We start from the raw sequence: 45,576 nt of genomic DNA, 5'->3' as shown, positions 1-45,576 counted from the left end.
CCGATGTGGAATATCCGGCAGAAATGAAAGTTCGAAGCGTCAGGCAGGACGGATCGATCAAGTGGAACGGCAAGTTGGTATTTATCAGCGAGGCGCTGTCCGGGGAAAGGATAGGGCTCAAAGAAGCTGAAGATGAAGCTTGGGATTTGTACCTGTGTGATTATCCCTTGGGGAGGCTGGGACGAGGTATGACCCGCGTCCAGGCCTCAAATGTGTAAACGATGTCCCCGGTTTCAGATGTAAACGATGTCTACGGTTCTACATCCCGATAGCGGTATGTCAGTCAGCTTATCTGTAGCTGACACATCGCAATCGGGAGCAAGCCCCCTCCCACATTTTTTGACCGCGTTTTATCAGGTACGCATCCCGCGCCCGCTCACCAGCAGCTTCGCGCAACCGATATACAACACCACAGTCGCCACCAGCATGAAGGTGATCGCCACGCTGATCTTGATATCCGACACGCCCAGGATGCCGTAGCGGAAGGCGTTGACCATGTGCAGCACCGGGTTGGCCAGCGACACGGTCTGCCAGAACGGCGGCAGCAAGGTGATGGAGTAGAAGACCCCGCCCAGGTAGGTCAGCGGCGTCAGCACGAAAGTCGGGATGATCGAGATGTCATCGAAGTTGCGTGCAAACACGGCGTTGATAAACCCCAGCAGCGAGAAGATGGTCGCCGTCAGCACCACCACCAGAATGGTGACGCCGAGGTGATGCACCTGCAGGTGGGTGAAGAACAGTGATAGCAGCGTCACGATCACGCCCACCATCAAGCCGCGCAGTACGCCACCCAGGGTGTAGCCGATCAAAATGGTATGCGGCGACACCGGCGAGACCATCAGCTCTTCGATGGAGCGCTGGAACTTACTGCCGAAGAAACTGGAGACCACGTTGCCGTAGGAGTTGGTGATCACCGACATCATGATCAGGCCCGGCACGATGTACTCCATATAGGTGAAACCACCCATGTCGCCGATCTGCCGGCCGATCAGGTTACCGAAGATCACAAAGTACAACACCATGGTGATCGCCGGCGGCAGCAGGGTCTGCGGCCAGATCCGGGTAAAGCGCTTCACTTCGCGGTAGACGATGGTCTGCAGTGCGACGAGGTTGGGTTGCAGCTCAGAACTCATACCGCCACCTTCGTCAGATTTTTCTCCACCAGGGACACGAACAACTCCTCAAGGCGATTGGTTTTATTACGCAGGCTCAGCACGTCGATGTTCTGCGCCGCCAACTGGGTGAACAACGCAGTGATGCCCATGGCTTTATCCACCTGGACTTCCAGGGTGTGGCTGTCCACCAGGCGGCTGGGGTAGCCGAGCAGTTGCGGCGGTGCCGACAGGTTGTTCTTCAGGTCGAGCAGGAAGGTTTCCACATGCAGTTGGCCCAGCAGGTTACGCATGCTGGTGTTCTCGACGATGGTGCCGTGGTCGATGATGCCGATGTTGCGGCACAGCTGCTCAGCCTCCTCCAGGTAATGGGTGGTGAGGATGATGGTGATGCCCTTCTCGTTCAGCTCGGTGAGGAAGGTCCACATCGAACGACGCAGTTCGATGTCCACGCCGGCGGTGGGCTCATCGAGGATCAACAGGCGCGGTTCATGCACCAGTGCACGGGCAATCATCAGGCGACGCTTCATGCCGCCGGACAGCGAGCGGGACGGCACGTCGCGCTTGTCCCACAGGCCCAACTGGGTCAGGTATTGCTCGGCGCGCTCCTTGGCAACTTTCGCCGGGATGCCGTAGTAGCCAGCCTGGGTCACGACAATGTCGAAAGTCTTTTCGAACTGGTTGAAGTTGAATTCCTGGGGCACCACACCGATGGAGCGCTTGAGCGCCGCCGGGGATTTGTCCAGGTCGTGGCCGAAGATATTCACCGTGCCGCTGGTCTTGTTGACCAGAGTGGAGAGGATACCGATGGTGGTGGATTTGCCGGCGCCGTTGGGGCCGAGCAAGGCGAAGAAGTCACCTTCGGCAACGTCCAGATCGATACCACTCAGGGCCTGGAAACCGTTGCCGTAGGTTTTGGTTAGCTGCCGGATGGACAGAGCGGAACTCATATCGGAATACGCACCAAAGAAGGGAATAGAAAGAGTAGATGAGGGCGCAGCGCAGGTAGTTCAACGGCGGCGCATGACAGGCATGGTGCTTGCCCGCGCCGCACAAGTACAGTCACCTGTATTAATAGTCAGTATTAAGTCAACGCGGTCATGACCGCCTTGCGGTAGGCCGGGCGCTGTTGCAGACGCTGATACCAGGCCTCTAGGTTGGGCATCGCAGGGCGTTCGATGGGCATCTCGAACCAGGCGTAGATAAAGCAGCCCAGGGGAATATCACCTACGCCGAAGGTGTCGCCCGACAGGTAAGCCTGCTCGGCCAATGCATTGTCCACGGTGCTCAGTGCATCGATACAGGCCTGACGCCCGGCGTTGATGCTGTCCCAGTCCTGCTTCTGCGCCGGGGTGCGCACAACGCCCCAGAACACGGCCTTGAACGGCTCGGCGAGGGTCGAGGTGGTCCAGTCCATCCATTTCTCGGCGCTGGCACGCGCCTGCAGGTCGCTCGGGTAGAACGCCGACGCGTGCTTGGCGCAGAGGTAGCGCACGATGGTGTTGGACTCCCACAACACAAAGTCGCCATCCTCGATCATCGGCACGCGGCCATTCGGGTTCAATGCCCGGTATTGCGGCGTGTCTACCACGCCAAAAGCCCCGCCCGCATCAATTGCCTCATAGTCCAGGCCGAGTTCCTCGGCGCACCACAGTGCTTTCCTGACGTTTGATGAATTTTTACGACCCCAGATCTTCAGCATGACCGCGCCTTTTTGTTGATGAACATGGCTGGATGAACGCAGCAGCATACGCCGGTTCACCCGCGGCTCAAATCGCTCGGCAAGTCGCCCGACAAGATCGGCATCTGTTCAGCAAACAGGTGTGGGTAACATTTCTCCAGATGGGCGAAGAAGAAATCCTCGGGCACATCGGGAAACTGCCCATGGTCCACCACGTACTCCATCGAGCGCTGCCCCTGGCGGTTGAATGCATGGAATACGCTGTCGCTGATCCCGTCGAAGTCCAGTGGTGGTACGTCGAACACCTCACAGAGTTGGCGGTTGAACGCCGGCGTCGCCTTGACCCAGCGGCCGTCCAGGTAAAGCTCGGTGTAGCCATGCATGGCAAACACATCGCTTTTGAGCAACGCGATCAGGCGCGGTGTCGACAGGTGATTGCGCACATCCGCAAGACCGATGCGCGCCGGGATGCCGCAGTGACGGGCGCAGGCGGCGAGCAAGGTGGCCTTGGGCACGCAATAGCTTTCGCCGGCGGCCAGGGCGAAGCTGGCATTCAAGGTGGCGGGATCGCGGCTGAAGGTGTAGGGGTTATAGCGAATCGCCTCACGCACGGCGTAATAGAGACTGACCGCCTGGTCACGTAAATTCGCGCTGGAGCCGCGGTGTTTTTCGGCGAACTCCACCACCGCAGGGTGGTCACTATCGATGAAGCGGCTGGGACTCAGATACGTATCCATGAGCTTGATCTCCGAAGGAAGCCTGGAGTTTAACGACAGGTCCGCCACGGAGATAACGACGATTCGGCCAAATGTCGGCGCCTGATGCCAGGTGTTCCCAGTACAACTTGTAACACCCTGATCACCCCGCTTGTTCGGATGCCGACTAAGCTCCCTGGTGGTTTCGCCCCTGGTTTCACGGAGGATTGAATATGCTGTTGTTGTGGATACTGGTTCTGGTGGTCGGCATTGCCTACCTGGCACATCGCCGCGTCGCCCCCCTGCCCGCCCTGGGCGTGGTCGCCGTTTACCTGCTGGCGATGGGCGCCTGGAGCCATGCACCGGGTTGGCTGCTGCTGATTTTCTGGGTATTGATCGCTGTGGTGGCCGCGCCCTTGCTGCTGCCGGACCTGCGCCGCCAATACTTCACCAAGCCGCTGTTCAGCTGGTTCCAGAAAGTCTTGCCGCCGATGTCCGAGACCGAGCGCGACGCCATCGACGCCGGCACCGTGTGGTGGGACGGCGAACTGTTCAGCGGTCGTCCCGACTGGGACAAGCTGCTGGCCTACCCCAAGGTGCAACTGACCGAGGAAGAACAGGCCTTTATCGACGGCCCCACCGAAGAACTCTGCGCCATGGTCAGCGACTGGGAAATCGGCCAGGCCATGGACCTGCCGCCGGCCGCGTGGGAGCACATCAAGACCCACGGTTTCTTCGCCCTGATCATTCCCAAGGAATATGGCGGCAAGGGCTTCTCCGCTTATGCCCACTCCCAGGTCGCGATGAAACTCGCCACCCGCAGCGGCGACCTGGCCTCCACAGTGATGGTGCCCAACTCCCTCGGCCCGGCCGAATTGCTGTTGCATTACGGCACCGACGAACAACGCAACCACTATCTGCCACGCCTGGCGCGTGGCGATGACATCCCCTGCTTCGCCCTCACCGGCCCGCTGGCGGGCTCCGATGCCGGCGCCATGCCTGACACGGGGGTGATCTGCAAAGGCGAATGGGAAGGCAAGGAAACCCTCGGCCTGCGCCTGAACTGGGAAAAACGCTACATCACCCTTGGCCCGGTCGCGACCCTGCTGGGCCTGGCCTTCAAGGCCCACGATCCAGACCACCTGCTGGGTGAAGAAGAAGACCTGGGCATCAGCCTCGCACTGATCCCTACCGACACCCCCGGTGTGGAAATCGGCCGTCGCCACCTGCCCCTCGGCGCCGCGTTCATGAACGGTCCGAACTCCGGCAAGGACGTGTTCATCCCCCTGGAATACCTCATCGGCGGCCAGGAAATGCTCGGCAAAGGCTGGATGATGCTGATGAACTGCCTGTCGGTCGGCCGTTCGATCTCCCTGCCCGCCGTGGGTACCGGCGCCGCCAAGTTCACCAGCCTGGTCACCGGCCAGTACGCCCAGGTGCGCGAGCAGTTCAACGTACCGCTGTCAGCCTTCGAAGGTATCCAGGAAGCCCTGGCGCGCATCGGCGGCAACGCCTGGCTGATGGACAGCGCACGCATGCTCACCGCCAATGCCGTGGACCTTGGGGAAAAACCCTCGGTGCTGTCGGCGATCCTCAAGTACCACCTGACCGAACGCGGCCGTGAGTGCATCAGCCACGCCATGGACGTACACGGCGGCAAGGGCATCATCATGGGCCCGAACAACTACCTGGGCCGCAGCTGGCAGGGCGCGCCGATCTTCATCACAGTGGAAGGCGCGAACATCCTCTCGCGCAACCTGATGATCTTCGGCCAGGGTGCCATCCGCTGCCATCCGTTCGTGCTCAAGGAAATGGCGCTGGCCGGGCGTGAGGACCACGATCAGGCGCTGAAGGAGTTCGACGGGCTGCTGATGCAACACATTGGTTTTGCCGTGAGCAATGCCGCCAGCACCCTGGTGCTGAACCTCGGCGTGGGGCACTTCGAGAAAGCCCCGGGCAACCGTTTGAGCCAGGGTTATTTCCGCGCATTGAACCGCCAGGCTGCCGCGTTCGCGCTGCTGGCGGACCTGAGCATGATGCTGCTGGGTGGCGAGTTGAAACGCCGCGAACGCCTGTCGGCACGCCTCGGTGACGTGCTAAGCCATATGTACCTGGCGTCGGCGGCACTCAAGCGTTACCACGACCTGGATTCGCCGGATCACTTGGAACCGCTGTTCGCCTGGGCCATGGAAGAAAGCCTCGGCGAGTCCGAGCGTGCGTTGGATGAGCTGCTGAGCAACTTCCCGAATAAAGTGCTGGGCTGCCTGCTGCGGGTGATTGTATTCCCGTTCGGACGTCGTCATACCGGTCCGTCCGATGCGCTGGATGCCGAAGTGGCCGCGGTGATTGGCCGCGCCAAAGGCGACCCGACCCTGGAAGAATTGCTGGCCGGCTGCTACCGCCCACAATCGGCAGAAGATCCAGTGGGCGCTCTGCAACACGCCTACGATCTATTGGGTGCCAGCCATCCATTGCAGAAAAAACTGCACACCGCGCTCAAAAGTGGCCAGGTCAAACCCGCTGCCGGCGAACATGCGATCGATGCCGCCCTGCACGCCGGTGTGCTGCAACCGGCGGAAGCGCAGAGCTTGCGCGACGCCGAAGCGGCACGGCGCAAGGTGATCGACGTGGATGATTTCAGCAAGGAAGAGCTGGTACACGCTGAAGGTAAAGTCCGCTGAGTCCGGCGGTCATATAAAAACGGGCGCGAGAGGCATATACTCTCGCGCCCGTTTTTGCTTTAGAGGACTTATCTCGTGTCCAACGTCGTTGCCGATCATCTCGTCTTGCTCGACCACCTGCGCAGCATCCTGGTTGCCGTCGGCGAAGCCGAACAGGTGCCCGAGGAAAGCCACACCCTGTTCCTGGAGCGCTTCGACGAACTGCGCGCCCTGCTGCCGATCGACCCGATCGAAAGCCAGTACCTGGGCCAGGACCTGATGAGCCAGGTCATCCTGCGCTACCCGCAGATCGCCCACCTGGTCCCGCGCGACCTGCTGTGGTTCTTCGGCGGCGATTGCCTGCACTTCATGCCCGACGAAGAACTGGACCTGTACCAGGCCCTGGAAGAGCGTCGCTTTGAAGCCGAACAAAACGACGAACCCTTCGACTGGAACCAGGAAAAGCAACTGCTGGCCATGCCGCAGGACCAAAGCAAACACTGATTGTTCAAGACACTGCATAACTGAATGCGGGAGGGAGCAAGCCCTCCTCCCACATTTTCGACCGTGCGCCTATCGCCGGCGCAATGTCGGCTCCCTCGCCATGCACTCCACCAGATAATCGATAAACACCCGAAGCTTCGGCGGCAGGTAACGCGTGGGCGAATGCAACAACCACGCTTCGCCATGGTAGGACGCAATAAAGTCCCACCCGGGCAGCACCTGTACCAACCGCCCCTCCTCCAACGCATGCCGCGCGGTGAAATACGGCAAGCTGCCAATTCCCACGTGCTGCAACACCGCATCCAGCCGAACGCCGGTGTGGTTCGCCGCATAACGCCCACGCACGCCGACCGTCACCGCCTTGCCGCCCTGGCGGAATTTCCAGCGTGAATCCCCCGGGGTTTCACCGAGATAGATGCAACTGTGCGCCAGCAAATCATGGGGATGCGCCGGCGCACCATGCTCGGCTAGATACTGCGGCGTGGCACAGAGTAAATGCTCAATCGGCAATAACTGCCGCCCCACCAGGCCCGGCGGCGGGCTGTCGGTGATGCGGATGCTGAGGTCGACATTGTCATCGATCAGGTCCACATGCCGGTCCTCGAGGATCAATTGCACATCCACCCTGGGATAACGCCGCAGGAACTCCGGCATATGCGGGTGCACCACAAACCGCCCCACCGCCTTCGGCACACTGACCCGCACCAGGCCCTCGGCCTCGTGGGTGAACTGGCCGCTGATTTCCATCACTGAGCGCGCCGCGCTGACCATTTCCTGGCAGCGCTTGAAAACCTCCTCACCGGCTTCACTCAGGCGCAATTTGCGCGTGGTGCGTTGCAGCAAACGGGTGGACAGGGCCTTTTCCAGGCGCGAAATACTGCGGCTTACCGCCGACGGCGAAACGCTCAACTGCCGCGCCGCTTCGGAGAAGCTGCCGGTCTCTACTACCTTGACGAAAATCGCCATTTCGCCCAGCAGCGGCAAAGGAAGATTGATGCTCATGACGCACAGGTCCATTGATATTTGAGCGGATTATCACCTATCCAGGCACTATTTATACTGCCCGCAGAACCCTGATGCGGATGTAGAAAATGACCGAGCGCCTGTTTTTCACCCATGACCACCTGACCGCCGAGCTTGAAGTACTCAGTTGCACCCCCTGCGAGGGCCAGTTTGCGGTCGTTTTGCAGTCGACGATTTTCCATCCCCAAGGCGGTGGCCAGCCGTTCGATACCGGCTGGCTGGGCGACAGCCAGGTGCTGCGAGTCACCCAGGAAACCGATCGCGTGGTGCACTATGTCAACCAACCGGTGGAACCGGGCCCCATCACCGCGCGGGTCGACGAACCACGCCGCGCCCTGCACACCCGCCTGCACTCCGCCGGGCATTTGATCGGCAACGCTGGCGAAACCCTGGGTTGGATGCCGATCAAGGCGCACCACTGGCCAGGTGAAGGCAAGATCACTTTTATCCGTGGCGAAACCGCGCAAGCCATGGACGCCGAGATCATTCAACAGCAGATCAACCAATGGATCGCCGCCGACTACCCGCGCCATATGGCCCTGGACGACGGCACCCGCGAAGTGGGCTTCGGTGATCTGCCCACCTACGCTTGCGGCGGTACCCATGTGCAAACGCTGGGCGAGTTGGGTCAGGTAACGATCCTGGCGCTTTCGGAGAAAAAGGGTGCGTTGTCGGTGCGTTACAGCCTGGACTAGAGAGCAGAGTCGGGTGCTATCGAGTTTTTAGATAAGCCTCCCAGTGGTCTCCCGGGCACACCTTGGCAGTGGTAGTGTGTCGAAATATTTCTGACATATTGATCAGGAATCCCCCATTTCCCTTTGCAAAGGAATGCCCCTGACCATGCACTTTCGACTCAAGCAATTAGCGGCTGCCACCCTGTTCGCGGCCGGCCTTTCGGTGATGACCACACCTGCCTTTGCCAACATCACCCCAGAGCAAAGCACGGCGATCCTGACGAGCTTCAGCGAAACGTCGGTCACGGATTTCCGTGGTTTCCTCGGCACCCTGGCCAAAGGCGACCTGGGCAAGGCCAACGACGTAGGCCCGGCGATCGGTGCCTTCCTCGATAACAAAACCCTGACCGCCGACCAGCAGAACGAAATCCATCGCCTTTTGGGTATTTACACCCGAGTGAAATACGGCAAAGCCGCCCTCGATACCTTGCGCGAACTGGTGGAAATTCCGACCTTCAACGTGGACGGCATGCCGCAGTACAAAAATCCGGAATTCATCCGGATTGCCGCCAAGATCCAGGCCCTGGCCAAGACCTTCAACCTGAACTTCCGCAACGTCGACAACCGCGTGTACGAGATTTCCCTGGAAGGCAACGGCGACGAAGTGGTGGGTATCCACGCCCACGCCGACGTGGTGCCGGTGACGCCGGAGAACTGGGTGTTGAAAGACGGCACCAGGCTCGACCCGTTCAAGGTCACGCTGATCGGCGACCGCATGTATGGCCGTGGCACCGAGGATGACAAAAACGGCATCGTGGTGGCGATGTACGCCATGAAGGTGATCAAGGAAGAGAAGTTGCCGCTGGCGCGCAATTTCAAGCTGCTGGTGGACACCACCGAAGAAACTTCCGGCGACGCGATCCCCTATTACTTCGAACGCAACCCGACGCCGCAGTACAACCTGGCGCTGGATGGCGGCTACCCGGTGGTGATTGCCGAAAAAGGTTATGGCACTGTCATGGCCACCTTCCCGCGCCGCAAAGGGGAAGGCCAAGGCGCGGAAATCATCGCTATGACCGGCGGCATGGCCACCAACCAGATTCCCTCGGCCTCGGTTGCCACGTTGATCAGCGACACGCCTGCCGAACTGGCCGCCAGCCTACAAAAAGCCGGTACGGAGTATGCCAAACGCAACGGCGGTGACTTCGAAGTAACAGCCAAGGTGGTTGGCAAAGAGGTCAAGCTGACAGTGACCGGGGTTTCCGCGCACTCCTCCGAGCCCGAATCCGGTATCAACCCGGTGTCGCGCATGCTGGAGCTGATCCACAGCATCGACGGCAAGATCGCCCTCAAGCACAACCACATCACCGACGCGGCCCGTTATGCCTCGGACAACTGGGGTCTGGATTATCTGGGCGGCAAATTGGGCGTGGGTTTCTCCGATGATTTCATGGGGCCGCTGACCACCTCGCTGACCTTTGTCGGCCTGGATGACAAAGCCTTCAAGCTGGCGGTGAACCTGCGTGTACCAAAGGGCAAATCGCCGGAGAAACTGAAAGCCGAGATTTCCGACAAGTTGAGCGCCTGGGACAAGCAAACCAAGGTCAACGTGGACTTCACCTACTCGGTCGCCGAACCGATGTACCGCAACCCGGAAGGTGAGTGGGTGAAGGCCTTGTTGGCCGTGGCCAGCGAAAACCTCGGTATGGAGCACAAATTCGGCACCTCGGCCGGCGCGACGTCCGTGCATGAACTGCCCAATGGCGTGCAATTCGGCCTGGCGCGGCCGGAAGTGAAATACACCGGGCACACCGACAATGAGTTCAAGACGGTCGACCAGTTCTTGCTGGATCTGCAGATAGTCACCGAAATGATGGGGCGTATCGGACAGTTGCCGAAGCTCTGACAGCGATTGAAGTGTGCGCAAAAAAACGCCGATCAGTGATGATCGGCATTTTTACTCAGGTTCTTCATGCGCCCTGGTATCGCTTGCGCTCCTGCTCCCGCTGCAACATGTCCAGGGGTGGGTAGTAGATATACAGGGAAGACTCGATGGCAAACCATGCCGACGCCAACATTACCCCGCCCGCTACCACGACCATGCTGGCCAGAAACAGCCCCGTATCACCCAGTACATGCATGGCCGAGAAAATCAGCGAACCAGTGCCGAATCCAAAATATGGCACCGCCCAATCCACGACGGACAGCACCAAACAACCAAACACCAAGTGCGCGACTTTGTTCATCATCAACCGGTGCTGTTCTCGCAACTGCACATGCCGCTGATACCAGCTAAGCAGGAAATCACTGTTTTCCTTCAGTGCCAGGTCCAGAAGGTCGTTGGCCCACACATAACCGATCCCCCTTGAAGGAGGTGTATAGGCATCACCCAAGAGCTTTGGAAAGGCCATTCGCAACCTTGTGCCGATCCCACGAACGATTTCCGTCAACAGCGGCAGAACGAAAGACACCACCAGCGCAAAAGAGGCCGCGGTGACCGCCAGGAACCCCAAGTCAGCGAGCAATGCATCGCTGCTGGTCGTCCACTCCACCAAGGGCGTCCGGGTACGGATTAGCAAAGCGATATCGAGAAACAGCACAACGCTGACAAAGCGCATTGCCCAATGGAAATCCCATGCTTTTTCCAAGGCGCTGATACCCAATGGGGCGACCTTGGTTTCACCGGACGATTGAGAAGTTTCTGCCATCACGCGTGCTCCTTGAACTCAAACGCCAGACTATATCTCGAACACGCCAGGAACTGAGTCAGGAAGATGACAGGTTCAGGCAGATGAACAAATAACGCACAAACAAAAACGCCGATCATCACTGATCGGCGTTTTTGTTGAATATGGAGCGGGAAACGAGACTCGAACTCGCGACCCCGACCTTGGCAAGGTCGTGCTCTACCAACTGAGCTATTCCCGCAAATGGCGTCCCCTAGGGGACTCGAACCCCTGTTACCGCCGTGAAAGGGCGGTGTCCTAGGCCACTAGACGAAGGGGACACGCTACTGAAACACATGGTGTGTATTTCAGTGCCCAGAGGCCTCGTCCGAAGACTTGGTCCTGGTTTCACTCAGTGCCGCCCGAAAGCCACACTGCTTGTAAATTGGAGCGGGAAACGAGACTCGAACTCGCGACCCCGACCTTGGCAAGGTCGTGCTCTACCAACTGAGCTATTCCCGCATATGGCGTCCCCTAGGGGACTCGAACCCCTGTTACCGCCGTGAAAGGGCGGTGTCCTAGGCCACTAGACGAAGGGGACACACGTACAACATTCACTCCCTACCGCGTTTCGCTGTGTGCTTTACGCTGTAAGTGGCGCGCATTCTATGGATGGATTGAAAGGTCGTCAACCCCCAAGGATAAATTTATTTAAATCAATGACTTCGCCCGTGTTTACCGGCCCGCGCGGGGCATTCTGCCCGTCCAGGCCTTGACGCCTATATTCTGGCGTCCGACAAGGCGCTATAGTTCGTTCCAGCAAGTGATGGCAATGTGCATCTACGCAGGGAGCGGCTACTTATATAGAAGAACTACCTGGGTAACTGGTCGATCAGTCCTATCCGTCGACAAGCCCAGTCACTACACTCCACTGTAAACCCTATCAAAGAGGTCACACCGGTGACACCACTCATGATCACCCTGCTGGTAATTGCCGGGATCGTAATACTGATCGCCATTGGCTACATGAACCACGTGGTGGAAAACAACAAGCTGGAAAAGAAGCGCACCGAGATCGAGCTTAATGATCGCCTGCGCCGTTGCGGTGAGATCACCGAGACCTTCCCTGGCCAACTGATGACCCCGGCGCTCAAGCTGTTATTGGCCCGCCTGGAGCTCAACGTCAATCAGCGCCTGTTGAACCTCAACAAGACCAGTGCACCGCTCAAGGCCCGTATCACCGAGCTGAACACGCTGGTGGCCCAGGGCGAGTCCATCCCGGTGAACAACCCGCCGGCGCCGATCCAGACCGAAGCCAAGGCCAAGGACGTGCGCTTCCTGCTGGAAGCCCTGCATGGCCAGGTCACCCGCGCCGCCCAGGACGGGTTCCTGCCGACCAACGAAGCCAAGCACTGGATCAAGGAAATCCGTCATATCCTGGTGCTGTTGCACATAGAGTTCTTCAACAACCTCGGCCAGCACGCCTTGCAGCAGGGCCAGCCTGGCCAGGCGCGCCTGGCCTTCGAGCGTGGCGTGCAGTACCTGCGCAAGCAGCCTGAACCGGTGCTCTACAGTGCACAGCTGCAATTGCTGGAAGGTCAACTGGCCCGCGCCAACTCGACCGTGCTGGCTAACAGCAAACAGGCGGCGGAGGAAGTCAACGAATTGACCGAAGGCATGAAAGAAGTCGACGCCGATGCCGAGTGGAAAAAGAAAGTCATCTACGACTGATCTGCCCACTCCCCTGGGGTGAGCGGGCTGCCCGCTCGCCCCAACATGCCATCAATTTGCATCTATCGCCCCGCCCCCGACTAGCGTAAAAAAGTGCCCCTCACTCCGTGAAGTCAGAGGCCCGCTATGCCTATCGCCGTCATTGATGGACAACCGCTGCATTACGTCGACCAGGGCACCGGCCCTGTCGTCCTGCTCGGCTCAAGCTACCAGTGGGACCGCGACATGTGGGCCCCGCAGATCGAAGCCCTGTCACAACAGTACCGGGTCATCGTGCCCGAACTGTGGGGCCACGGCGAATCGGGCCAACTCCCCGCCCCCACCCACACCCTCGACGACCTTGCGCGCCAGGTCCTGGCCCTGCTTGACCATTTGGAGATCGCACAGATCAACCTGGCAGGCCTGTCGGTGGGCGGCATGTGGGGCGCACGCCTGGCATTGCAGGCCCCCGAGCGGATCAACAGCCTGGTGCTGATGGACACCTACCTCGGTGCCGAGCCAGAGGCCACGCGCCAGTATTACTTCTCGTTGTTCAAGATGATTGAAGATGCCGGCGCCATTCCTGAGCCGTTGCTGGATGTGATCGCGCCGATCTTCTTTCGCCCCGACATCGACCGCGAATCGGCGCTCTACCAGGATTTTCGCAAGTCACTGCAGGACTTTCCCCGGGAACGCCTGCTGCACAGCATCGTCCCCCTGGGTCGATTGATCTTCAGCCGCGAAGATGTACTGGAGCAACTACCGCGGCTGGACGCCGATACCACCTTGGTGATGTGTGGCGAACAGGACAAGCCTCGGCCACCCGCCGAATCCGAGGAAATGGCCGAACTGATTGGCTGTGCCCTGATCCTGATTCCAGACGCCGGGCATATCTCCAGCCGGGAGAACCCGGATTTCGTCAACGAAGCGCTGCTGACCTTCCTCGCCAACCACGCCTGATCGCCCTCCCTTTTGATCGCCGCCTCGGGGCGGCGATCAAAGGCGGAAGTGCCCCACCATCCCCTTGAGCTCCGCCCCCAACTGCGCCAGCTGGATGCTCGACGCCGCATTGCCCTGCATGCTCAACGCCGATTGATCGGCACTCGCACGAATACTGGTGACACTACGGTTGATCTCTTCGGCCACCGAGCTCTGCTCCTCAGCCGCAGCGGCAATCTGCTGGTTCATCTGCTGGATCAACGACACCGCTACCGCAATGCTGCCCAGGGCACTTTCGGTTTCCAGCGCATCGCTGACCGCCAGCTTGACCAGTTCGCCACTTTGCTGGATCTGCTGCACCGATGATTGCGCCGCGCTGCGCAAGGTACTGACCAGCCGCTCGATTTCTTCGGTCGACTGCTGGGTGCGCTTGGCCAGTGCCCGTACTTCATCGGCCACCACCGCAAAACCCCGGCCCTGTTCGCCTGCGCGGGCGGCTTCGATGGCTGCGTTCAGGGCCAGCAGGTTGGTCTGTTCGGCGACGCTTTTAATCACGCTCAGCACGGTGCCGATATTCTGGATTTCGGCACTGAGGCTCTCGATGCTGGTGCTCGCGCGTGTACTGGACGTGGCCAACAATTCGATACGCTGCAAACTCTGGCGCACCACCTGCTGGCCGCTGTCGACTTTTTCATCCGCCGTCTGCGCGGCTTGTGCGGCCTGCTCGGCGTTGCGTGCCACATCGTGCACGGTGGCGGTCATCTGGTTCATCGCGGTAGCGACCTGCTCGGTTTCTTCCTTCTGGCTGCTGACCTCGACATTGGTCTGCTCGGTCACGCTGGACAGCGACTGCGCCGAGCTGGCCAATTGTTCGATACCGGCCTGCAGGCCGCTGACCATCTGGCTAAGGCCGCCGCCCATCTGTTGCATCGCCTGCATCAACTGGCCGATTTCATCACGGCGGCTGACCTCCATGCGCCCGCTCAGATCCCCGGCGGCAATCTGTCGGGCTACCGCGATCACACTGCGCAGCGGCGCGACAATCAAGCGGGTAATCACCCAGGCCGCAATCAACCCCACCAGCAAGGCCAGGGCCGACGAGCCAATGATCAACATCGCGCTTTTCTTCAGTTGCGCCTGCATCGACAGGTCTTCAGCGTCATAGGCCTGGTTGACCCGGCTGACGACTTGGTCAGCTCGATCATGCAGTTGTTTGTAGACGACTTTTTCCTGGGCCAGCAGGCCGGTGTATTCCCCCAGCTTTTCGCTGAAGGCGGCGATATGCCCGGAAACTTCGTTGAGCACCGTCTGATAACCAGGGTCCTTGACCGACGTTTTCAATTGCTCGACCTGGGCCAGGGCCTGGTCGGCCTGCTCGATCTTGCCTTGCTCGGCGTCGTCAGCATCCGCCTTGCGGCTCTGGTCCAGGCGCACATGGGCTTCGTTCATGGCCTGCAACATCAAGCGGGAAACCTGACTGATCTGGCCTGCCTGCTCGATAAACTCGGCCCCCTCCTTACCTTGGCTTTCCTTGAGGCCATAGGCGCCGTCGTCCGCCAGCCCGGCCTGCAATACATCCAGGTTATTCGCCACGCTGGACACCGACCAACTGGCCATTTCCAGCGCCAGATCCTTGGTCTGCGTCAGCTCGACAAACTCATCGAACGCCTTCCGGTAGGCTGCCAGAGCCTGCTCAACCTCGGCCATCACCGGCACATTCGCCGCAGACTGGGCCTTGAGGCCGGCCGCCTGGGCCGCCAGGGCATCGAGACTTTCATGCAAGGCGTCGACGGCCTTGGGGTCGGTGTGCAGCGCGTAGTCCTGTTCGATCAGGCGCACCTTGAGCAAGCCGCTGTTGAGCGACGACATGGCCTTGAGGCCTTCAAAACGCTGGCCAACGGTTTGCAGGGACCACACGCCGATAGCCGCGACCAACGCCGTCAGCAGCAGCACCAGGGTGAAGCCCAAGCCCAGTTTTTTCGCCATACCCAGGTTGGCGAAACGTCGTTGCACGCCTGAAATCATTGCACTTGAATCCTCTTGCAATGGCGGACGCCATCAAGTCCGATGGACAAGCAACGAGATTCGCAATCAAAAGGCACTGAGCACAAGGCACTGGCGCCACAATAATGGCAAAAAGCTACACACTCGTCGTTTTCAGAATGGTCGAGGTCGATCTGGCGGGCCCCATCGCACGGAACAACGCCAAGGCACGTTGATCAGTAGCATAGGCGACATTAAGGCGTAGCCACTCACTGTGCCCGCCGGTGGGACTGAACAACGCTCCGGGCGACAACAACACCCCCAACTGCCGGGCGCACGCCTGCAACCGCGAAGGCTGCGCCGTCCCCGGGCGTGCCCACAGGAACATACCGCCGGTGGGTACGGCGAACACCTCCCACTCTTCGTCCTCCAGCACTTGCAGGGTCACGGCCATTTCACTGCTCAACCGCTTGCGCAGGCGCTGCACCCACTTGCGATACGTGCCATTGGCCAGCAACGTGGCGACCACCGCTTCAGCAAACCGGGAGGTGCCGAAGCCGCTCAAGGTCTTGAGGCTGGCCAGTTGCGTGATGATTGCGCTGCTGGCGCAGAGGTAGCCCACGCGCAAGGCGCTGCTCAGGGTCTTGGAAAAACTCGCGACGTAGATCACCCGATCATCATGGGGCAATGCAGAAAGCCGCGTGCAACTGGCCTGTTGCAGATCGCCGTAGACATCTTCCTCGATGATCAGGAAGTTCTTGCGGTGTGCCAGTTCCAGCAAGCGCTCGGCCACCAGCCGGCACAGGCTGGTGCCCGTGGGATTGTGATAGAGGCTGTGGATGAACAGGCACTTGGGATGATGGTGCTGCAGCAGCGCTTCAAGCGCCGGGAGGTCGGGGCCGCCTCGGGTACGCGGTACTTCCAGCAGTTGCACGCCCTGGAACGCCAGCTGCCGATAGAGGTTGGCATACCCGGGGGTTTCGACCACCACGCTGTCGCCGGCCTTGAGCAGCGTACGTATCAGCAGGTCCTGGGCATGGCTGGCACCTGCGGTGGTCAGGATGCGCTCCAGGCTGGTGGCGATGTGAATCTGGGTCAGGCGCTTGAGCAGTTGCTCGCGCAGCGCAGGCAGACCCAGAGGGGTGCTGTAGTTGAACAGGCCGGCCGTGTCGGTGCGGGTGACTTCACGAATCGCGTAACTGATGTCATCGCTTTCGCGCCAGGCATCGGGCAACCAGCCACAGCCCAGCTTCAACTCGCCCAAAGGATTGTCGGCAAAGGCGCCCCACTCGCGCTCCGCCCCCTCATACCAATTGCCTTCGTGGCAGGCAGCCGGCTGGGCCACCACAAATCCCGAGCCCTGCCGGGGCGCCAGCACCCCTTGGGCGACCATCCGTTCGAATGCTTCGATCACGCTGGATTGGCTGAGCAGGTTATCCAGGGCCAACTGGCGGACGGACGGCAAGCGCGTTCCGGGGCTCACGCCGTCCTTGCGAATCCATTGCACCACTGCACTGACGATTTGCTGCACTACCGGTACAAGGGCCTGTCGATCGATCCCTAAATCCATGAGCCACTCACTTCAACTGTCTGTTATCAACCCGGAGAGTTAAGCACAGAAGCAGCAGGTTTCCGGCTGCATAAATTTATTAAATTATTGATTTTATTGACTTATTTACCTACTGACACATATTCGGTCACAGCGTTTTGCCAGCTTTGGAAAAGCCCCACGCGCGCCCAGACGTTTTCGAACAAGGGGCCGGCGCCAGGTCCTAGATAGCCGTCGCGCCACCGTCCACGGCCAAGGCGTGGCCGGTGGTGAACGCCGCTCCGTCGCTGCACAGGTACAGCACTGCGCTGGCGATTTCCTCCACCTTGCCGATACGCCCGACCGGGTGCATGGCGGCGGCGAATTCGGCCTTGCGGGGGTCGGCTTCATAGGCGCGCCGGAACATATCGGTATCGATCACCGCCGGGCAGACGGCATTGACGCGGATTTTCTTCTTCGCGTATTCGATAGCTGCGGACTTGGTCAGGCCGATCACCGCGTGCTTTGAGGCCGCGTAGATACTCATCTTCGGCGCCGCGCCCAACCCCGCCACCGACGCGGTGTTGACGATGGCCCCACCGCCCTGGGCCAGCAGCAGCGGCAACTGGTACTTCATGCACAACCACACACCCTTGACGTTGACGCCCATGATCGCGTCGAACTCATCCAGGCTGCCGTCCGCCAGCCTGCCCTTCTCGATCTCGATGCCGGCGTTATTGAACGCATAGTCCAGGCGACCATAGGCGCCGATGGTCTGTGCCATCAACTGCTGCACATCCGCCTCCTGGGTGACGTTGCAGCGCACGAACAGCGCCTCGCCCCCGGCCTGGTGGATCAGCGCGACCGTACCCTCGCCGCCAGCTACGTCCAGGTCGGCGACCACGACCTTCAAGCCTTCGGCGGCGAACGCCAGCGCAGTGGCGCGACCAATACCGGCGGCGGCGCCAGTCACCAGGGCGACCTGGCCGGAAAACGTCATGCTCATGGAGGATGTCCTATTGGGATTAATGGCAGTGGCACGAGTCTAGCCAACGCCGAGACGCACACGTCAGCACTATCAGAAGTCCGGTTAGTGCTGCATGAGTCATAGTGATAAGGCAACCGGGCTCACTATCAATGGCACCTATCGATGAGCATTCGCACCCTAGGCTGACCTTGCCCCCGGGCCGTCCAAGGTCTATCAATCATGCTTCACTTCTAAAGAGTCCTTGCCATGACCGCCCAGACCAACCGCCAATTCCTGCTCGCCAAACGCCCGGTCGGCGCGGCCACGCGGGAAACCTTCACTTACCAGGTCGTGCCGGTGGGCACGCCCGGGGACGGGCAGGTGCTGGTGCACAACGAATACCTGTCCCTCGACCCGGCCATGCGTGGCTGGATGAATGAAGGCAAGTCCTACATTCCGCCCGTAGGCCTCGGCGAGGTCATGCGCGCGCTGGGTGTAGGCAAGGTGATTGCCTCGAATAACCCGAAATTCGCCGTCGGGGACTACGTGAATGGCGCCCTGGGCGTGCAGGATTACTTCCTGGGCGAACCGCGCGGCTTCTACAAGGTCGACCCCAATCTGGCGCCCCTGCCCCGCTACCTGTCTGCGCTGGGCATGACCGGCATGACCGCCTACTTCGCACTGCTGGACACCGGCGCGCCCAAGGCCGGTGAAACCGTGGTGATCTCCGGCGCGGCCGGTGCCGTGGGCAGCATTGCCGGGCAGATCGCCAAGCTCAAAGGCTGCCGCGTGGTCGGCATTGCCGGCGGCGCCGACAAGTGCAAGTTCCTGGTGGATGAGCTGGGCTTCGACGCCGCCATCGACTACAAGAACGAAGACGTACCCGCCGCCCTGAAGCGCGAGTGCCCTAAAGGCGTGGATGTGTATTTCGATAACGTCGGCGGCGACATTCTTGACGCGGTGCTCAGTCGGCTGGCGTTGAAAGCCCGCGTGGTGATTTGCGGGGCCATCAGCCAGTACAACAACAAGGAAGCGGTGAAAGGCCCGGCCAACTACCTCTCACTGCTGGTCAACCGCGCAAGGATGGAAGGCTTTGTGGTGATGGATCACGCGGCGAACTTTGCCGCCGCCGGGCAGGAAATGGCCGGCTGGATGGCCCAGGGCAAGCTCAAGAGCAAGGAGGATATCGTCGAGGGGCTGGAGACGTTCCCGGAGACGCTGATGAAGCTGTTCAACGGCGAAAACTTTGGCAAATTGGTGCTCAAGGTCAGCTGATACACGGCAGATCCGCGCGTTCCCACGCGAACGTGGGAACGCGCATCGATCAGGCGATCTCGGCGACTACCGCCGCCAACGCCTTGGCCGGATCCGCCGCCTGGCTGATCGGACGACCGATCACCAGGTAGTCGGAACCCGCGTCCAGTGCCTGGCGCGGGGTCAGGATGCGGCGCTGGTCGTCCTGGGCACTGCCCGCAGGGCGAATCCCCGGGGTCACCAATTGCAACGACGGATGGGCAGTTTTCAAGGCCTGGGCTTCCAGCGCCGAGCACACCAGGCCATCAAGGCCGGCTTTCTGCGCCAGGGCGGCCAGGCGCAGCACCTGCTCCTGAGGCTCGATATCCAGGCCAATGCCCGCCAGGTCCTCGCGCTCCATGCTGGTCAGCACGGTCACGCCGATCAGCAACGGCTTGGGGCCGCTGCGCTGTTCCAGCACTTCGCGGCAGGCGGTCATCATGCGCAGGCCGCCGGAGCAGTGTACGTTGACCATCCACACGCCCATCTCGGCCGCAGCCTTGACCGCCATGGCGGTGGTGTTGGGGATGTCGTGGAATTTCAGGTCGAGGAACACCTCGAAGCCTTTGTCACGCAGGGTGCCGACGATTTCCGCGGCGCAGCTGGTGAACAGTTCCTTGCCGACCTTGACCCGGCAAAGCCTGGGGTCCAACTGGTCAGCCAGCTTCAGTGCGGCGTCACGGGTGGGGTAATCCAGGGCGACGATGATAGGAGTCTGGCAGGCGGACATTGGAATGGGCTCTCAGGCAAGTCGAAATCGGCGCGGATTGTAGCGCAAGCAGCGCCGTTGCGGGATCCGATGATCGGTAAATACTGACCAACCGCCATCAGCCAGGCATTCCAGATGATTATTTCAAAGCTGATACATTCATGACATGCCCACAACACTCCCTGCCGCTAGCCTCGCCCGCACGACCCACCGACCAGCACTACCAGCCATGGGGCTGGGCGCCTATGCTGACCGTAACAACCAGGCAGATGATCGCACTATGCATACCCCTTCCGTCCCCGTGAACGACGAGCAAAAAGGCGCGGTGGTCGCCGATGACAAGCGCTGGAACACCCGTGCGCTGATCGTCGACGACGATGTGCCGATCCGCGAATTGCTGATCGACTACCTGGCACGCTTCAATATCCTCGCCACCGGCGTGACCGACGGCGCCGCGATGCGCCTGGCCATGCAAGCCGAAACCTATGATGTGGTGGTACTCGACCTGATGCTGCCGGGGGAAGACGGCCTGACCCTGTGCCGCTGGCTGCGCGCCGAATCGGATATCCCGATCCTGATGCTCACCGCCCGCTGCGAGCCCACCGACCGCATCATCGGCCTGGAACTGGGGGCCGACGACTACATGTCCAAGCCCTTCGAACCCCGTGAACTGGTAGCGCGGATCCAGACCATCCTGCGCCGCGTGCGCGATGACCGCACCGAACAGCGCGCGAATATCCGCTTCGACAACTGGCGCCTCAACAGCGTGTTGCGTCAATTGGTGGCCGACGATGGCCTGGTGGTGCCGCTGTCCAACGCGGAATTCCGCCTGTTGTGGGTGTTTATCGAACGCCCGCGCCGGGTGCTGAGCCGTGAGCAGCTGCTTGATGCCGCCCGTGGCCGCTCGATAGAGGCCTTTGATCGCAGTATCGACTTGCTGGTGTCGCGCCTGCGGCAAAAACTCGGGGATGACCCCAAGGCACCGCAGTTGATCAAGACCGTGCGCGGCGAAGGCTACCTGTTCGACGCCCGGGATATTGGCTGATGCGCGCGCCCTTCAACACGCTGTTCGGTCGGCTGTTCGGCGTGTTACTGGTGGCGATTGTGCTGGCCCATGGGCTGGCGTTCTTCTGGTTTCACCACTACGGCCAACCGCCGCCGCCCCCTCCTGAGCGATTTATCGAGCAGCCGGACGGGACCCTGGCGCCGATGCGCGACAAGCACCCACGCCCCTGGTTTGGCGGCCCGGTGGTGCCCCTGACCTTTCAATTCGTCTCGTTGATTATCGCGGCCTGGTACGGTGCCAAACTGCTGAGCCGGCCGATACAGCGCCTGAGTGAAGCGGCGGAACGCTTGAGCCTGGACCTCGACAGCCCACCCCTCGATGAATCCGGCCCGAGGGAAGCACGGCAGGCCGCCTCGACCTTCAACCTGATGCAAAGGCGTATTCGCGAGCAGGTCAGCCAACGCGCGCGCATGCTCGGCGCCGTCTCCCATGACCTGCGCACCCCGCTGTCACGCCTCAAGCTGCGCCTGGAGCAGATCGAGGACACCCGGCTGCAGGGCCAGATGCGCCAGGACCTGAACGACATGATCGACATGCTCGACGCCACCCTGAGCTACCTGCACGAACAGCGCACCAGTGAAACCCGGCATTGGCTGGATGTGCAGGCGCTGGTGGAGTCCATGAGTGAAAACGCCCAGGACCAAGGCTCCGATGTGCAATGTGCGGGCAGCTGCCTGCCCTTGCAGGTGCAACCGATGGCCCTGCGCTCATGCCTCAACAACCTGATCGACAACGCCTTGCGTTATGCCGGCACCGCCCGCGTGGAGCTGGAGGACAGCCGCGAAGCGCTGGTCATCCGTGTGATCGACCACGGGCCGGGGATCGCGGTCGATAAGCGTGAGGCAGTGTTCGAGCCGTTCTATCGGCTGGAAGGCTCGCGTAACCGCAATTCCGGCGGCGTTGGCCTGGGCATGACCATTTCCAAGGAAGCCGCGGAGCGCCTGGGCGGCCGCCTGAGCCTGGAAGAGACCCCAGGCGGCGGCTTGACCGCCGTGATGTGGTTGCCCAGGGCTTAAAGGGGCTTGTCTTCACGCCGAACCTGGGCCTGGGTTGCGCTCCAATCCATCAGCAGGCTGTAGGCCACGGCCAGCAGGGTCGGGCCGATAAACAGGCCGATAAAGCCAAAGGCAATCAAGCCGCCGAAGACCCCGAGCAACACGATCACCAGCGGCAGGTTGCCGCCACGGCTGATCAGGTAGGGCTTGAGCACGTTGTCCACGCCGCTGATGATGAACGTCCCCCACACGCCAAGGAACACCGCATAGGTGTAGTCGCCTTTCCACGCCAGCCAGGCCGTGGCCGGGATCCATACCAGCGGCGGGCCCATCGGGATCAGGCTGAGCAGGAACGTCACGATCCCCAGCACCAACGCACCCGGCACGCCGGCGATCAGGAAGCCGATCAGTGCCAGCAGGGCCTGGGCGGCGGCAGTGCCGATCACACCGTTGACCACCCGCTGCACCGTACCGGCCACCAGTTCGATGTAGTAACCGGCACGGTCACCGATCAGTCGTTCCAGCAAGCGATGCACGAACATCGCCAGACGCGGCCCATCACGATAAAAAAAGAACACGAACACCAGGCTCAGGGTCAGTTCGAGGATGCCGCCGCCGATCTGCGCACTGCGCGCCAACAGCCAATTGCCCACCTGCCCCAGGTACGGCTTGAGGCTGACCATCAGCGCCGCGCCCTGCTCGTCGATGCTGTTCCACATGCCGACCAGGCGTTCCCCCACAAAGGGAATCGCCCCCAACCAGGCTGGCGCCTCGGGCAGCCCATCGACCTGAATATCCTTGATCAACGCCACGGCATCGCGCACATGGTCCGCGAGATTGAACCCCAGCCATACCAGCGGCACCGCCACCAGCAACATCCAGCCCAGGGTCAGGATGCCGGCGGCCAGGGATTCACGGCCACCCAGCGCGCGGGTCAGCAGCACCATCAGCGGCCAACTGGCAAACGCCAGCACCGCCCCCCAGAACAGCGCCGACCAGAACGGCGCCATCACCCAGAAGCTGGCACCAAACAGCACCAGCAGCAGGATTTGCACCAGCAGGCGATCGTTATTGAGCATGGGGTATCTCTAGAAAAGGCTGTAGGAAGAGAGCTTAGGCGAACGGCACGGGTCCGTTCGCCCTGTTGCGGTCAGCGTATCAGATGCAGGTGCAGGCCTTTGGTTTCAGTGCTGCCGGTTTCCAGGCGCGCGGCGCGCACGCCTTTGTCGACCAAAGCCTGGCGCCAGGCTTCGGCTTTCGGGCCGGTCAGGCTGACGCGCAAGGTCGTATCGAGGTTCAAGCCCCGGGAAATCAGGGTCAGCCAGGTGTCGTCGGGGTCGCCGCCAAGCGCGGGGAAATCCAGCTCACCGGTGCTTTTGAGCTCGCGCAACAAGGTGGCCGAGGTGGGCAACAGGTCGCCCAGCGGTGCGCCGGCATCCAACTGCTCCACATGCAGGTAGGCACGACGGTTGCCTCGGGTGATGCCGTAGATGGCCACCAGGGAGTTTTCCTGCGGGGCGGCGAGACGCAGCAGCAGGTATTCCTGCTGGCCGTCGGCACCTACCAGCTTGGCATTACCGAACACTTCGTTGGCCCACAGGCTGCTTTCACCGCAATCGCGGGCCTGGCACCAGAACAACAACTGCGCGCCGTTGGCCTGCAACGCTTCGCGCGTCGACGTGAACGCAGCACTGGAGGTGTGTTCGGCAGGCAGCTCGTAGGTAATCGCTGTGGCTTGCCCACGGGCGGTGGCCTGGCCCTCATAACGCAACTGGCCACTGATCTTGCGGATCGCCCCCATGGGGTAGATGCGTTCCTTTTCTTCAGCGGGACGGTAATCGACGATCTGTGCGTCGACCTGACGGGCCACGGCAGGCAGGTCCTGGCTTCCCGGCACATCGGCGGCGAACACCAAGGGGCTGAAACAGCACAGTCCGAGGGCACGTATACATCCTTTACGCAGGCTCATCGGATCGGTGAGCCCTGGCCATCAGAGGTCGCAGCAGTGTTGAGTTGGTTCATGGTTGACTCCCTTTCAATCCGCCCAGCCTCGGCAGTTGACCGCCCCAAGTCAAGGCGCGGAGAAGAACCGATTGAAACAGTCTGCAACAAGGACCGCACCAGGCTCATCATTCAGGTGTAAATGATGGCCACCCGGCAACGTGGTTACCGTAAAGGGTAGCTGGGAAAGCAATTCGGGATGTTTCGCCAACATGCCATCGGCGGCGACCACCAACTGCGTAGGGCAACCCACGCGGCGCACGAAAGCCATCGCCTGCTCATCGGTCAGGCGCATCGGCGATGCCAGGGTCAGGCGACTGTCCGAGCGCCAGGTATAACCGCCCGGCACCGGCATCAAACCGCGCTGGGCCAGCAGTTCTGCGGCTTCACGGCTCACGGCGACCAGACCTTTCATACGCGCCTCAACCGCCCGGTCGAGGGTGGTGTAGACCGGCTTGCGCTTATCCTGCAGATTCAATTGCGCCTGCAAGGCCATGCCCAGGCGCTCGGCGGCGTTCTCACCGCTGGCAGTGGGCGGGATCACGCCGTCAATCAAACCCAGGTGCGTCACCCGTTCCGGCAAGGCACCGGCCAGCACCAGGGACACGATGGCGCCGAGGGAGTGGCCGAGTAATGCAAAACGTTTCCAGCCCAGTTGCTCGGCAACGTGCAGCACGTCGTGGACGTAATCCCACAAGGCATAACCGGCACCTGTAGGACGATGCGCCGAATGCCCATGGCCGGCCATGTCCAGCGCCACGATACGCAAACCCGCAAGCTTCGGCGCCAGGCGTGCAAAGCTGTTGGCATTGTCCAGCCAGCCATGCAGGGCGATCACCGGCAAACCGTCCTCGGAGCCAAACAGATGGGCCGCCAACTCAATGTGCGGCAGGCTCAGGCGAACCTCTTCGACGGGTGTGCTCATGCGCAGCTGCGCTCCCGGGCTTCCCAGCGGGCGAACAGGGTCTTGATCAAGGTCGCGGTGTCCTGGGGGCGTTCGAGGGGAAACATATGGCCGCCGGGCATGGTGAGCATTTCGCCCATGGGCAGACGGTCGACGCCGCTGGCGTGGTGACGCATCACCACGCGGCTCTGGCGACCGCGCACCACCGCCAGCGGCACTTTCAATTGGCGCACCTGGCCGGGACTGGTGTGGGGCACGCCCCGGTAGATGCTGATTTCGGTGGCCGGGTCGAAACGCAGGCGCAGGCGATCACCCGCCTGGTACAGGCCGTGTTGCAGGTAGGCGTCGAAGCATTCCGGGTCGAAGCCTCGGAACAGGGTCTTGCCGGCGAAGTAGCTGCGCGCGGCGTCCAGGTCGCTGAATTCCTCACGACGGCCCAGGGTACGGCCGGCCGGCGTGAGGCGGTCGATAAAACCGAAGCGCTTGGCGGCGCGGATCACCCAACGGTCGGCGCGGGTCAATACCGGCGAATCGAGCATCACTACCCCGCGATACAGCTGCGGGCAGCGCAGGGCCGCGTGCAAATGCAGCACGCCACCCAGGGAGTGGCCCACGCCCCAGACGGGCTGCGGTTGCTGCTCCAGATGATGGATCAACTCGTCCACCAGGTTCTGCCAGTTATCGTCCACTGGAAACCTGGGGTCGTGACCGTGTTGCGGCAAGTGAGCCACCGCATACTCCGGGGCCAGGGCGGCAAACAGCTTGCCGTAGGTGGCCGAGGGGAAGCCATTGGCGTGGGCAAAAAACACGTGCTGCGACATAGCGGATCCATCTGCAAAAACCGAGATTGATTGTCACCAGGCCCAAGCCCCACAGCAATGACTGTAACTGCCAGGAATGATGACACTCACGCCACACCTATCGCGCCGGAGGGGTTTCGCCCAAAGGCACCACGGCCATGGTCAGCCGTGAGACACAGTTGCACTTGCCGTCATCGGTGGTCAGGCGAATGTCCCAGACCTGGGTGGTGCGGCCGATATGGATCGCCTTGGCCACCGCCGTCACCCGCCCGCTGCGCACACCGCGCAGGTGATTGGCGTTGACCTCCAGGCCCACGCAATAGAACTTGCTCGGGTCGATGCACAAATAGGCCGCCACGGAGCCGACGCTCTCGGCCAGAACCACCGACGCACCGCCATGCAGCAGGCCGTAGGGCTGGTGAGTGCGGTGGTCGACCACCATGCTGGCGGTGAGGGATTCCTCGTCGAAGCTTTCAAAACGGATGTCCAGCAGTTCACCGATGGTGTTTTTCTGGCCGGCATTGAGTTGCTCGATATTCGGTTGGGTGCGCCACAAGCTCATGGAATTGTCCTTATTGGTTTTATTACGGCCCTAATCCTGCCACACAACTGCCTCGCTGCGCTCGCTCCAACGAAAAGCGACGGACATAAGACCCGATCCTCTGTGGCCTGGCGGTAGCCTACGGATTCTTCAAGCTGACCAGGCTCATCAACCCCGCCAGCGGGAAGTCGCCCTCAAGCTCTGCCAGGCTGGCGGTGGACATCGGCTGCGGCTGGCGCTGATGGCCATGCTGCAGAAAACTGATCAAGCTGCCGACCAGGGGCTGATGACTGACCAGCAGCACGTTGTCATCACTGTCGAGCTTGCTCAGGACCTCCAGCGGATTGCCCTCCGGCGTGAGCCAAGGCACCGTGCGGATGTCCGGCGCAAAACCCAACGCGTCCCGCACCAGCTGTGCAGTTTGCTGCGCCCGCACGTACGGGCTGGCAAGGATCGCGCTGAGCGGCTGGCCGATCAGGTGCGCAGCACTGCGCAACACCTCGGCGCGGCCATGCTCGGTGAGGTTGCGCTCGGCATCCGTGCGGGCATGCGCCTCGGCCTCACCGTGACGCAAGACCCACACCTTCATAGCTTCGGCTCCTCATCCCGCACCGGGTGCGGCGCCGGCGGCACGCTGTGGGCGGCTTCGCCCTCGGGAGCGCGCGGGGTTGGCCAGTCGGCGAACGGCCAGGGCTTCTGCTCGGTGTGGAAGCTGCCAAAGCGGCCGATCTGGGCAAGAAACTGGCTGAGGCTGTCGCCGAAGTTCATCAGGCCGAGGTTCGGCGCGCTGTAGACCAGGCGGTAGATCAACTGCACCACCACCAATGCGCCGAGCAGGAACTGCGCCACCTGCCACACCAGGGCAAACACCAGCATCCACAGGATGCGCAGGACAATGGACTCGTACTTGGGGGCTGCTTTTGGATCGTTCATGGCGCGTTCCTCAGTTGAAACCACTGGTGGAAATAAAGTCGACGTCGGTTTTGGGCTCGGCCCGCATCAGCAACTCGATGACCTGGTTCAAGGTGCGCCCTTCAAACAGGATCGCGTGCAGCCCGGCGACCAGCGGCATGTACACGCCGACTTCCTGGGCCTTGGCCTTGAGCACCTTGAGGGTGTTGACCCCTTCGGCCACTTCACCCAGGCGCGTCACCGCGTCTTCCAGGCTCAGGCCCTGGCCCAGGGCGAAACCCACCTGGTAGTTGCGGCTTTTCGGCGACGAGCAGGTGACGATCAAGTCGCCCACGCCGGCCAGGCCCAGGAAGGTCATGGGGTTGGCGCCCTGGTTCACCGCGAAGCGGGTCATTTCCGCCAGGGCACGGGTAATCAGCATGCTCTTGGTGTTTTCGCCCATGCCCAGCGCCACCGCCATGCCGGCGATGATCGCGTAGACGTTTTTCAGCGCCCCGCCCAGTTCCACGCCAAAGCGGTCGCCACTGGCGTACACGCGGAAGGTCCGGCCATGCAGCACCGCCTGGACGCGCTCGCACAACGCCTCATCCTCGCTGGCGATCACCGTGGCGGTCAGCGCGTGCTCGGCGACTTCCCGCGCCAGGTTCGGCCCGGACAGCACGCCAATGCGCGCCTGGGGGGCGATCTCGGCGAGGATTTCGCTCATCAACTTGAAGGTCTGCGCCTCGATGCCCTTGGTCAGGCTGACCAGCAGCTTGCCCGCCAGGCGCTCGGCATGGGGCGCCAGCACCGCGCGCAAGGCGCTGGAAGGCAGCGCAACAAAGCACAGGTCGCAGTCCGCCAGGGTGGCCAACAGGTCGGTGACCGGCTCGACCGCCGGATGAATCTTGATGCCTTTAAGGTAACGCGGGTTTTCGCGGTGTACGCGAATGGCCTCGGCCTGCTCGGGATCGCGCATCCACTGGCGCACCGCATGACCGTTCTCGGCCAGCAGGTTAGCCACGGCGGTACCAAAACTTCCGCCTCCCAGGACCGCAATAGGGCGCTGTTCAGTCATATGCAATCCGTTAATCCATACCAGTGGCGATGGCGGCATTATACGGGGCGACCCGCTTGCGGCCAGCCCCCGTATCAAATCGTGGGCCTGTCGGGAAATGCCACGCCTGTGGGACGGAATTGCAAGGGCGGCGACTGGCAAATAGCCTCGCCTCGGTTAACATGGACGGCTATCCGTCACTATCAAGGCCATGTCGTGTATTTGGGCCCTCCTTCCCGTTCATCTCTACTGCTTATGCTGTTGTGCAGTGCACCTGCGCTGGCTGACGACCTGTTCCTCGACAGCCAGCCGCTGCCGCAGGTATTGACCGCCACGCGCCTCAAGCAATCGGCCGCCGCCGTGCCGGGCAGCATGACCGTGATCGACAGCGAGTTGATCAAGGCCAGCGGCGCAAGGGATATCAGCGAGCTGCTGCGCCTGGTGCCGGGGATGATGGTCGGCTACACCACCGGCAACCAGGCGGCGGTGAACTACCACGGCACCAGCGCCAGCGATGCGCGCCGCATGCAAGTATTGATCGACGGGCGTTCGGTGTACCGCGCCGGCCTGGCCACGGTGGACTGGAGCGACATTCCGGTGGCGATGGAAGACATCGAGCGCATCGAGGTCTTCCGCGGTCCCAACACCGTCAGCTACGGGGCGAATGCCTTGATGGCAGTGGTCAATATCCTCACGCGCTCACCGGCCAACAGCCATGGCTCACGGGTGAAGGTGATTCGCGGTGAGCGCGGTATCAATGACTTTTATGCCAGCCAGGGCGTGGGCTGGGAAACCGGCGATCTGCGCCTGTCGCTGTCCGGGCAACAGGACGATGGCTTTGACAGCGATGCCGTTGGCGCCGACCGCCGAGACGGCCGTCGCCTCAACCGCTTCAGCCTGGCAGTGAGCCAGACCTTGAACGCGCAACAGAGTATCGACTGGCAACTGAATGCCAAGGAAGGCACCAACCAGCGCCCTTACACCTACACCCCCGTATTCGCCGGGATTACCGAGGGCGGCGACAATTCCGATGTCACGGCCAAGGACTACGCCGGTTCCCTGCGCTGGAACTTTGATTTCAACCCAGAGCACAGCCTGTATATCCAAGGCTCGGCCCAGCAGTGGGACCGCCGGCAAATCTGGAAGGCCTGTGACGCCAAGGTCTCGTTCAGCCCCGAGCTGACCCAGTTGTGGCAGCTCAACCCCAACTATGCCGAACGGCTGGCCCGGCATATGGACACCTACAGCCAGGGCACCGCGCCACCGGGCAGCGCCGCCGAACAAGCCTTGGCCAACCAGGTACTGGACCAGTGGCGCAACGGCGCCAACCAGAGCGTATGCGGCGACATCGACCAGAGCACCCGCGAAAGCCGCTACGATGTGGAAATCCAGGACACCCTCAGCCTGTCCGACAGCCTGCGCCTGGTCAGCGGCATGAATTACCGCTACGACCGCGCCGACTCCGATACCTACTTCAACGGCACCCTGGACGACACCACCTGGCGCCTGTTCGGCCAGTTGGAATGGCGCGCCAGTGAACATTGGCTGCTGCAAGGCGGCGCCATGTTCGAAGACACGCACCTGAGCGGCCATTCGCTGACGCCAAGGGTGGCGGTCAACTATTTGATCAACCCGCGCCACGGCTTGCGCGCGGTGTACTCGGAAGCCATCCGTTCGCCGGACATGTTCGAGAACAATGTCAACTGGAGCTACCGCGTCACCAACCTCAGCTCACCGACCTATGGGCAGAGTTCCGGACAGTACTTCGTGAAGACGCGGGGCCCGGGCAACCTCGACAAAGAACTGATGCGCTCGCGGGAACTGGGCTACAACGGCTTCTTTGCCGACATCGGGCTGAACATGGACGTGAAGGTGTTCTACGACGAAATCACCGACATGATCAGCTCGCCGCTGCGCAATAACCAGTACATTGCCAGCAACGCCAACAGCTCACGCTTCACCGGCGCCGAGTCCCAGTTCGACTGGCGCGTGAGCAACGCCGACCGCCTGCGGCTGACTTACGCGTATGTCGACGCCACCACCAGCAACCCACTGGACAAAGCACAGACCGCGCGTAACAGTGGCTCGGCCGGCTGGTTGCGCGAATGGGGCCAAGGTTGGTCCAGCGCGCTGTTCTACTATGGCGACGACGCACTCAACCAATATCGTTTCGAACGGGTCGACCTGCGGGTGGCCAAGCGCATTGCCCTGGGCAAAGCCAACGTGGAGCTGGCCGGCATGTTGCAACAACGCCTCGATAACCAGCCCACCACCTGGGCCGACAACACTTACGACCATCGTCACGTACTCTACTTCAGCGCGGAGCTGGAGTTCTGAGATGGGCGACTCGTCACGGATGACCTTCTTCTTTATCTATAAGTTGCGGCGACTTGCCGGGCTGCTGGCCGGCCTGTTGCTGTGCGCACCGGCGTGGAGCGCCGAGATCCTGCTGACCGCCGCCGAAGACGGCGCCGGGGTGCAGGCCTTTACCCAGGCGCTGGCCCGGCAACGCCCCGAAGACCGCGTCACCTTCACGTCCCTTGCGGCCTTGCCGGCACCCAGCCACCTGCCCGCCGGCACGCGCCTGATCCTGCTCGACCTGCCCGGCCTCGACTGGCGCCTGCGGGATACCCAAGGGCCGCCGACGCTGGTACTGCGCATCAGTCGGCTACAAGCCCATCAGCGCCCGGAGGCCTCACGGCACGCGCGGGTCAGCCTGTTGTGGAGCGACCCGCCGCTGGAGCGGCAGCTGCGCCTGATCAGCAGCGTCCTGCCCCAGGCACGGCGCATCGGTGTGCTCTACGGCACCGACAGTGAATTCCTGCTGCCCGAATTGCGCCAGCACGCGGCGGCCCTGGAGTTGGAGATCGTGCCGCAGCGCTGGGACAACACTAACGACAGTCGCCCGCTGCAAACCCTGTTCAGGAACAGCGACGTGCTGCTCGGCCTCGATGACCCGCAGCTGTACAACCCGAAGACCGCTAAAAACCTGCTGCTGAGCAGCTACGCCCAGCAATTGCCGCTGTTCGGGCCCAATGCAGGGTTTGTGCGCGCCGGCAGCCTCGCCAGCACCTACAGCGACCAGGACGATTGGCTGGCGGTACTCGATCGTTTGCTCGACCAGCCGCCGGCCGCTTGGCCACGCGCGCTGTACCCCGACCACTTCAAAGTCGTGGGCAACGCGCAGGTCGCACGCTCACTGGGCATCGAACAGGTGGACGAAGCCAGCGTCGCCGCCCGAATGGCCGAAGGAGAAAAACGCCCATGACCTTGCGTCGTCGTTGGGACATCAATACCCGCACCCAGCTCATAACCCTGGGCCCGGCGCTGTTGCTGACGTTGCTGTTGATCAGCTTCTTCACCTTCGTGCGTATCCAGGACCTGCGCCAGGAACTGGACCACACCGGCCAATTGATCGCCAACCAACTGGCACCCGCCACCGAATATGGGGTGATCTCGGGCAACAACGATGTGCTCGACAGCCTGCTGCGCGCCACGCTGGCCACGCCCCATGTGCGCTTCCTGGAGATTCAGGACAGCAGCGAAAATATCCTGGTGTACGTCGAGCAACCCGCGGAGAAACACGACCGCGCGCTGTCGGTCAAAGTGTTCCAGGCGCCGATCCGCCTGCAGCATATCCAGTTGGGCAACGACTTTTTCCAGGACAACCTTAACGAACCCAAGGCCCCCCGCGCGGACTATCTGGGCCGGGTGATCGTCGGCATGTCCAATGACGCCTTCAGCCAGCGCCAGCAGGAGATCCTGTTCAAGGCCGGTATCCTCGCGCTGTTCGCCCTGCTGTTTACGTTCCTGCTCGCCCGGCGCCTGGCGGCGAGCCTGTCGCAACCGATCAGCGCCATGGGCAATGCGGTCAAGGCCATCCAGCAGGGCGACTACAAGACGCCGCTGCCGATTGTGGATGACTCGGAGCTGGGCGACCTGTCGCGGCATATCAACAACCTCGCCGAAGGCCTCAACCAGGCCAGCCGCGAACAACAGCAGGCCATGGCCCAGTTGATCCAGACCCGCGAAGAGGCCGAACGGGCCAACAACGCCAAGTCAGACTTCCTGGCCATGATGAGCCACGAACTGCGCACGCCGATGAACGGTGTACTGGGCATGCTACAACTGCTGGAAACCACCGACATGACCGAGGAACAGACCGAATACGCGGCGCTGGCCTCCGAATCCACCGAGCATTTGCTCAAGGTGATCAACGACATTCTCGACTTCTCGCGCATCGAACGCGCGGCCCTGGAGCTGGAACATATCCCCTTCAACCTGGCCGACCTGATCAACAGTTGCGCCCAGGCCTTCCAGCACAGCGCCCAGCAGCGCGGGCTGGCGCTCAAGCTGCCGATCCCGCCCGGCATGGACGCACTGCGGGTACAGGGCGATCCGACGCGGATCCGCCAGATCCTGGTGAACCTGATCGGCAATGCCTTGAAGTTCACCGAATACGGCACCGTCAGCGTCGAGCCCCATTGGCAGGTGCTCGACCATGAGTTGGTGTGGTTCACCTGCACCGTGCGTGACAGCGGCATCGGGATTTCCGCCGAGCGCCTGGAATTGATGTTCGATGCGTTCCAGCAGGCCGACAGTTCCATTTCAAGACGTTACGGCGGTACCGGTCTCGGGCTGCCCATCGCCCGTACCCTGGCCGAACGCATGGGTGGCACGCTGCGCGCGCAGAGCGAAGAAGGCCGTGGCTCGGTGTTTACCCTGGAAATCCCGCTGGCCATCGACCCCCACAGCCAGCCGTCGATCGCCCTGGATGCCGAGGGCAAGCACAGCGCCGGCGAGGGTCGCCATGTGTTGCTGGTGGAGGACAATCCGGTCAACCGCGCCGTGGTCGAAGCCATGCTGCGCAGCCTGGGCTTTGAAGTCAGCCTGGCCACCGATGGCGCCGAGGCGATCCGCAGTGCCGAGAGCCTGATATTCACCGCGATCCTGATGGATTGTCGCCTGCCCTTGATCGACGGTTATGAAGCCACCCGGCAGATTCGCCAACTGCCCGGCTGCGCCGACCTGCCGATCATCGCCCTGACGGCCAACGCCTTGCAGGGCGACCGGGAAGCCTGCCTTGCGGCTGGAATGAACGATTACCTGGCCAAGCCGTTCAAACGCACGGATCTGCAGCAAATCCTGCAGCGCTGGGTGCAATAGCGGCGCGCCACTAGCCAACTCCGACTGGCGTGAAAGACGAAAGTGCGGCAGTCTTAGGCACCCGAACGGGCCCATAAACAGGCTCGGTTTAAAATTTCAGTGAACAAGTGTACATTCAGTACCTTGCCGCTGTGACTTTCACTACAACGCAATAGTCTATGTGTAGGCTGCCGACATGAGGCATGAACGCTTCATTCGGTTCGGGAAGATTTGCCCTACCCTGCCGCATGGGATTATTGAGGAGCTCGCATGACCAAACAAAACGCCTTTACTCGGGAAGACCTGCTGCGCTGCAGTCGCGGTGAGCTGTTCGGCCCAGGTAACGCGCAACTGCCCGCCCCGAACATGCTGATGGTGGATCGCATCACCCATATCAGCGAAGAGGGTGGCAAGTACGGCAAAGGTGAATTGGTCGCCGAGCTGGATATCACCCCGGACCTGTGGTTCTTCGCCTGTCACTTCGAAGGTGACCCTGTCATGCCTGGCTGCCTGGGCCTCGACGCCATGTGGCAACTGGTCGGCTTCTACCTGGGCTGGCAAGGCCTGCCAGGCCGTGGCCGCGCCCTGGGTTCGGGCGAAGTGAAGTTCTTCGGCCAGGTCCTGCCGACCGCCAAGAAAGTCACCTACAACATTCAAATCAAGCGCGTCCTCAAGGGCAAGCTGAACCTGGCCATCGCCGACGGTTCGGTGACTGTCGACGGTCGCGAGATCTATACTGCCGAAGGCCTTCGGGTCGGCGTATTTACTTCCACTGACAACTTTTAAGGGTTATCCGCATGCGCCGCGTCGTTATCACTGGTCTGGGCATCGTTTCTTGCCTGGGCAATGACAAAGAGACCGTCACCGCTAACCTGCGTGCAAGTCGCCCTGGCATCCGCTTCAACCCGGAATATGCCGAAATGGGTCTGCGTAGCCAGGTTTCCGGCTCCATCGACCTGCCCCTCGAAGAACTGATCGATCGCAAGATCTATCGCTTCGTGGGCCACGCTGCCGCCTATGCCTACCTGGCCATGAAAGACGCCATCGCCGACTCCGGCCTGAGCGAAGACCAGGTATCGAACGTACGCACCGGCCTGATCGCCGGCTCCGGCGGCGCATCGACCCTCAACCAGATGGAAGCGCTGGACATCCTGCGCGAAAAAGGCGTGAAGCGCGTTGGCCCGTACCGTGTCACGCGGACCATGGGCAGCACCGTTTCGGCCTGCCTGGCCACGCCGTTCCAGATCAAGGGCGTGAACTACTCGATCTCCTCCGCATGCGCCACCAGTGCACACTGCATCGGTACCGCCGTCGAGCAGATCCAACTGGGCAAGCAGGACATCGTGTTCGCCGGCGGCGGCGAAGAAGAACATTGGAGCCAGTCGTTCCTGTTCGACGCCATGGGCGCCCTGTCCACCCAGTACAACGAAACCCCGGAAAAGGCCTCCCGCGCCTACGATGCCAAGCGTGACGGTTTCGTCATCGCCGGCGGTGGCGGCATGGTGGTGGTCGAGGAGCTGGAGCACGCCCTGGCCCGTGGCGCCAAGATCTACGCGGAAATCGTCGGCTACGGCGCCACTTCCGATGGCTACGACATGGTTGCGCCAAGCGGTGAAGGCGCCATCCGTTGCATGCAGATGGCCATGTCCACCGTGGATACCCCGATCGACTACCTGAACACCCACGGCACCTCGACTCCGGTCGGCGACGCCAAGGAAATGGAAGGTGTACGCGCGGTATTCGGCGACAAGGCTCCGAAAATCAGCTCCACCAAGAGCCTGTCGGGTCACTCCCTGGGCGCCGCCGGCGTTCACGAAGCGATCTACTGCCTGCTGATGATGGAAGGCAACTTCATGGCCGGTTCGGCCAACATCGACGAGATCGACCCGGTCGTCGCCGATATGCCGATCCTGACCAAGACGGTTGAAAACGTCAAAGTCGACACCGTGATGAGCAACAGCTTCGGCTTCGGTGGCACTAACGCCACCCTGGTCCTGAAACGCTGGCAGGGTAAGTGAGCCCCGCAGGTTGATCACATGAAAAGCCCCGACTGGTTCGGGGCTTTTTTATGGGCGACGGGATTTGAGACCGCAACCGCATTTGCGTGAGACGAAAACGCAATATCAACGCGCACCCTCATCGCCGCGAGGTTTAGGCAGGATGGCCAGGAAGTTGTCCCTCGCCACTTTGCGGGCAACGTCTTCAGGCAATGCATCAAGGAAGACATCAAAGCGGTGCATTTCCTCACCCAGCTTGTTGAAACGCCCGACGACATCCGAACCCAGCATAAAGCGCTCCGGGAAGCGCTCCACCAGCGTTACCCACTCCGGCCGAGGCTTGCCCCCATCATCCAGCAAGTACGGCGTGAGCATGCTCCAGGACAGGTCGATATACAGGTTGGGGTAAGCCTCGAGCATACGGTTCAAGGTGGGTAGCAAAAAGTCCATTTGCACCTGGTGGCGGTGAATTTCCTTGCTGGTGCCGGCGTGAGCCCAGATAAAGCGGGTGTGCGGGTGGTTGCGCAGCGGCTCTTCCACTTCGGCGAGGTACAGCGGGTTACGCTCGCGCTTGGAGGTGATGTTGGAGTGCAGCATCACCGGCAAGTCGTTTTCCGCCGCCAGGTGATAGATACGCGTCATGGCCTCGTTGTTGGCGCGCGGGGTATCCCCCGATGTGAGGGCGGTAAGGTCGTCGTGACGGGTAAACACTTCACCGATGCCCTGCCACAGCCCCGGGTTGAGGTCGAGCATGCGCTGGATATGGGCATCCGAATTCTTGTCATTGGGGTTGAAGCCGGACAGAAATGGATGAAAGTGCTGGCGCTGTTCAGGTGTCAGTTTATTTACCGCTGCGGCAACAATCACGTCCGTGGCGCTGTACCAATAGGCATCCGCGTCATCACCGGTGTAGTAGCGCGGGCGCTTGGGCTCGTCTTCGTGCCATTTCTTTGCGACGGGAATGCCGGAAATCATGACATGCTCGATGCGATTTTCTGCCATCGCCTTGAGCAACGTGTCCATCCCCGCCGTTTCCTGGAAGAAATCCACGTAATGCAGGTGGGCATCGCTGTAGGCATAGTCGCGAGTCTGCGCGGCAAGACTGTTGGCGGCGAGCAACAGGGCGAGACTCAAGCGGGTCAAGGGCACGGTATAACCTCGATAAGGGCGAATACCGGTAGACCTTGCGTGTCGTACCGGGGTTCAGCCGGCAAAAAAATGTGGAACACCCCCGTGCCAGCATGCTCTATAACTGCATGACCTTCCTTCTGCCAACCCGTGAGGTTTGCCATGCCTGTTACCGTCAATACGCTGAACGCCGACAACTTCCGCCACAGCGTCAATATCAATAACCACGAGCTGTTTACCGACCTGCCCAAGAGCCTGGGTGGTGACGACTCGGCGCCCTCCCCCCACGATTACTTCGACGCCGCGCTGGCATCGTGCAAGGCGCTGACCGTCAAGCTCTATGCCCAGAAAAAAGACATCCCCCTGACCGGCGTGACCGTGGAAGTCACCCACGACGCCAGCGAAGAGCAAAAGGGCAAATACAGGCTCAACGTCAAGCTGACGCTCAAGGGCGTACTCACCGACGAACAGCGCGACGAGCTGCACCGTGTGGCCGATCGCTGCCCGGTACACAAGCTGATGACCACCGCCGAGGTCACCATCGAAACCCGCCTCTCTGAAGGCGCGTTCAGCCAATAGCGGCAACCTCCCGTCGAGCGGGTTATGCTCATTACCCTACAACCCGCTCAGACTGGGACGCACCATGACCACCCTCACCGTGATCCGCCCACGCCCCGAAGATGTCGAAGGCCAGCCGATCCTGCGCCCGCTGCCCTCGCGGGAATGTCGCAGCGTCGGGCCCTTTGTGTTTTTCGACCATATGCTGCCTACCCGCTATGCACCGGGCAGCGGCATGAACATCCGCCAGCACCCGCATATCGGCCTGTCCACCCTCACCTATCTGTTCGAAGGCGCACTGCAGCACAAGGACAGCCTGGGGTCGGATCAAGTGGTAGAGGCCGGTGATGTCAGCTGGATGACTGCAGGCGGTGCAATCGCCCATGTCGAGCGCACACCCGAGGCACTCAAGGCCCACGGTTTCAGCATGCATGGCCTGCAAGTGTGGCTGGCGTCGCCCAAGGACCACGAAGCGGGGCCGGGACACTACAGCCATCACCCTGCAGCGAGCCTGCCGGTGAGTGACAACCTGGGCGTGCGGATTCGCCTGATCGCCGGCAGTGGCTTCTGCCTCAAATCACCGGTGCCGGTGCTGTCGCCTACGTTGTATGCAGATGTACACATGCAAACGGCCACGACCCTGCTGATTCCTGACGAGCACGAGGAACGCGCGGTGTATGTGCTGGAGGGTGAAGCCCAGTTGGAGGGTGAGCGGCTTGAGGTGCACAGCCTGGTGGTATTGCCGGCCGGGCAGGCAATGACCCTGTTCGCCGAGAGCGATTGCCAGTTGGTGGTGTTTGGCGGAGCACCGCTGGATGGGCCACGGCGGATCAATTGGAATTTTGTCGCGAGCGATCCGTTGAAGATCGAGCAGGCCAGGCAACGCTGGGCCGCTGGGGATTGGCCGACGGTGCCGGGTGAAACTGAAAGAATTGAGTTGCCGGTGAGATAGCTATCGGGGGCAAGCCCCCGATGACGCCGGAACAGGCGCTGAAGATTCAGCCCTTGAACACTTCATCCAGCAAGTTATGCATCGACCGGAACGCCCGTGCAGCGGTCTTGGCGTCATACATCATCTTGCCCGGCACATTGGTATCCGGGTCAGTGAAGGAATGCACCGCACCGCCGTAGCTCAGCAATTGCCAATCCACGCCGGCCGCGTTCATTTCATCTTCGAACGCCGGCAGTTGCTCTTTCGGCACCAACGGGTCGGAAGCACCGTGCAGTACCAGCACTGGACCCTTGATGTTTTTCGCGTCTGCCGGGTTCGGCGTGTCGAGGGTGCCGTGGAACGATACGGCAGCCTTCAATGGCGCACCGGTACGTGCCAGCTCCAGGGAGCAGCAACCGCCGAAGCAGAAACCAAAGGTGGCCAGCTTCGAGGTGTCCACTGCCGCTTCGGTCTGGCCCTGCAGCTGCTCAAGGGCAGCCTGCATGCGCTTGTTCAGCAACGGGCGATCATTCTTCAACGGCATCATTGCGGCGCCGGCTTCATCGCCATTCGACGGGCGCACGGTTTGCCCGTAGAGGTCGGCGATCAGCACCACGTAGCCCTTGGCGGCAACGCTCTTGGCGATCTCCTCGGCACCCGCACTCACCCCCATCCAGTTCGGCGCCATCAGCAGGCCGGGCAGCGGGTTCTTTTGGCTGGCATCGAACGCCAGGCGGCTTTCATAAGACTGGCCATCAATCTGATAGACCACGGAACGCACAGTGACTTGGCTCATCATTTTCTCCAGTTGAAGATCACTAGAACGGAAATAGGCTGTAGGTGCGAGCTTGCTCGCGAAGAACCTCAACGATCACGCGGGCAACCTGACACCCAGCGCCGCCCGCAGTTTTTTCGCGAGCAAGCTCGCTCCTACAAACGAAAAAACCCGCCGAAGCGGGTTTTTCTACAACGGTATCAAACCGACAGTTCAACCAACAGCTTGTTCAGTCGGCGCACGTAGGCGGCCGGGTCCTTGAGGCTGTCGCCAGCGGCCAGGGCCGCCTGGTCGAAAAGGATGTGGGACAGGTCGCCAAAGCGCTCTTCGCTCTGCTCGCCGTCGAGTTTCTCGATCAACGGGTGAGCCGGGTTGAATTCGAAGATCGGCTTGGAGTCCGGGACCTTCTGGCCGCTGGCTTCGAGGATCTGGCGCATCTGCATGCCCAGGTCCTGCTCGCCGATGGCCAGGATCGCCGGGGAATCGGTCAGACGGTGGGAAACCCGCACTTCGCTGACGGCATCGCCCAGGGACGCCTTGATCCGCTCAACCAGGCCTTCTTTGGCCTTGGCGACCTCCTCGGCTTCTTTCTTCTCTTCCTCGGAGTCCAGGTTACCCAGGTCCAGGTCGCCACGGGCCACGTCGACAAAGGATTTGCCGTCGAACTCGTTGAGGTAGCTCATCAGCCACTCATCGATACGGTCGGTCAGCAGCAGCACTTCGATGCCTTTCTTACGGAAGACTTCCAGGTGCGGGCTGTTCTTGACCTGTGCGTAGGTTTCGCCGGTGAGGTAGTAAATCTTGTCCTGGCCTTCCTTGGCACGTGCCAGGTACTCGGCCAGGGACACCACCTGCTCGCCCTCTTCACCCTGGGTGGAAGCAAAGCGCAGCAGACCGGCGATTTTTTCCTTGTTGGCAAAATCTTCCGCCGGGCCTTCTTTCATGACCTGGCCGAAGTTTTTCCAGAAACCCTTGTATTGCTCTGGCTCGTTCTTCGCCAGTTTTTCCAGCATGTCGAGTACGCGCTTGGTCAGCGCCGACTTCATGGAATCGATGATCGGGTCTTTTTGCAGGATTTCCCGCGACACGTTCAGCGACAGGTCATTGGAGTCGACCACACCCTTGATAAAGCGCAGGTACAGCGGCAGGAACGACTCCGCCTGGTCCATCACGAACACGCGCTGCACGTAGAGCTTCAGGCCTTTTGGCGCTTCACGCTGGTACAGGTCGAACGGCGCACGGGCCGGCACGTAGAGCAGCGAGCTGTATTCCAGCTTGCCTTCGACCTTGTTATGGCTCCAGCTCAGCGGGTTTTCGTAGTCGTGGCCGATATGCTTGTAGAACTCCTGGTATTCCTCGTCCTTGATATCGGTACGCGGACGGGTCCACAGGGCACTGGCGCGGTTGACGGTTTCCCATTCCTGGGCAGGCTTCTCTTCACCTTCGGCAGCCGCTTGTTCTTTCGGCAGCTCGATCGGCAAGGCAATATGGTCGGAGTACTTCTTGATGATATTGCGCAGGCGCCAGCCGTCGGCGAACTCGTCTTCACCGGATTTGAGGTGCAGGACGATGCGGGTACCACGGTCAGCCTTGTCGATGGTGGCGATTTCAAATTCGCCCTCGCCCTTGGAAGCCCAGTGCACGCCTTCGCTGGCGTCAAGGCCGGCACGACGGCTGAACACTTCAACCTTGTCGGCCACGATGAAGGCCGAGTAGAAGCCCACACCGAACTGGCCGATCAGGTGCGAATCTTTCTTCTGGTCGCCGGACAGGTTTTTCATGAAGTCGGCGGTACCGGATTTGGCGATGGTCCCCAGGTGGGTGATCGCATCTTCACGGCTCATGCCGATACCGTTGTCTTCGAGGGTGACGGTATTGGCGTCTTTGTCGAAGCTCACACGGATTTTCAGTTCCGCGCCGCCTTCCAGCAGTTCAGGCTTGGACAGGGCTTCGAAACGTAATTTGTCGACAGCGTCAGAGGCGTTCGAGATCAATTCGCGAAGGAAGATTTCCTTGTTGGAATACAGCGAATGGATCATGAGGTGCAGCAGTTGCTTCACCTCGGTCTGGAAGCCCAGGGTTTCCTTTTGAGTTTCCACACTCATGGTCATCAAACTCCAATTGGATGGCAGTGGCCGCGCCCTGAAGGGTTGGCGGCGGGTTGTCATCAAAGTTGGGGGCTAAGAGCAGGATTTCAAGGGCGGACCACGTCCTCGATCTTGAAATGCGCACGGGCGGTGGCGATGGGCTCGGCGGCGGTGGTTTGCCAGGCGGTGATCGCCACATTCGCCACCCGTCGGCCCTGGCGCCACACCTGGCATTTGGCGTAAGTGTCGCGAAACTGGCCGGCGCGCAGGTAATCGAGGGAGAAATCGATGATTTTCGGGAGGCCCGGCGCTCCGGTAAACACCAGCAGGTGCAACGCCGCTGCCAGTTCCATGAAGCCGGCAATCACCCCGCCGTGAAGCGCCGGCAATATGGGGTTACCAATATTGTCCTTGTGGGCCGGCAGGCGAAACAGCAATTCATCCCCCAGCCGGGTGCATTCGATACCGATCAGTTTGGCGTAGGGAATCAGGTCCAGCAGCGCCTCGTAGTTGCCGCGCTGATGAGCCTGTTCCAGGCGGGTCTTGAATCGATGGGTCATGCCTGCTCTCCCTTGATCGCGCGCCCCAACCCGTGGGTGCCCTTGAGACGCTTGCCCATGCGCATGAAAGTGCCCACCACATGGGCGATGGGTTGTTGCGGATCGTCCTGGTAGGCAAAACCACGGGTGAAGATCACGTCGGTGGTCACCCGGTAGCATTGGGCGAAACCATATACCGGCTTATGCGGCTCGGCGGGATGCATATAGTCGACACGCAGGTCCAGGGTCGGGCACACCTCGAACTCCGGCAGGACACACAGGGTGGCCATGCCGCAGGCGGTATCCATCAAGGATGTCAACGCGCCACCGTGGATCACGCCGGTCTGGGGATCACCCACCAACTGCGGGGCGTAAGGCATGGCCAACGTGATGCCCTCCTCGCTGGCATGATGAACGCTGATACCCAGCACCTGACAATGGCGCAAGGCCGAGACAAAGCGCGTCGCGCGCTCTAACAAGGGATTTTCGGTCATTCGTTGCAGACTCTTATTAGTGTTGATGGGCGAAATAGACGGTGCGGGCGAAAGTTCCTTTGAGGTCGTTGTTTATATATCTGTGGAATAAAAGGAACTAATGCTGAACGGCCATGCTCGAAAGGCCAGTAGATATCTTCACTAAGGAGAAACACCCCATGCGTAAGACTTTAGCTATTTCCATGATGTTGGCCGCTGCCCTCGGTCTCGCTGCTTGCGACAAGAAATCCGAAGACAAAGCCCAAGATGCCGCAGCGCATTCTGAGCAAGCTCAAAAAGACATGGCGAAAGCTCAGGATAAAGTGAACGACGCTGCGAAAGAAAACGCCGATGCTGCCAAAGCTCAGGCTGAATCGAACGAAGCCGCCGCAAAAGAAGCAGCACCAGCTACTCCTGCCACCGGTTCCTGATACCGCAGCATGAAATAGCTTCGCTGCAAAAAGAAAGCCCGCTTATATAGCGGGCTTTACTTTGCCTGTTGTTTTTAACTCAGCGCGTCACGCATTAAATCTCCTCTTTGGCGGGCTCAGGCATCGGTGTATCCGTCTGCGTATACACCATCACTTGCAGTACGTCGGAATGAAACTCCCGGCGATACAACACAAACACCACCCCGGCACTCATCAACATGAACAACCAGGGGCTGACGAACCACGCCAGCATGGTCATGCCGAAGTAATAAGAACGCAGGCCAAAGTTGAACTGGTTGGCGGCCATGGAGATCACCCGCGCCGCACGCAGGGCAAACGCCTTGCGCTCCTGCTCCGACACATGCCGTTCACCGATCATCGGTGCCGACCCGACCAGCACCGCGGCAAAGTTGTACTGGCGCATGCACCAACTGAAGGTGAAGAAGGCATAGACAAAGACCAGCGCCAGGCAGAGCAGCTTGATCTCCGACATGCCCTGGGAGGCCTGCTGCACCATGGGTATGTCCGCCAGCAATGACACCGCCCGCTCGGAAGCCCCCAGCACCGTGAGAATGCCGGCGAGGATGATCAAGGTGCTGGAGGCGAAGAATGAGGCATTACGCTCCAGATTGCCGATTACGCTGGCGTCGGCGATGCGGTTGTCACGCAGCAGCATGCGGCGCATCCAGTCCTCGCGATACAAATGCAGCACGCTGGCCAGGCACGCGGTGTCTCGGGCTTTCCAGGTGGCATAACGGGTGTAGCCGCCCCAGCACAGGATGAACCAGAGGGCGGCAAGCAGGTGGATCTGATTGGCTTCGACGAACGACATGCGGGTCCTTGCAGAAAGAAGATTGAGAAACTTTTTGCGTCTGTTCGACGTTAGCGCAAAGAAAAAGACACTGCCTTGCGCTCAAAAAAAATGCCCCGTATCGATTGATACGAGGCATTTCCGTACTGCATGAAACCCGCTTGTTATGCGATGGCTTCGCTGCGCTTACCCAGCATGCGATCAATGACGACCGCCACAACCAGCGTCATCACCGACGGCACCAGCCACGCCAGGCCTTGCTCGCTCAGCGGCAGGTTCGCCAGCTGCGAAGGCATCCAGCCTGCCAGGCCTGCGCCCTTGAGCGCGTCGATGCAACCAAAGATGAACGACACCAGCATCACCGGCCCGACGATACGGCCCTGTTCCTGCCAGAAGTCTTTGCAGAAGCTCAAGGCCACCAGCACGATGCACGGCGGGTAGATCGCGGTGAGTACCGGGATCGAGAACGCAATCAGCTTGGTCAGGCCCAGGTTCGACACGAACAGCGAGAACAGCGCCAGGATCACTACCAGGGTCTTGTAGGACAGCGGCAGGATTTTGCTGAAGTACTCGGCACATGCGCAGGTCAGGCCGACGGCAGTGACCAGGCATGCCAGGGAGATCAATACAGCCAGGAACCCACTGCCCAGGGAACCGAAGGTGTGCTGAACATAAGCGTGCAGCACTGCGGCGCCATTGGCAGCGCCGGCAGCGACTTCATGGCTGCCCGACCCGAGGCGGAACAGGCTGACATACACCAGCGCCAAACCGACGCCGGCAATCAACCCGGCAATGATCGCGTAGCGGGTGATCAGCTTGGGCGATTCGACACCACGGGAACGGATCGCATTGACGATCACAATGCCAAACACCAGCGCCCCCAGGGTATCCATGGTCAGGTAGCCATTGATAAAGCCCTGGGAAAACGGTGCGGCGACGTATTCCGGGGTGGCGACACCCACCTCACCTGCCGGCAGGGCAAACGCGGCAATGCCGAGGATGGCCAGGGCGATGATCTTCAGCGGCGCCAGGAAGCGACCCACGGTGTCCAGCAGTCGGCCTGGGTACAGGGAGACAAAGAACACCACCAGGAAATACACCGAGCTGTAGAGGAACAGTGCCAGCGGGCTTTCGCCGGTCAGCGGCGCCAGGCCCACTTCAAACGACACGGTCGCGGTACGCGGGGTGGCGAACAGCGGCCCTACCGCCAGATACGCCGCCGCCGCGAGCAGGCCACCGGCGATCTTGCCGATCGGGCTGCTCAGCGCGTCCATGCCGCCACCGACCTTGGCCAGGGCGATCACGGTGACCACCGGCAGGCCAACGGCGGTGATCAGGAAGCCCAGCGCCGCCATCCAGACATGAGGCCCGGACTGCAAACCAACGATAGGCGGGAAGATGATGTTGCCGGCGCCCACGAACAGGGCGAAGGTCATGAAGCCCAACGCCAGGATGTCCTGGCTTTTCAACACTTTCATTTGAGGAAATACCACACTACTGAATCGGAATTTAGAGAGGGATTCCCTATGGATGAGGGAAATGCTGCCGGCCCTTATGGGCACCGACCGATCTAGCGCGCAGCTTCCTTTTGGGAGGCGGACGCATAAAGAGGCGGCTAGGGTACAGAATTAGCCTGACAAACGCACTGTTGCGGGGCGTGCTGTCCGATAAGCGACATCTCGATGTCGCGTTTTCATACTTAATTTGGCAATACAAACAAAATTGTGGGAGGGGGCTTGCTCCCGATAGCGGTGCGTCAGTCCCACATCAGCTGGCTGATGCACTGCAATCGGGTCAAGCCCCCTCCCACATTTGAATCGTCAACAATCTGCAGAATGCACAAAGGCCACCCGAAGGTGGCCTTTGTTGGTAAAGCGTCAGCTAAGCGCGAGGCTTACTTGACAGCCCAACCGGTCAGCTCGGCCAAGGCCTTGCCGATGTCTGCCAGCGAACGCACGGTTTTAACGCCTGCGTCTTGCAGTGCAGCGAATTTCTCGTCTGCAGTGCCTTTGCCGCCAGAGATGATTGCGCCAGCATGGCCCATGCGCTTGCCCGCAGGGGCAGTCACACCAGCGATGTAGGAAACAACCGGCTTGGTCACGTGTGCCTTGATGTAGGCAGCCGCTTCTTCTTCAGCCGAACCGCCGATCTCACCGATCATCACGATCGCTTCGGTCTTCGGGTCTTCCTGGAACAGCTTCAGGATATCGATGAAGTTGGAGCCCGGGATCGGGTCACCGCCGATGCCGACGCAAGTCGACTGACCGAAACCGGCGTCAGTAGTTTGCTTCACAGCTTCGTA

General features: G+C 61.1%; 43 protein-coding genes, 4 tRNA genes and 2 pseudogenes (1 of these 49 running past the window's edge). 18 read left to right on the top strand and 31 right to left on the bottom strand.

Annotated elements, in window-relative coordinates; genetic code table 11:
- Positions 1–218: pseudogene (locus F6S08_RS05205) on the top strand (IS481 family transposase); the annotation flags it as partial.
- A 135-nt stretch (positions 219–353) separates the two neighbouring features.
- Here the strand turns inward: F6S08_RS05205 and F6S08_RS05200 are convergent.
- From F6S08_RS05200 to F6S08_RS05185, 4 genes are all read right to left on the bottom strand, one after another.
- Positions 354–1,133, bottom strand: a complete 780-nt coding sequence (locus F6S08_RS05200) for an ABC transporter permease (RefSeq protein WP_012723134.1) — start codon at positions 1,131–1,133, stop codon at positions 354–356.
- Positions 1,130–2,062 carry an ABC transporter ATP-binding protein gene (locus F6S08_RS05195; RefSeq protein WP_027607098.1) on the bottom strand — a complete coding sequence of 311 codons (933 nt, stop codon included), beginning with the start codon at positions 2,060–2,062 and terminating at the stop codon, positions 1,130–1,132. The genes F6S08_RS05200 and F6S08_RS05195 overlap by 4 nt, the downstream gene beginning before the upstream one ends.
- Before the next feature lie 134 nt (positions 2,063–2,196).
- Complete coding sequence (locus F6S08_RS05190; RefSeq protein ID WP_315871354.1) at positions 2,197–2,814, bottom strand: glutathione S-transferase; 618 nt, start codon at positions 2,812–2,814, stop codon at positions 2,197–2,199.
- Positions 2,815–2,870: 56 nt separating this feature from the next.
- Entirely contained in the window at positions 2,871–3,530 is a 660-nt protein-coding gene (locus F6S08_RS05185) for a transglutaminase-like domain-containing protein (RefSeq protein ID WP_065924519.1), read from the bottom strand.
- Positions 3,531–3,721: 191 nt separating this feature from the next.
- Here F6S08_RS05185 and F6S08_RS05180 point away from each other — a divergent pair, with 191 nt between their 5' ends.
- Positions 3,722–6,169: an acyl-CoA dehydrogenase gene (locus F6S08_RS05180; RefSeq protein ID WP_065924518.1), complete on the top strand. Its 2,448-nt coding sequence runs from the start codon at positions 3,722–3,724 to the stop codon at positions 6,167–6,169.
- 75 nt (positions 6,170–6,244) lie between these two features.
- Positions 6,245–6,652 (top strand): PA2817 family protein, encoded by a 408-nt coding sequence (locus F6S08_RS05175; protein ID WP_010567536.1) that lies wholly within the window; start codon positions 6,245–6,247, stop codon positions 6,650–6,652.
- A 69-nt stretch (positions 6,653–6,721) separates the two neighbouring features.
- Here the strand turns inward: F6S08_RS05175 and F6S08_RS05170 are convergent, their stop codons facing one another.
- Complete coding sequence (locus F6S08_RS05170) at positions 6,722–7,654, bottom strand: LysR family transcriptional regulator (RefSeq protein WP_315871353.1); 933 nt, start codon at positions 7,652–7,654, stop codon at positions 6,722–6,724.
- 89 nt (positions 7,655–7,743) lie between these two features.
- Here F6S08_RS05170 and F6S08_RS05165 point away from each other — a divergent pair, with 89 nt between their 5' ends.
- Both F6S08_RS05165 and F6S08_RS05160 read left to right on the top strand, forming a co-directional pair.
- Positions 7,744–8,370 (top strand): hypothetical protein, encoded by a 627-nt coding sequence (locus F6S08_RS05165; protein WP_065924517.1) that lies wholly within the window; start codon positions 7,744–7,746, stop codon positions 8,368–8,370.
- A gap of 145 nt (positions 8,371–8,515) precedes the next feature.
- Positions 8,516–10,255 (top strand): dipeptidase, encoded by a 1,740-nt coding sequence (locus F6S08_RS05160; protein WP_065924553.1) that lies wholly within the window; start codon positions 8,516–8,518, stop codon positions 10,253–10,255.
- Positions 10,256–10,319: 64 nt separating this feature from the next.
- Here the strand turns inward: F6S08_RS05160 and F6S08_RS05155 are convergent, their stop codons facing one another.
- From F6S08_RS05155 to F6S08_RS05135, 5 genes are all read right to left on the bottom strand, one after another.
- Positions 10,320–11,057, bottom strand: a complete 738-nt coding sequence (locus F6S08_RS05155; protein ID WP_065924516.1) for a hypothetical protein — start codon at positions 11,055–11,057, stop codon at positions 10,320–10,322.
- 144 nt (positions 11,058–11,201) lie between these two features.
- A tRNA-Gly gene (locus F6S08_RS05150) sits at positions 11,202–11,277 on the bottom strand.
- A gap of 3 nt (positions 11,278–11,280) precedes the next feature.
- Positions 11,281–11,356: transfer RNA gene (locus F6S08_RS05145), tRNA-Glu, on the bottom strand.
- Positions 11,357–11,461: 105 nt separating this feature from the next.
- A tRNA-Gly gene (locus F6S08_RS05140) sits at positions 11,462–11,537 on the bottom strand.
- Between the two features lie 3 nt (positions 11,538–11,540).
- A tRNA-Glu gene (locus tag F6S08_RS05135) sits at positions 11,541–11,616 on the bottom strand.
- A 359-nt stretch (positions 11,617–11,975) separates the two neighbouring features.
- Between F6S08_RS05135 and F6S08_RS05130 the strand changes: the two genes are divergently transcribed.
- Positions 11,976–12,746, top strand: a complete 771-nt coding sequence (locus F6S08_RS05130) for a hypothetical protein (protein ID WP_027607090.1) — start codon at positions 11,976–11,978, stop codon at positions 12,744–12,746.
- 126 nt (positions 12,747–12,872) lie between these two features.
- Positions 12,873–13,685 carry an alpha/beta fold hydrolase gene (locus F6S08_RS05125; RefSeq protein ID WP_315871352.1) on the top strand — a complete coding sequence of 271 codons (813 nt, stop codon included), beginning with the start codon at positions 12,873–12,875 and terminating at the stop codon, positions 13,683–13,685.
- Positions 13,686–13,721: 36 nt separating this feature from the next.
- Here F6S08_RS05125 and F6S08_RS31345 read toward each other — a convergent pair whose 3' ends face one another.
- The 4 genes and pseudogenes from F6S08_RS31345 to F6S08_RS05110 all read right to left on the bottom strand — a co-directional run bounded on the left by F6S08_RS31345 (position 13,722) and on the right by F6S08_RS05110 (position 18,181).
- On the bottom strand, positions 13,722–14,564 hold the full coding sequence (locus F6S08_RS31345) for a methyl-accepting chemotaxis protein (protein ID WP_370671245.1): 843 nt from the start codon (positions 14,562–14,564) through the stop codon (positions 13,722–13,724).
- A gap of 18 nt (positions 14,565–14,582) precedes the next feature.
- Positions 14,583–14,780 (bottom strand): annotated as a pseudogene (locus F6S08_RS31340) (HAMP domain-containing protein); the annotation flags it as partial.
- A gap of 1,024 nt (positions 14,781–15,804) precedes the next feature.
- Positions 15,805–17,217, bottom strand: a complete 1,413-nt coding sequence (locus F6S08_RS05115) for a PLP-dependent aminotransferase family protein (RefSeq protein ID WP_065924513.1) — start codon at positions 17,215–17,217, stop codon at positions 15,805–15,807.
- A gap of 202 nt (positions 17,218–17,419) precedes the next feature.
- Positions 17,420–18,181, bottom strand: coding sequence for an SDR family oxidoreductase (locus F6S08_RS05110; protein ID WP_065924512.1), 762 nt, complete (start codon positions 18,179–18,181; stop codon positions 17,420–17,422).
- A gap of 228 nt (positions 18,182–18,409) precedes the next feature.
- Between F6S08_RS05110 and F6S08_RS05105 the strand changes: the two genes are divergently transcribed.
- Positions 18,410–19,417 carry an NADP-dependent oxidoreductase gene (locus F6S08_RS05105; RefSeq protein ID WP_065947280.1) on the top strand — a complete coding sequence of 336 codons (1,008 nt, stop codon included), beginning with the start codon at positions 18,410–18,412 and terminating at the stop codon, positions 19,415–19,417.
- 49 nt (positions 19,418–19,466) lie between these two features.
- Here the strand turns inward: F6S08_RS05105 and pyrF are convergent, their stop codons facing one another.
- A complete protein-coding gene (pyrF, locus tag F6S08_RS05100) occupies positions 19,467–20,165 on the bottom strand; it encodes an orotidine-5'-phosphate decarboxylase (RefSeq protein ID WP_065947279.1) in 699 nt (232 codons plus the stop codon).
- Positions 20,166–20,424: 259 nt separating this feature from the next.
- On the opposite strand from pyrF, the gene F6S08_RS05095 reads away from it, so the two are divergent.
- A complete protein-coding gene (locus F6S08_RS05095; RefSeq protein WP_065924552.1) occupies positions 20,425–21,189 on the top strand; it encodes a response regulator in 765 nt (254 codons plus the stop codon).
- Complete coding sequence (locus tag F6S08_RS05090) at positions 21,189–22,226, top strand: sensor histidine kinase (RefSeq protein WP_315871351.1); 1,038 nt, start codon at positions 21,189–21,191, stop codon at positions 22,224–22,226. Before F6S08_RS05095 ends, F6S08_RS05090 begins: the two co-directional genes overlap by 1 nt.
- Here F6S08_RS05090 and F6S08_RS05085 read toward each other — a convergent pair.
- From F6S08_RS05085 to F6S08_RS05050, 8 genes are all read right to left on the bottom strand, one after another.
- Complete coding sequence (locus F6S08_RS05085; RefSeq protein ID WP_065947278.1) at positions 22,223–23,284, bottom strand: AI-2E family transporter; 1,062 nt, start codon at positions 23,282–23,284, stop codon at positions 22,223–22,225. The two genes, F6S08_RS05090 and F6S08_RS05085, sit on opposite strands and share 4 nt — an antisense overlap.
- Positions 23,285–23,355: 71 nt before the next feature.
- Positions 23,356–24,174, bottom strand: a complete 819-nt coding sequence (locus tag F6S08_RS05080; protein ID WP_065924507.1) for a DUF4892 domain-containing protein — start codon at positions 24,172–24,174, stop codon at positions 23,356–23,358.
- Positions 24,175–24,276: 102 nt separating this feature from the next.
- Complete coding sequence (locus tag F6S08_RS05075; RefSeq protein WP_315871350.1) at positions 24,277–25,131, bottom strand: alpha/beta hydrolase; 855 nt, start codon at positions 25,129–25,131, stop codon at positions 24,277–24,279.
- Entirely contained in the window at positions 25,128–25,931 is an 804-nt protein-coding gene (locus tag F6S08_RS05070) for an alpha/beta fold hydrolase (RefSeq protein ID WP_027607078.1), read from the bottom strand. The genes F6S08_RS05075 and F6S08_RS05070 overlap by 4 nt, the downstream gene beginning before the upstream one ends.
- A gap of 97 nt (positions 25,932–26,028) precedes the next feature.
- Complete coding sequence (locus F6S08_RS05065) at positions 26,029–26,472, bottom strand: hotdog fold thioesterase (protein ID WP_065924505.1); 444 nt, start codon at positions 26,470–26,472, stop codon at positions 26,029–26,031.
- A 118-nt stretch (positions 26,473–26,590) separates the two neighbouring features.
- Positions 26,591–27,040, bottom strand: a complete 450-nt coding sequence (gene sixA, locus F6S08_RS05060) for a phosphohistidine phosphatase SixA (RefSeq protein ID WP_315871349.1) — start codon at positions 27,038–27,040, stop codon at positions 26,591–26,593.
- Positions 27,037–27,384: a DUF4389 domain-containing protein gene (locus tag F6S08_RS05055; protein ID WP_065939916.1), complete on the bottom strand. Its 348-nt coding sequence runs from the start codon at positions 27,382–27,384 to the stop codon at positions 27,037–27,039. Before F6S08_RS05055 ends, sixA begins: the two co-directional genes overlap by 4 nt.
- A gap of 10 nt (positions 27,385–27,394) precedes the next feature.
- Positions 27,395–28,420, bottom strand: a complete 1,026-nt coding sequence (locus F6S08_RS05050) for an NAD(P)H-dependent glycerol-3-phosphate dehydrogenase (RefSeq protein ID WP_065924502.1) — start codon at positions 28,418–28,420, stop codon at positions 27,395–27,397.
- 195 nt (positions 28,421–28,615) lie between these two features.
- On the opposite strand from F6S08_RS05050, the gene F6S08_RS05045 reads away from it, so the two are divergent.
- The 5 genes from F6S08_RS05045 to fabB all read left to right on the top strand — a co-directional run bounded on the left by F6S08_RS05045 (position 28,616) and on the right by fabB (position 35,562).
- A complete protein-coding gene (locus F6S08_RS05045; protein WP_323146955.1) occupies positions 28,616–30,736 on the top strand; it encodes a TonB-dependent receptor plug domain-containing protein in 2,121 nt (706 codons plus the stop codon).
- A gap of 1 nt (position 30,737) precedes the next feature.
- A complete protein-coding gene (locus F6S08_RS05040; protein ID WP_315871348.1) occupies positions 30,738–31,667 on the top strand; it encodes an ABC transporter substrate-binding protein in 930 nt (309 codons plus the stop codon).
- Positions 31,664–33,565: an ATP-binding protein gene (locus F6S08_RS05035; RefSeq protein ID WP_137212855.1), complete on the top strand. Its 1,902-nt coding sequence runs from the start codon at positions 31,664–31,666 to the stop codon at positions 33,563–33,565. Before F6S08_RS05040 ends, F6S08_RS05035 begins: the two co-directional genes overlap by 4 nt.
- Before the next feature lie 249 nt (positions 33,566–33,814).
- Entirely contained in the window at positions 33,815–34,330 is a 516-nt protein-coding gene (fabA, locus tag F6S08_RS05030; protein ID WP_003210552.1) for a 3-hydroxyacyl-[acyl-carrier-protein] dehydratase FabA, read from the top strand.
- 11 nt (positions 34,331–34,341) lie between these two features.
- Positions 34,342–35,562, top strand: coding sequence for a beta-ketoacyl-ACP synthase I (gene fabB, locus F6S08_RS05025; RefSeq protein WP_074844724.1), 1,221 nt, complete (start codon positions 34,342–34,344; stop codon positions 35,560–35,562).
- A gap of 105 nt (positions 35,563–35,667) precedes the next feature.
- Here fabB and F6S08_RS05020 read toward each other — a convergent pair whose 3' ends face one another.
- Positions 35,668–36,690, bottom strand: coding sequence for an amidohydrolase family protein (locus F6S08_RS05020; protein ID WP_315871347.1), 1,023 nt, complete (start codon positions 36,688–36,690; stop codon positions 35,668–35,670).
- Between the two features lie 141 nt (positions 36,691–36,831).
- On the opposite strand from F6S08_RS05020, the gene F6S08_RS05015 reads away from it, so the two are divergent.
- Together F6S08_RS05015 and F6S08_RS05010 are read left to right on the top strand one after the other, a co-directional pair.
- A complete protein-coding gene (locus tag F6S08_RS05015; protein ID WP_065924497.1) occupies positions 36,832–37,248 on the top strand; it encodes an OsmC family protein in 417 nt (138 codons plus the stop codon).
- 64 nt (positions 37,249–37,312) lie between these two features.
- Positions 37,313–38,179: a pirin family protein gene (locus F6S08_RS05010; protein WP_065947273.1), complete on the top strand. Its 867-nt coding sequence runs from the start codon at positions 37,313–37,315 to the stop codon at positions 38,177–38,179.
- Between the two features lie 46 nt (positions 38,180–38,225).
- On the opposite strand, the gene F6S08_RS05005 is transcribed toward F6S08_RS05010, so the two are convergent.
- The 4 genes from F6S08_RS05005 to F6S08_RS04990 all read right to left on the bottom strand — a co-directional run bounded on the left by F6S08_RS05005 (position 38,226) and on the right by F6S08_RS04990 (position 42,053).
- Positions 38,226–38,954 carry a dienelactone hydrolase family protein gene (locus F6S08_RS05005; RefSeq protein WP_315871346.1) on the bottom strand — a complete coding sequence of 243 codons (729 nt, stop codon included), beginning with the start codon at positions 38,952–38,954 and terminating at the stop codon, positions 38,226–38,228.
- Positions 38,955–39,133: 179 nt separating this feature from the next.
- Positions 39,134–41,038 carry a molecular chaperone HtpG gene (htpG, locus tag F6S08_RS05000; protein WP_315871345.1) on the bottom strand — a complete coding sequence of 635 codons (1,905 nt, stop codon included), beginning with the start codon at positions 41,036–41,038 and terminating at the stop codon, positions 39,134–39,136.
- A gap of 89 nt (positions 41,039–41,127) precedes the next feature.
- Positions 41,128–41,580: a PaaI family thioesterase gene (locus tag F6S08_RS04995; protein WP_065924493.1), complete on the bottom strand. Its 453-nt coding sequence runs from the start codon at positions 41,578–41,580 to the stop codon at positions 41,128–41,130.
- The gene (locus F6S08_RS04990; protein ID WP_065924492.1) at positions 41,577–42,053 is read right to left on the bottom strand and encodes a PaaI family thioesterase; all 477 of its coding nucleotides are present in this window, start codon (positions 42,051–42,053) and stop codon (positions 41,577–41,579) included. The genes F6S08_RS04995 and F6S08_RS04990 overlap by 4 nt, the downstream gene beginning before the upstream one ends.
- Positions 42,054–42,211: 158 nt before the next feature.
- Between F6S08_RS04990 and F6S08_RS04985 the strand changes: the two genes are divergently transcribed.
- Complete coding sequence (locus F6S08_RS04985) at positions 42,212–42,463, top strand: hypothetical protein (RefSeq protein WP_010211724.1); 252 nt, start codon at positions 42,212–42,214, stop codon at positions 42,461–42,463.
- A gap of 94 nt (positions 42,464–42,557) precedes the next feature.
- Here F6S08_RS04985 and F6S08_RS04980 read toward each other — a convergent pair whose 3' ends face one another.
- The 3 genes from F6S08_RS04980 to sucD all read right to left on the bottom strand — a co-directional run.
- Entirely contained in the window at positions 42,558–43,295 is a 738-nt protein-coding gene (locus tag F6S08_RS04980; protein ID WP_027607062.1) for a DUF599 domain-containing protein, read from the bottom strand.
- A gap of 143 nt (positions 43,296–43,438) precedes the next feature.
- Positions 43,439–44,752, bottom strand: a complete 1,314-nt coding sequence (gene brnQ, locus F6S08_RS04975; RefSeq protein ID WP_065924491.1) for a branched-chain amino acid transport system II carrier protein — start codon at positions 44,750–44,752, stop codon at positions 43,439–43,441.
- A 416-nt stretch (positions 44,753–45,168) separates the two neighbouring features.
- Positions 45,169–45,576, bottom strand: partial view of a succinate--CoA ligase subunit alpha gene (gene sucD / locus F6S08_RS04970; protein WP_003172813.1) — the 3' portion only. 474 nt of this gene lie beyond the right edge of the window; 408 of the gene's 882 nt are visible here — the last part of the coding sequence; its start codon lies off the right edge, out of view; its stop codon occupies positions 45,169–45,171.

Source organism: Pseudomonas sp. JV449 (genome assembly GCF_032424295.1).
GTDB classification, from domain to species: domain Bacteria; phylum Pseudomonadota; class Gammaproteobacteria; order Pseudomonadales; family Pseudomonadaceae; genus Aquipseudomonas; species Aquipseudomonas marginalis.
This window is presented reverse-complemented; position numbering and strand designations above follow the sequence as displayed.

What these genes read in the sequence shown, in the direction of transcription:
- F6S08_RS05170 (WP_315871353.1), bottom strand. Translation starts at nt 7,654, where the DNA reads ATGAGCATCAATCTTCCTTTGCCGCTGCTGGGCGAAATGGCGATTTTC.
- F6S08_RS31345 (WP_370671245.1), bottom strand. Translation starts at nt 14,564, where the DNA reads ATGGTCAGCGGCCTGCAGGCCGGTATCGAACAATTGGCCAGCTCGGCG.
- F6S08_RS05055 (WP_065939916.1), bottom strand. Translation starts at nt 27,384, where the DNA reads ATGAACGATCCAAAAGCAGCCCCCAAGTACGAGTCCATTGTCCTGCGC.
- F6S08_RS05180 (WP_065924518.1), top strand. Translation starts at nt 3,722, where the DNA reads ATGCTGTTGTTGTGGATACTGGTTCTGGTGGTCGGCATTGCCTACCTG.
- F6S08_RS04985 (WP_010211724.1), top strand. Translation starts at nt 42,212, where the DNA reads ATGCGTAAGACTTTAGCTATTTCCATGATGTTGGCCGCTGCCCTCGGT.
- F6S08_RS05080 (WP_065924507.1), bottom strand. Translation starts at nt 24,174, where the DNA reads ATGAGCCTGCGTAAAGGATGTATACGTGCCCTCGGACTGTGCTGTTTC.
- htpG (WP_315871345.1), bottom strand. Translation starts at nt 41,038, where the DNA reads ATGAGTGTGGAAACTCAAAAGGAAACCCTGGGCTTCCAGACCGAGGTG.
- F6S08_RS05125 (WP_315871352.1), top strand. Translation starts at nt 12,873, where the DNA reads ATGCCTATCGCCGTCATTGATGGACAACCGCTGCATTACGTCGACCAG.
- F6S08_RS05095 (WP_065924552.1), top strand. Translation starts at nt 20,425, where the DNA reads ATGCATACCCCTTCCGTCCCCGTGAACGACGAGCAAAAAGGCGCGGTG.
- F6S08_RS05200 (WP_012723134.1), bottom strand. Translation starts at nt 1,133, where the DNA reads ATGAGTTCTGAGCTGCAACCCAACCTCGTCGCACTGCAGACCATCGTC.
- F6S08_RS05040 (WP_315871348.1), top strand. Translation starts at nt 30,738, where the DNA reads ATGGGCGACTCGTCACGGATGACCTTCTTCTTTATCTATAAGTTGCGG.
- F6S08_RS04990 (WP_065924492.1), bottom strand. Translation starts at nt 42,053, where the DNA reads ATGACCGAAAATCCCTTGTTAGAGCGCGCGACGCGCTTTGTCTCGGCC.
- F6S08_RS05160 (WP_065924553.1), top strand. Translation starts at nt 8,516, where the DNA reads ATGCACTTTCGACTCAAGCAATTAGCGGCTGCCACCCTGTTCGCGGCC.
- F6S08_RS05185 (WP_065924519.1), bottom strand. Translation starts at nt 3,530, where the DNA reads ATGGATACGTATCTGAGTCCCAGCCGCTTCATCGATAGTGACCACCCT.
- brnQ (WP_065924491.1), bottom strand. Translation starts at nt 44,752, where the DNA reads ATGAAAGTGTTGAAAAGCCAGGACATCCTGGCGTTGGGCTTCATGACC.
- F6S08_RS05155 (WP_065924516.1), bottom strand. Translation starts at nt 11,057, where the DNA reads ATGGCAGAAACTTCTCAATCGTCCGGTGAAACCAAGGTCGCCCCATTG.
- F6S08_RS05070 (WP_027607078.1), bottom strand. Translation starts at nt 25,931, where the DNA reads ATGTCGCAGCACGTGTTTTTTGCCCACGCCAATGGCTTCCCCTCGGCC.
- F6S08_RS05165 (WP_065924517.1), top strand. Translation starts at nt 7,744, where the DNA reads ATGACCGAGCGCCTGTTTTTCACCCATGACCACCTGACCGCCGAGCTT.
- F6S08_RS05105 (WP_065947280.1), top strand. Translation starts at nt 18,410, where the DNA reads ATGACCGCCCAGACCAACCGCCAATTCCTGCTCGCCAAACGCCCGGTC.
- F6S08_RS05065 (WP_065924505.1), bottom strand. Translation starts at nt 26,472, where the DNA reads ATGAGCTTGTGGCGCACCCAACCGAATATCGAGCAACTCAATGCCGGC.
- F6S08_RS05195 (WP_027607098.1), bottom strand. Translation starts at nt 2,062, where the DNA reads ATGAGTTCCGCTCTGTCCATCCGGCAGCTAACCAAAACCTACGGCAAC.
- F6S08_RS05050 (WP_065924502.1), bottom strand. Translation starts at nt 28,420, where the DNA reads ATGACTGAACAGCGCCCTATTGCGGTCCTGGGAGGCGGAAGTTTTGGT.
- F6S08_RS05110 (WP_065924512.1), bottom strand. Translation starts at nt 18,181, where the DNA reads ATGAGCATGACGTTTTCCGGCCAGGTCGCCCTGGTGACTGGCGCCGCC.
- F6S08_RS04980 (WP_027607062.1), bottom strand. Translation starts at nt 43,295, where the DNA reads ATGTCGTTCGTCGAAGCCAATCAGATCCACCTGCTTGCCGCCCTCTGG.
- F6S08_RS05005 (WP_315871346.1), bottom strand. Translation starts at nt 38,954, where the DNA reads ATGAGCCAAGTCACTGTGCGTTCCGTGGTCTATCAGATTGATGGCCAG.
- fabA (WP_003210552.1), top strand. Translation starts at nt 33,815, where the DNA reads ATGACCAAACAAAACGCCTTTACTCGGGAAGACCTGCTGCGCTGCAGT.
- F6S08_RS05115 (WP_065924513.1), bottom strand. Translation starts at nt 17,217, where the DNA reads ATGGATTTAGGGATCGATCGACAGGCCCTTGTACCGGTAGTGCAGCAA.
- F6S08_RS05015 (WP_065924497.1), top strand. Translation starts at nt 36,832, where the DNA reads ATGCCTGTTACCGTCAATACGCTGAACGCCGACAACTTCCGCCACAGC.
- F6S08_RS05085 (WP_065947278.1), bottom strand. Translation starts at nt 23,284, where the DNA reads ATGCTCAATAACGATCGCCTGCTGGTGCAAATCCTGCTGCTGGTGCTG.
- sixA (WP_315871349.1), bottom strand. Translation starts at nt 27,040, where the DNA reads ATGAAGGTGTGGGTCTTGCGTCACGGTGAGGCCGAGGCGCATGCCCGC.
- F6S08_RS05190 (WP_315871354.1), bottom strand. Translation starts at nt 2,814, where the DNA reads ATGCTGAAGATCTGGGGTCGTAAAAATTCATCAAACGTCAGGAAAGCA.
- F6S08_RS05035 (WP_137212855.1), top strand. Translation starts at nt 31,664, where the DNA reads ATGACCTTGCGTCGTCGTTGGGACATCAATACCCGCACCCAGCTCATA.
- F6S08_RS05010 (WP_065947273.1), top strand. Translation starts at nt 37,313, where the DNA reads ATGACCACCCTCACCGTGATCCGCCCACGCCCCGAAGATGTCGAAGGC.
- F6S08_RS05090 (WP_315871351.1), top strand. Translation starts at nt 21,189, where the DNA reads ATGCGCGCGCCCTTCAACACGCTGTTCGGTCGGCTGTTCGGCGTGTTA.
- F6S08_RS05075 (WP_315871350.1), bottom strand. Translation starts at nt 25,131, where the DNA reads ATGAGCACACCCGTCGAAGAGGTTCGCCTGAGCCTGCCGCACATTGAG.
- pyrF (WP_065947279.1), bottom strand. Translation starts at nt 20,165, where the DNA reads ATGTCCGCCTGCCAGACTCCTATCATCGTCGCCCTGGATTACCCCACC.
- fabB (WP_074844724.1), top strand. Translation starts at nt 34,342, where the DNA reads ATGCGCCGCGTCGTTATCACTGGTCTGGGCATCGTTTCTTGCCTGGGC.
- F6S08_RS04995 (WP_065924493.1), bottom strand. Translation starts at nt 41,580, where the DNA reads ATGACCCATCGATTCAAGACCCGCCTGGAACAGGCTCATCAGCGCGGC.